The organism is Solemya pervernicosa gill symbiont (genome assembly GCF_002020875.1).
In the GTDB taxonomy this organism is placed as follows: Bacteria; Pseudomonadota; Gammaproteobacteria.
In genome coordinates this window covers 1-52857 of the sequence record NZ_MPRL01000013.1, presented here as the reverse complement: position 1 = coordinate 52857, position 52857 = coordinate 1, and the positions used below count along the sequence as shown (strand labels likewise).

Sequence of the window (52857 nt, the reverse complement as noted above, 5' to 3'; positions counted from 1 at the left end):
GGGGCGCCGTAGGCATAAACGGTCGCGTTAAGTATTTGCCGCTTGCTTGGGCTTGGACGCCCAAAACAAGCTTCCGCAAAAATAGCGACTCCCCGATTTATTACTGTCTTTTATCCGCTAATTAGCTATGGATATACGCACGAATATGATGCAAATAAATTACCTACTCTTAGGTAATACATATTGGGGATTAATCGGTTTTCCATTACGACGAATTTCAAAATAGAGCGCAGGCGCTGCTTTTCCTTTACGTCCCATCTCTGCAATACGCTGACCTACGCGTACGTTCTGCCCCTCTTTAACCAGCAACTTTCGATTAAAGGCGTAGGCGCTAAGATAACTTTTACTGTGTTTAATGATGATCAGGTTTCCATACCCCTTAAGCCCATTACCGCTATAGACAACCTTTCCGTCGGCTGCCGACAGTACGCTGTTACCGTATTTTCCAGCGATCGATATTCCCTTCTTTCCAACCGCTTTTGAAGAGTAACGAGAAACAACACGCCCCTTATGTGGCCAGTGCCATTTAACTTTTTTATTACTGTTATAACTTTTTCTTGTAGGTTTTTTGACTACAGAGGCTCTTTTTGTCGCCGGCTTTTTAACGGCGACCGGCTTCTTCACTATCGGTTTTTTTGCGGTGCTTTTTTTTGTGACTGGGCGTTTAGGTTTTGACGCGGATGACTTTGGCTTTGCAGCTGCCGGTTTTGTTGCGATAGATCTTTTCAGCGAAATGCGCTGATCAACAAATATTTTATAGGGTGGTTTGATGCCGTTTCGACTGGCCAGCGTTTGATGATCCAGGCCATAGATCCATGCGATTGAGTAGAGTGTTTCACCCTTGCTGACAACATGGGTGCCGGGCTGATAGCGAGGTTTGTCACCCTGTTCGCGAACCGGTGCGAGTTCACCTCGACCTGAACAGGCTTGAAGCAGCATGAGTGCCGCGATAAGAGTCGTCTTGATCAGCCATCTGCTCATTTATGCCTTAATGACAAAATAGAGCGTCACAACCGCGACAATAAGAATCCAGCCGATTCTATCTATGTACCGGCGTAGCCCCTGCTCCATACGCTCTCCACCCCAGGCGATGATACCGGCAACCAGGAAGAAGCGACCACCTCGACCGATCAGAGATGCAATCAGAAAAGGTGGAACCGCCATGCTGATAACACCAGCGGCAATGGTAAAAACTTTATAGGGGATCGGTGAGAAGCCCGCTAAGAATATCGCCCAGAAGCCCCACTCAGAAAACCACTGCTGCGCACGCTCAAAGCGAGCCCAGTAACCAGCTTTATGGATTAGCGGCTCTATCATTTCGAAGGCAAACATACCGATCAGATAACCGAGCATACCGCCAAGCACCGAGGCGATCGTTGTTATCAGTGCGTAGTGCCAAGCCTTATGTGGCTTGGCCAGCGTCATGGGTGCCAGCATCACATCAGGGGGGATTGGAAAAAACGATGATTCAGCAAAACTGAGAATGGCAAGATACCAGGGAGCGAGTCGATGTTCGGCCCAGACCATCATGCGCTCATAGAGCTTAGAGAAGATGCGCATTAACTTCTCCCACCCAGCAGTGGTACAAAACTAACGCGTTCAAGTTCTGTGGTCTCAAAACCCTCTCGGGTACGTTTTATCATGGTAAGAATTTGATCCCCAGAGGGCCCAACCGGAATAACCAGTCGACCACCAACACCCAGCTGCTCGACAAGACCCTGAGGAACTTCGAGCGGTGCTGCAGTCACTACAATCGCATCAAAGGGAGCCTGCTCAGACCACCCCATGGTGCCATCACTATATTTCAATCGGATATTGCGCAGGCCGAGAAGTTCAAAACGTCGTTTTGCCAGATCACTTAGCGCCTGAATCCTCTCAACCGAGAAGATACGGGGTGAGAGCTGAGCAAGGATCGCCGTCTGGTAGCCTGAACCGGTGCCGATCTCTAGAACGCGCTCAGGTACTCCGTCCATCATCACCGCCTCAGTCATACGGGCAACGATATAGGGTTGAGAGATCGTCTGGCCGTGACCAATCGGAAGTGCGGTATCTTCGTAGGCGCGGCTCGCCAGCGCCTCATCAACAAAGATATGGCGAGGAGTGTTGCCGATAACCTGCAACACCCGCTCATCGCAAACACCTTCGTCGCGCAAACGCTTTACCAACCGGTCACGGGTTCGCTGGGAGGTCATACCGATGCCGCGCAGGGTCTCACTGTTCACTTAGCAAAACCCTCCATCCACTCAGAGACTCTTTCCATAGCGGTGAACTGGGTCAGATCGACCTGTAGAGGTGTCACTGAGATTGCACCGTTTCGAACCGCGTGAAAATCGGTTCCGGGACCGGCATCCTGCTCTGCACCCGGCGGGCCCACCCAGTAGATCGGACGACCACGTGGATCGTTCGATTTGATCACCGGCTCTGCCTTATGGCGGTGTCCAAGGCGCGTGGTCTCAAATCCGGTAATCTCTTCCCAGGGCAGATCGGGTACATTGATATTGAGGATCGTGTCGGCAGGCAACGGTGATTTCAGCAGACGGTCGATGAGCTGTTTCACCACCCGAGCCGCAGTATCGAAGTGCTCAGGCGCGTGGCTGGCCATTGAGACGGCGATCGCCGGAAGCCCCAGAAAACGTCCTTCTATCGCTGCGGCAACGGTTCCCGAATAGAGCACGTCATCGCCCATGTTGGCACCGGCATTAATGCCGGCCACCACCATGTCGGGCTCTCGATCGAGCAGACCGGTGATTGCCAGATGGACACAGTCGGTGGGGGTGCCGTCGACTGAGATAAAGCCGTTATCTGCGACACGCGCTCGAATCGGGCTATCCAGAGTCAACGAATTGCTCGCACCACTACGATCTCGCTCGGGGGCAACCACCGAGATTTCAGCAAGCCCGCTAAGCGCCTTTGCCAACGCTGTAATACCGGGTGCCTGATAACCATCATCGTTACTAATCAGAATGAACATGAGATATATGCCGAACCGGCTTTAATAGTACTCGTAATTATTAGTTCTAACGGCTCTGCGCGCCACAACCGGGGCGCTAATCAAGCCTGCGCTTGTGTACTTGTTCTACCGCTTTAAAGTGCCACATGGTACCCCATTCTACGCAGTTATCCACAGTTGTAGGTGAGTTTATGACGATCTGCGTTATGCCACCCTTAACCGATCCAATGAGATACAAAATAGTCCATCGCTGACCGCCATGGATAGCGAAGCGAAGGCGGTTAGTCCGCGATAGTCGACCGGGGCGCCGTAGGCATAAACGGTCGCGTTAAGTATTTGCCGCTTGCTTGGGCTTGGATGCCCAAAACATGCTTCCGCAAAAATAGCGACTCCCCGACAGATGGTAATTCCTCGGCCCACTCATGATCGGCTATCATAGGGGCCCCTCAAGTCGGCTAATAACCGTTATCGATGCGTAAGAAAAACAACATTACAGAAGAGGATCGCGCTCTTTTTTCCACTGAGACACGTGGAATCGAGCCACTTCGCCACGACAAGGTGGTTCACGAGAAACGACGCACCAGACCCTATCCACATATGTCTCGTCAGGGTGAGTTTGAGGCGATACAGGATATGTTCTCTGACGGCTATGAACCGGCCGATATGGAGCGGGGTGAAGAGCTCTACTTCCGACGCCCTGGCGTTCAGCATAATCTGCTACGCAAGCTGCGTCGTGGCCAATACCGCCTCGATGCCGAACTCGACCTGCATGGCATGACTGCGGCCGAAGCGAAGCAGGCACTGAGCTACTTTCTCAGTGATGCACTCTACTCAGGTCTGCGCAATATCCGCATCATTCATGGTAAAGGGATAGGTTCTCGCAATGGCCAACCGGTCCTAAAACGGAAAATCAATCTCTGGCTACAGCAACGTTCAGAGGTACTCGCCTTCTGTTCGGCACGTCCTGCAGATGGCGGTACCGGCGCTCTCTATCTACTGTTAAAGGGCGGCTAATACCCGCCTACTCTGGCCGCTTCAAGCCCAATAACTCCCGTACAACTGAGGTTGCATAACAGCCTGCATGGAGCGTAAAGCTCAACTCCAGAACATCATCTTCAACAAAGTTCCACTCCAGTGCCTTTGGAATTAGCCGCGTTGCACGTCGCTCCTGCTTCAATCCGACATGCTCTAGACCATCTCGCCAACTCTCAAACGGCTCTAGTTCGGCCTCTTCAATCACCAGAGCTTCAGCCTCGCTAAGCAGAGACCCCCTACCCCACATCGGGGCGCTGGGGTGGATATCACCACTCATAAGTCGTTCAGCCAGTGCCGTATCTCCCGTTTCGGTCAGAAAGAAGTTCCGCGACCCATCCAGCATTGCCACCTCACCCTCAAGCAACTGGTTCCAGTTATCCATCTCAATCCGTTTTGAGAGAACAGTATTGAACAGCATCGAACGGGCGGCTGAGATGTAGAGACCACGTAAATTCTTACTCTTGACCCTGCGTCCCGCAAACATGGCCGCCGCTTTATCGAGATTCCCCAGCTGATAGCCGAAACGCTGTTCACCAAAATAGTTGGGCACACCCATCGATGTAATCAGCTTCAATCGCTCATTCAACGCATCCTTATCACCCTCTACCTCTCGCAGCGTCAGGGTAAAACGATTTCCACGCAAAGTGCCGCGCTTTATTTTTCGGCCATGGCGAGTCGCCTCTAATACACATAGTTGATCAGATTCGAGTTCTGACCATTCGGGATCGTCCTGACCGGGAAGATAGAGGCTGAACCATTGAGTGGTAACAGCCACACGGTCCTTGAGGCCTGCGTAGCCGACATCACGCTCTTTAATGCCAGCAAGCCTTGCTAACGATTTAGCTACATCGGCGGTGTTGAGCCCCTTCTTCTCGATCTTTAATACTGCGTGCTCACCGCTACCGTCGGCCTCGAAACCGGCAATCTCATCGACACGAAAATCTGCCGGCTCACTCTTTAGTCGTCCTGTTGCTACCGGCTTACCCAGTGCATAGTTAAGTCGGTCATGGTTGTAGCTCATTACATCACCACTAAGAAATTGTTGAAATCGTTATACTAGTTAATCCAGAATGGAACCCATCTGAGCCTATCTGGTTAGAGCAAGTGAGCTCTTTAGGCTGTCAACAAAGCGAGAAGCTATGTCACTACCTACCATCGACACATCAAATCCGGCTGTGGAGGCGTTCCTAAAAAATGCCCATCGTCACACTTTCAAAAACCGCGAGGTGATTGTACGCCCCGGTGACCCTGCTGATACGCTCTACTACATCATTGAAGGCTCGGTTACGGTGAGCCTGGAGAACGAGGATGGTAATGACCTTATTCTCGACTACCTCAACGCCGGCAGCTTTATCGGTGAACTGGGCCTGTTTGTAACTCAGGAGTCGCGTCAGGCGACCGTAACCGCCAAGGCACCCTGTGTTGTGGCTGGCATCACCTACGAGCAGCTCAACACCCTCGCCCAAGGTGCCCTTAAAGAGCACTACGCTAACATTCTCCATTCACTGGCGACCCAGCTTTCACACCGATTGTTGGCAACAGCACGTAAAGCGAGCCACCTCGCCTACATCGGCGTCAGCGGCCGTATTGCCCACACTTTGCTCGATCTTTGTAAGGAACCTGAGGCGATGACGCATCCCGATGGAATGCAGATCAGAATCACCCGTACCGATCTGGGACGTATTGCTGGATGTAGTCGCGAGATGGCTGGTCGTGTACTCAAGAGCATGGAGGAGCAGGAACTGATCACCGTCAAGGGCAAGACGATTGTCGTCTTCGACGCCCGCTAGCCTGAACTAAGCACCCTCTTCCAGCAGAATTGCGGCGTAAGCCGCAATGCCTTCACCACGCCCTGCATAGCCCATTCGCTCCGTCGTGGTCGCCTTGACGTTGACACGTGTTACCTCAACCTTCAGGTCTCCAGCCAGGTTTTCACACATCTTATCGATATGCGGTGCCAGTTTAGGCTGCTGTGCAACGACGGTAATATCAGCATTTGAGATCGAATAGCGGCCCTTATCAAGCAGCTCCACAACCCGTCGCAGCAGGATGCGGCTATCGATACCGGCATAGTCACTGCTGTTATCGGGGAAGTGTTTACCAATATCACCGAGTCCCGCAGCGCCTAGCAGGGCATCGCAGAGCGCATGAATCAATACATCACCATCTGAATGGGCCTCAAGTCCTTTCTTATATGGAATCGTTACGCCACCCAATACCAGCGCTCTGCCCTCTGCCAGCAGATGTGCATCAAAACCAAAACCGACCTTCATTCTGCCTACTCCTGCTGTTGTAGATATAGTTCAGCCTGGGCAAGGTCGTACGGATGAGTAATCTTAATGTTATCGGCGTGGCCAACAACCATCTTAGGCATCCATCCCATACGCTCCATCGCACTGGCATCATCTGTTACCAACGCTCCAGCCTCTAACGCACTCTGCAGTGCATCAACGATTCTACCCAGCCTGAACATCTGCGGTGTCAGGGCACGCCACAACCCTTCCCGGCAGACAGTTTCGGTCACCCGCTGACGCTCATCGCTGCGTTTTACCGTATCACTCACAGGAACACCGAGCAGACCACCGACAGCGTCTTCGGACAACGAACCAATCAACAGGTCGATATCACTGTGTCGTAGACAGGGGCGAGCCGCATCATGAATCAGCACCCAATCCTCACTATCAGCAACAGTTATCAGATAATTGAGCGCTTTAAGCACGGAGTGGCAGCGTTCAGCCCCCCCGATCACAGTCGTTAGAGATTTGCCGTGGAACGACTTAGGATATGGGTAGTGATCGTCTTCGGCCGAGAGCGCCACCACCACACCTGTGATCATTGGGTGTGATGTCAGCCGATTGAGGGTGTGTTCAATAACAGGACAGTTGCCAAGTTTGAGGTACTGTTTTGGAATCTCTGAACCCATGCGGCTACCGACACCCGCAGCGGGCAGTACACCCCAATAGTTCACGCTTTTGTTAGTGGTTGCTGTCACGATTATCGAGGTCAGTCGCCTACCACCTGGTAGTAGGTTTCATCCTTTTTGATCATGCCCAGATCACTACGGGCACGCTCCTCAATGGCTGAAAGCCCCTGTTTGAGATCCTTCACTTCTGCCTCAAGTGCATCATTTCGCTCTCGAAGTAATCTATTCTTCTCCGCTTGAGCGGCGACCGACTTCTGTAGTCGACTCACCTCAGCAAAACTGCCATCTCCCACCCAGAGGCGGTATTGCAGTAGTAGCAGAATAAGAAGCAGTATCAGGATCACAATTCGCATATTGCCGCTTGTCAGCCACCCATTCCATTAGCGGTTGCAGATTACCCACAGCCACGGGTTGGGCTGCGGGTAGAAGCCGGGTTAGAACGAAAGTTTAAAGGCGTTGCGTCCGGCGTAGACTGCCCTGTCACCCAGCTCCTCTTCGATACGGATTAGCTGGTTATACTTGGCAACACGGTCAGAGCGTGACAACGAACCGGTCTTGATCTGCCCTGCATTGGTCGCAACCGAGAGGTCAGCGATAGTGGTATCTTCAGTCTCACCTGAACGGTGCGAAACCACGGCGGTATAGTCCGCCTTCTGCGCCATCTCAATCGCGGCCAGTGTCTCGGTCAGTGTGCCTATCTGATTAACCTTGATCAGGATAGAGTTACCGATGCTCTTTTCGATACCCTGTGCAAGGATCGAGGTGTTGGTTACAAAGAGATCATCACCGACTAGCTGTACACGCTTGCCGAGCTTCTCAGTCAGCAGCGCCCAACCTTCCCAGTCGTTCTCATCCATACCATCTTCAATGGTGATGATCGGATAACGATCGACCCAGTCAGCCAGGTAGTCGACAAACTCGGCCGAGGTGAACTTGCGACCTTCCGAAGCAAGATCGTAGACACCATCCTTGTAAAACTCACTGCTGGCCGCATCAAGTCCAAGGAAGATATCCTCACCTGCCTTGTAACCCGCCTTCTCAATTGCTTCGAGGATCACTTCAATCGCCGCTTCATTGGATGGCAGATTAGGGGCAAAACCACCCTCATCACCAACTGCGGTGTTCATATCCCGTGCAGCCAACACGCTCTTCAGCGCATGGAAAACCTCGGTGCCGTAACGAACGGCTTCACTCAGACTAGAGGCGCCTACGGGAACAATCATAAACTCCTGCAGATCTACACTATTATCCGCATGCGCGCCGCCGTTGATGATATTCATCATAGGTACTGGCATGGTCACTGCGGCATCACCACCGAGATAGCGATAGAGCGGCTGACCCGCTTCATTGGCAGCAGCGCGAGCGGCGGCCAGTGACACTGCCAGAATCGCATTGGCGCCAACACGGCCCTTATTATCAGTTCCATCGAGCGCAATCATCGCGTTATCAATTTCAGCCTGCGCAGCAATCTCTTTACCAATCAGTGCCGCCTTGATCTCTCCATTAACAAAATCGACCGCCTTGGTAACGCCCTTGCCGCCGTAGCGGGAGTTATCACCATCACGCAGTTCGACCGCTTCACGCTCTCCGGTTGAAGCACCGGAGGGGACAGCAGCGCGACCCACCACGCCAGAGCTTAGTGTGACATCAGCTTCAACGGTTGGATTACCGCGAGAGTCGATGATCTCGCGTGCGACGATGTTTTCAATCTTGGACATTACTGCTCCGTTAATAATTTTTACTAATAAAAAAGTCTGTTAAAGGTCGAGTTCAGCTAGGCCAGCCTGCTTAACCGTCTCATCGATCAGCTTCAGTGTCTCAAGCAGAGATGACATTCCGTCGAGAGGCCACGAATTTGGGCCGTCGCTGAGTGCCTTGTCAGGATTAGGGTGAGTCTCCATGAAGAGGCCCGAAATACCGGCGGCAACGGCCGCTCTGGCAAGTACGGGCACATGCTCACGCTGACCACCCGACGAGCTCCCCTGACCACCTGGAAGCTGTACAGAGTGGGTGGCATCAAATACAACCGGTGCACCGGTCTCACGCATCACCGCCAGACCACGCATGTCTGAAATCAGGTTGTTATAACCAAAGGAGGCACCACGTTCACAAGCCATAATCTGTTGGTTTCCGGTTGAGCGCGCCTTGTTGATGACGTGTTTCATATCCCAGGGAGCGAGGAACTGTCCCTTTTTGATATTGACCGGTTTACCCTGCTCGGCAACCGCCTTGATAAAGTTGGTCTGACGACAGAGGAAGGCCGGAGTCTGAATCACATCAACCACATCGGCCACTTCACCCAGTGGAGTATCCTCATGTACATCGGTAATCACCGGCACACCGATCTGGCGCTTCGCCTCTGCCAAGATTCGCAGACCCTCTTCAATACCGGGACCTCGAAAACTCTCATGAGAAGAGCGGTTCGCTTTATCGAATGAAGATTTATAGATGAAGGGGATACCGAGTTTCTCGGTGATCTCTTTGAGCGCTCCAGCCGTATCGATAGCGAGTTGTTCACTCTCGATTGCACAGGGGCCAGCAATCAAAAACAGTGGGTGCTCAAGCCCCACCTCAAATCCACAAAGCTCCATTACGCCTCCGCAGCCTGGGTGGCGTTATTGCAGTGTTCAACTGCCGCCTTTACAAAACCGGTAAAGAGCGGATGACCATCGCGCGGTGTTGAGGTGAACTCAGGGTGGAACTGACACGCCATAAACCAGGGGTGGTTCTCTATCTCGACCGTTTCCACCAGCTTTCCATCCATCGATCTACCGGAGAATTTGAGACCCGCCTTCTCAAGCGCATCAATATACCCGTTATTAAATTCGTAGCGATGACGATGACGTTCGGTAATCACATCCTCACCGTAGACATCACGCGCCAGGGTTCCGGCCGCAAGGCGACACTCTTGACCGCCGAGTCGCATCGTACCCCCCATATCGGAGGTCTCGGTGCGACGCTCAACCTCACCCTCAGAGGTGCTCCACTCGGTGATCAGCGCAATCACAGGATCGGCACAGCTCGGCTTGAATTCGGTACTGTGCGCATCACTGAGATTGGCGACATTACGTGCAAACTCAATCACAGCGACCTGCATGCCGAGACAGATGCCTAGATAGGGAACGCCACTTTCACGCGCATAACGGACCGCATCAATCTTACCCTCAACACCTCGTTCACCGAATCCACCTGGAACAAGGATCGCGTCCATCTCTTCGAGACATCCAGCACCACTCTTCTCGATCTCTTCAGAATCGATATATACGATATTGACCTTGGTGCGCGTATGAATACCTGCATGAATCAGAGACTCTGAGAGCGACTTGTAGGCCTCTGTGAGATCAACGTACTTGCCGACCATGCCGATGGTTACAGTCGATTCGGGATTGGCCTGAGCCTCTACCACTGCCTCCCAGTCTGAGAGATCGGCAGCGGGCACATCAATCCCAAACTGATCAACGACGATGTCATCAAGATGCTGCTCATGCAGCAAACCGGGAATCTTGTAGATGCTGTCGGTATCAACGGCAGAGATAACAGCACGCTCATTGACGTTGGTGAAGAGTGCGATTTTACGTCGTTCATCATCGGGAACGTCGGTCTCTGCTCGACAGAGCAGGATGTCGGGCTGGATACCAATCGAGCGCAGCTCTTTTACGGAGTGCTGGGTAGGTTTGGTCTTCAGCTCACCGGCGGTAGGAATATAGGGCAGTAAGGTGAGATGAATAAAGAGGGTTCGCTCACGACCCAGTTCAACACCCATCTGGCGAATAGCCTCAAGAAATGGCAGTGACTCGATATCACCCACGGTGCCGCCGATCTCGACCATGGCGATATCGGCACCATCGGCACCCGCTTCGATCTTACGTTTGATCTCGTCGGTGATGTGCGGAATAACCTGCACGGTACCGCCGAGGTAGTCACCGCGACGCTCCTTACGAATAACACTCTCGTATACGCGTCCGGTGGTGAAGTTATTACGCTGCGTCATGGTGGTACGAACAAAGCGCTCGTAGTGACCAAGATCAAGGTCGGTCTCAGCACCATCATCAGTTACAAAGACCTCACCATGTTGGAAAGGACTCATCGTGCCGGGATCGACATTGATGTAGGGATCGAGTTTAAGCAGCGTTACCTTGAGACCGCGAGCCTCGAGAATAGCGCCCAGAGAGGCGGAAGCGATGCCCTTCCCAAGGGAAGAAACAACACCGCCAGTAATGAAAATAAATCGTGTCATTAAGTGATGAAATTCTTGATTGTGTATGGCCCAACAGGAACCTGGAATTTGCGACACAAGGTAACAGAACGGCGCCTATTCCTCAATTAAAAAGGGCTGTTCCAGACGATTTTTCCACCCGATTCACCGACTTGGGCCTGGAATGGTTCACAGATCCAGCGATCGCCGATCGCTGCCAACTCATTATCGAGGTAGATCAACGGAATCCGCCCTCGCTGCCAGGGCGGTACGCCCAGCTCCTGCAGCAGCTGCTTGAGTTTTCTGTGATGAGCATGGCCTGAAATTTTGCAGTATTCACCTCCACGACGAAATGAGACGCTCAGCTCGCAGCGCTCAAGATGAGCAACTGCGACTCCCTCACCCGTCACCTTCTGAATCTGCAATGTACCTAGTGACTGCGGCAGTTCAATGACACTCTCTTGGTGCCAAACCAGTGACAGCGCTCTATCAGGTGCCTCTGCAAGCGGCTGCATTAGATAGAGACGTCCCTGATAGCGTCTGACCTCCGCACCACGCCACTTGACCAAGGGCATCGCATCCTCTTTCGCCGGTAGCAACTGCTGCATGATCGCATCCAGACGCCGGCTATCGGGTAACGGTAGATGGTGGCTGGCAACCCAGAATCGGATCAGATTCCGTTGTCGAGAGTCCGAGAGCCGATTGAGCTCACTGACAAGCAGCGTGTCGCGACGCTGAACTCCCTGCAGATCTAATTCAGCGAGTTGATCGAGAAGGTCTGATGCCTCGGCACAGTTGCTCGCAGATCGTGACACCGTTCTGGCAACCGCCGGCCAGCGACGCTGCAGCAAGGGCATGATCTCATGACGAAGATAGTTCCGATCGAAACCGGTATCACCGTTGCTTGGATCATCGATCCAGCTCAATTGATGTTTAGCGGCATACGCCTCTAGCTCTGCTCGTGAAAACTCAAGCAGCGGTCGAAACAGCTCTCCTCGACCAAAGGGAGTAGTAGTTGGCATCGAAGCAAGGCCCTTCGGCCCAGCGCCACGCATTAGCTGCAGCATCAGCGTCTCTGCCTGGTCCTCCTGATGGTGCGCAGTGAGCAGTAGATCTCCCGGCTCAATCAGTGATTCCAACGTTGCGTATCGGGCATTGCGAGCGGCCGCCTCTGGACTCTCGCCTTTTGAAGCGTGTGCCTCGACCTTGATTTCGTGATATTCAACACCGAGCGAACTGGCCATATCACGACACATTACACCCCATCCGGAAGATTCAGGCTGAAGCTGGTGATCGATATGCACGGCGCGTAGCGAGGACGCAGCCATTTCAGAGCTGCATTGCGACAAGAGATGAAGCAGAACAGAAGAGTCGATTCCGCCACTGAGTGCAATCCAGTAGCGGTGCGTGCCTGCTGTTTGCTTGAGGAAGTGTTGGAGTGCTGCCGGAGTGAGTTCCATGCGGCTGCCGTGACTACTCCTTGAAGACACCGTAACGCATCAAGTGGTCGTATCGATCACTGAGCAGATCGTCGGTCGACTTGTTTTCAATACGATCAAGGCTGGAGAGCAGCGCCTGTTTGAGACTATCAGCCATCGCATCGGTATCACGATGCGCGCCACCGAGTGGCTCACCGATAATCTGGTCAATCAGCCCAAGTTCTTTGAGTCGTTCCGAGGTTATACCCAGTGCTTCAGCAGCATCTGAGGCCTTCTCGGCGCTCTTCCAAAGGATTGAGGCACAACCCTCTGGAGAGATAACCGAATAGGTGCTGTACTGCAACATCATCACCCAGTCGCCCACACCGATAGCCAACGCACCGCCCGAGCCACCTTCACCGATAACCGTACAGATAATTGGCGTTTTCAGAGTCGACATTTCAAACAGATTACGAGCAATCGCCTCACTCTGACCACGCTCTTCAGCACCAACACCGGGGTAGGCACCGGGGGTGTCGATAAAGGTGCAGATCGGCATCTCAAATCGCTCTGCCATCTTCATCAGGCGAAGCGCCTTACGGTAGCCCTCGGGACGCGGCATGCCAAAATTACGATGCAACTTCTCTTTGGTATCACGTCCCTTTTGATGGCCAATCACCATCACCGGGCGTCCATCAAGACGAGCCACACCTCCAACTATTGCCGGGTCATCAGCAAAGGCACGATCGCCGTGCAACTCCTGGAAATCGGTGAAAATCTTTTCGATATAGTCGTGGGTATAGAGACGCTGCGGATGACGTGCCAGCTGGGATACCTGCCAAGCATCAAGCGAGCTAAAAATTCGGGCCGTCAGTGCCTGACTTTCGGACTGAAGCTGGGATATCTCCTTATCGATATCGATTTCGTTGTCTTCTCCAACGAAACGGAGCTCCTCAATCTTCGCCTCAAGTTCAGCGATAGGTTGTTCAAAATCTAGAAAATTCAAGTCCATAACGTCGCTTCTTAATTCTGTTCTGTAATATGCGCTGCGCTCAAGTTACCTGCTGCACCAATCAGATGCAAGCCAGTTCAGCCGTACTCAACCGTCACCGATTCGGTTCCGGCAACCTCACGCAGCCGATGCAGTAGATTATCGCTCGGATGGACACTCCACGCATCTCCCAGAGTCAGTGGACCACGGGCATCACTGCGCAGGTAGTCGATACAGACCTTACAGCGCCCTTCGGTAAAAGGACGCAGTGCAGCAGCGATCGAATCGACCACCCCCTCCCCCATTCGTGCCGAATCGAGGTGAATCATCAGATGTTTCGCGTGGCGCTCACGCGCCTGTTCAATATCGAACAGCTCTCGTGCCTTCATGCGAAAACCACCGGAGTAGTCGTCATAGCTAAGACCGCCTTCAACCACCAGCACTCGGTCTTTATTGAGGATATTACGATACTTCTGGTAGTCGTCATCAAAGAGCTGCACTTCGATTCTGGCGGTTCGATCATCAAGTGTGATGAAAGACATCTTGCCTCGGCGCGTGTTCATCATTCGGATACCGACAACCAGCCCCGCCAGCATGACAATTTTCTCACGCTGTCGACCACCGCCGCCCTGACCACCAGCGGGTGGCGTCATCTCATCACCGACAAACTTCTCGATTCGTCCACTGGTAAAGTGCTCTATTTCGGCCTCGTAACGTTCTATCGGGTGCCCAGTCAGATAGAGTCCCAAGGTCTCTTTCTCGCCCTGTAGCCGCTGCTCATCATCCCACTCAGGTAGTGTCACAAGGGTAACGGGGGCTGCACTATCCTCGTTGGTTCCACCGAATAGATCCGCCATGCCTGCGCTCTCATTATTAGCGTGCTGATCGGCCGCTTTAAGTGCATCAGGCAACTGCGCCATCAGTGAGGCACGATTCACCCCTTCAAAACAATCAAAGGCACCGGCACGAATTAGGGACTCCATGACGCGTTTGTTCGCTTTACGCAGATCGATACGACGGCAGAGATCGAATAGATCCTGATAGAGACCATTATCAAGACGTTCGGCAACGATCCCCTCAATAGCCGCCTCACCTACCCCCTTGATAGCGCCAAGACCATAGACGATGACGTTCTCATCGGTAACGGAGAAGGCGTGCTCTGAAAAATTAACGTTGGGTGGTGTTACTTCCAGCTCCATGGAGCGGCACTCTTCAATCAGCGTTACTACCTTATCTGTGTTATCCATATCAGCAGATAGCACCGCCGCCATAAAGGCTGCAGGATAGTAGGTCTTGAGCCAGATGGTCTGGTAGGAGACCAATGCATAGGCAGCCGAGTGCGATTTATTGAAACCGTAACCGGCGAACTTCTCTACCAGGTCGAAGATCTTCATCGCCAGCACTGAATCGACACCGTTTTGCTCTGCACCCTCGGCAAACACGGTACGCTGCTTGGCCATCTCTTCGGGCTTTTTCTTACCCATCGCACGGCGCAGCATGTCGGCACCGCCGAGGCTATACCCGGCCAGTACCTGAGCGATCTGCATGACCTGCTCCTGGTAGAGAATAACGCCGTAGGTTGGATCGAGAATTTGCTTTAGTGATTCGTGCTGATATTTCGCATCGGGATAGGAGACAGGTTCACGACCGTGTTTACGATCGATAAAGTTATCAACCATGCCCGACTGCAGTGGACCGGGGCGAAATAGCGCCACCAGCGCGATAATATCTTCAAAACAGTCGGGTTGAAGACGTTTGATAAGATCCTTCATACCACGTGATTCGAGCTGGAAAACGGCTGTGGTCTGACACGCCTTAAGGAGTTTAAAACTCTTCTCATCCTCAAGTGGAATCGCGCTGATATCGACCGGCTCCTCGCCATTCGCTACGCGCTTGCGATTAATCGTCTTCAGCGCCCAATCGATAATGGTCAGGGTACGCAGACCGAGAAAGTCGAACTTGACCAGCCCCACTGCCTCCACATCATCCTTGTCGAACTGGCTAACCAGATTACCGCCGCCCTCTTCACAGTAGAGCGGAGAGAAATCGGTCAGCTTGGAAGGGGCGATGACAACACCACCAGCATGTTTGCCGGCGTTTCTTGCACAACCCTCTAGCGCTCGCGCCAGATCGACCAGGGCACGCACCTCATCCTCATCCTGATAGGCGCGCTTGAACTCCTCTTCCTCAAGCGCCTTCTCCAGCGTCATACCGATCTCAAACGGAATCATCTTGGCGATGCGATCGACAAAACCGTAGGGGTGCCCGAGCACACGACCTACATCACGCACGACCGCCTTGGCCGCCATCGAACCGTAGGTAATGATCTGCGAGACCTTCTCACGGCCATAGTGTTCGGCTACATAGTCGATAACCCGATCGCGTCCCTCCATGCAGAAGTCGACATCGAAATCAGGCATCGAGACACGTTCGGGATTAAGGAATCGCTCGAACAGCAGGTCATATTCAAGCGGATCAAGATCGGTAATCGTCAGTGCATAGGCAACCAGTGAACCGGCACCCGAACCACGTCCCGGTCCGACCGGTACATCGTTCTCCTTCGCCCATCGAATAAAATCAGCAACGATCAGGAAGTAACCGGGGAAACCCATGCTATTGATAACGTCGAGTTCGATCTCAAGGCGCTCATCATAGGGTTTGCGAAGCTCTGCGAAGTCTGCAGACGCTTTATCGAAAATGCGCTCAAGACGCTGCTCAAGTCCCTGCCGTGACTCTTCTCGGAAGAACTCCGCCTCAGTCATGCCGGGGGGGATCGGGAAGTCGGGTAGAACCGGCGTACCCAGATTCAATTCGAGATTACAGCGTCGGGCTATTTCAACACTGTTGGCTATCGCCTCAGGAATATCGGAAAAAAGCTCCGCCATCTCCTCTGGTGAACGCAGATACTGCTGTTCTGAATGACGTTTGGGTCGTCGTTTGTCATCCAGAGTACGTCCATCGTGAATACAGACGCGTGCCTCGTGTGCTCCAAAGTCATTCTGCTTAAGAAAGTGGACATCGTTGGTGGCCACCACTGGCAGACGATGCTGCATCGCCAGCTCTACGGCGGCGTGCAGATAGCGCTCCTCATCGGCCCTTCCGGTTCGCTGCAGTTCGAGATAGTAGCTATCGGGAAAGAGTCGTTGCCAAGCCATCAGCAGTTCATTGGCTTGCGTTTGATTACCGGCTATCAGTGCTTGCCCAACATCTCCCTCTCGCCCACCGGAGAGTGCGATTAGTCCTGCGGTTGTCCCTTCGAACCAAGCTCTTTTCAGGATCGGGATACCACGCACCTGCCCTTCCGTATAGCTGCGCGATATCAGCTCTGAGAGATTAAGATACCCCTCACTATCCTTGCACAGCAGCACTAGTCGACTCGGCGCCCCGCTCTCTTCATCACCCTCAATCCAGACATCAGCACCAACGATTGGTTTGATACCAGCACCCAGAGCCGCACGATAGAACTTGACCATTGCAAATAGATTGCTCTGATCGGTGACCGCAACTGCCGCCATCCCTGCGGCTGCCACGGATTTAACCAACGGCTTGATGCGCACGATACCGTCGACAAGCGAGTATTCAGTATGGGTACGTAGATGGACAAAGGGGGGAGTCATGAGATGAAGTTTCCGGGATTACCCCGACTCTTTCAAGGCTTGACAGCACTCAATATGGATCTGATTTAAGACTCAAGCAGACGCCGTACCGGCGCATAGGAGCGACGGTGAATCGGAGTAATTCCTAGCTCCTCAAGTGCCTGTAGATGTTTCTTGCTGGGATAACCTTTGTGACCCGCCAACCCGTAACCGGGATAGATGCGATCCATCTCAACCATCTCGTGATCGCGGCTAACCTTGGCCAGTATCGAGGCAGCACTGATCGATGCAACTTTGCTGTCACCTTTAACAATCGACTCAGCACTACAGGGCAACAGTGTTGGACACTTATTTCCGTCAATCAAGGCGTGCTCGGGGAGTGGATCAAGTTGTTCAATAGCGCGACGCATTGCAAGCAGACTCGCCTGTAGAATATTGATCTCATCGATCTCTGCCACCTCGGCCCGCCCCAATGCCCAGGCAAGTGCCTTTTCACGTATCTCTTCGGCCAGTATCTCTCGGCGCTTTTCACTCAACTTCTTCGAGTCAGCCAACCCCTCAATGGGTTGTTCTGGATCGAGAATAACAGCCGCAGCCACCACAGGACCTGCGAGTGGACCACGCCCAACCTCATCGACACCTGCAACCAGCTTTGTGTCAGCCGCAAAGATCAGTTCTATCTGATCACTCATGAGTGCATTAACTCCAAAAGCGCATCGGCTGCACTCTCACTCGCATTGAGCCGCAGTGACTGATGAATCCGATTAAACTGCTGCGCAAGCTCACATTTTTTCCCGATCTCACTATCGAGCAGACGCAATAAGGCACCACCAAGGGAGTCAGGCGTCGCTGCATCCTGGATAAACTCTTCAACCAGTGGACTGTCGGCAAGCAGGTTGGGCAATGAAACATATTTACTTTTCAACATGCCAATCCCATAGAGCAGAAAATTAGTTAACTTGGCTAGGCGATAGGCGACCACCATCGGCCGATTGATCAACATCGCTTCCAATGAAGCGGTTCCAGAGGCGAGTAGTACCGCATCCGAAGCAGCCATTACCTGTGAGGCCTGCCCATCAAATAGTTCGATTTCGAGACCGGGAGCACGCTGTTTCAGCACAGTTTCAAAGTATGTTCGTATCTTCGTATTTGCCAGTGGCACCACAAACTTCAAACCCATTCGCTGTTTGTCACACCAGTTCGCCGTAGCGATAAAGAGTTCACTGAGTCGCGACACTTCACTCATACGGCTGCCCGGAAGCAGGGAAATTATGCTGGCCTCCGCTGGTAAACCAAGCCTCTCTCGCGCTTCGTGACGATCAACTTCAAGAGGTATCTGATCGGCTAGTGGATGACCAACAAAACGAACCGGTAACGAATGAGATTCGTAAAAGGCGCTCTCGAAGGGAAACAGCGTCAACATCAGATCAACAGAACGTGCAATCTTCCTTACTCGCCCTTGTCGCCATGCCCAGACGGATGGACTGACATAGTGCGCGGTCTTAATACCTCGCTCACGGAGTTTGCGTTCAAGAGTTAGATTGAAATCGGGTGCATCGATACCGATGAATAGATCAGGCGGATCAGCAATGAAGTACTTCACCAGATCAGCACGAATAGAGAGCAGTTCACGGAGACGACCAAACACCTCTGAGATACCCATTACCGAGAGGCGTTCCATCGGGTAGAGTGAGTTGCAACCCAGCGCCACCATCTTTGGACCACCAATACCTACAAATTCAACATTCGGTATTCGCTGTTGCAGCGCACACATCAAGGCGGCGCCGAGTGTATCACCCGATGCCTCTCCGACTACGACTCCAATACGTAACATCGCTGTGTGAAACTGATCAGCTTCTGTGATTAGCGGACGATGCCACGGGTCTGGCGCTGTAGGAACTCGATGAGAATATTCAGCTCACTACAGGCTGCAGACATCTCTTCGAGTACGCGTATCGCCTCACCAAGTCCCAGGCCGGAGCGGTAAAGGACCTTATAGGCCTTGCGCAGCGTCGACATCGCTTCAGCACTATAACCACGACGCTTGAGTCCCTCTGAGTTAAGACCGTGCGGATGTGCAGGGTTTCCGTTGACCATTACAAAGGGCGGCACATCTTTGGCAATCGCACTGCCCATCCCGCAAAAGGCGTGAGCACCGATTGAGCAGAACTGATGAACCAGTGTGAATCCGCCAAGTATTGAATAGTCATCGACGGTGACGTGTCCCGCCAGTGAGGTGCCGTTGGCAAAGATTGTATTATTTCCAACGATGCAGTCGTGCGCTATGTGTACATAGGCCATGACCCAATTGTCGTCACCAAGCTTGGTGAGATTACCGCCCTGGGTTGTCCCTCGACTGAAGGTGCAATATTCACGAATGACGTTGCGATCACCTATCTCCAGAAGGGTTGGCTCATCGGCATACTTCTTGTCCTGCGGGTCACCACCAAGTGAGGCAAACTGATAGATCTTGTTCTCAGCACCAATTCTTGTGGGCCCCTCGATCACTACATGAGGACCGATCGTGGTCCCATCACCGATCTCAACATCGGCACCAACTATCGAATAGGGTCCTACCGAAACATTACTGCCCAGCTTTGCATTTGGATCAATGATCGCTGCTTGGTGAATCAAGATTCAATTTCTCTCTCTGTACACATAATCTCAGCCGTCGCCACGACAGCATCGTCGACCTTTGCAACGGCATCAAACACCCAGATACCACGTTTAACCCGAAGCAGATTGACCGTCAGGATCAGTTGATCACCCGGTCCAACCGGTTTTTTAAAACGAGCCTTGTCGATACCAACAAAATAGTAGAGCGTATTACGCTCCTCCGGCTGCTCCTCTGTACGAAACGCTAGTAGCCCTGTTGCTTGAGCCATTGCCTCAAGGATGAGTACACCCGGCATAATCGGCTTTTGTGGAAAATGGCCCGGGAAAAAGGGTTCATTAACCGTCACATTTTTGAGCGCAGTCAGTGTTTCGCCCGGAACAATATTGAGCACGCGATCGATCAGCAAAAATGGGTAGCGGTGAGGAAGTAACTTCATCACCTCATTAATTTCTATAGTTTCCAAGACACCAATCCTTTTCTGTTGTTATCACGTGTTTAGTGGCTGAAACGAGCCATAATACCACGCTCAGCGATCTTCCAACGCCTTGATTTTACGCGCCATTGCATCGAGCTGCTTCATTCTAACGGCATTCTTTCGCCACTCCCCGCTCTCCTGCAGAGGTGATCCTGATGAGTAGCTACCCGGATGACGAATACTCTTGGTAACCACTGACATGCAGCTAATATGCACATCGTCGACGATCTCAATGTGACCAACTACCACTGCTGCACCGGCGATAGTGCAGCGCTTTCCAATTTTGGCCGATCCTGCGATACCGGTGCATGCAGCAATTGCGGTGTGCGCACCGATATGGGCGTTGTGAGCGACCTGAATCAGGTTATCGAGCTTCACTCCTTCTTCGATCACGGTATCTTCTAGCGCACCACGATCAACCGTGGTATTGGCTCCAATTTCAACGTCGTCGCCAACTGTTACCGAACCAATCTGCGGCACCTTCTCCCAGACGCCATTGTTGTTGGCGAGACCAAAACCATCACCACCAATAACAACTCCTGGGTGGAGTAGCACTCGTTCACCAATGCATACGCCATCACAGAGGGTGACATTTGCCACCAGCCTACTGGCTGCACCTACCACGACGCCCTTACTGATGACAGAACCCGGACCTATCTGCACACCCGCACCAATACTTGCCCCTCGATCGATAAAACAGTTGGCACCAATCGAGGCTGTCGGATCAATGGTTGCATCATCACTGACAGTGGCCGATGGATGACAGCCAGCAGACGCCTGTGGCTCAGGGTATAGAAGCTTTGCGATCTGTGCGTAGATGGCACGTGGATTATCAACCACCAACGCATCAACAGGCGAGGCATCGACCTCCTGGTATGAAATCACCACGGCCTCAGCCGTAGTATTCAGAAGCTCCTGTCGATAGCGACTGTTTGTAAAAAAAGAGAGTTGATTCGGCCCCGCGTTATTTAATGTTGCTATCGCGGAGATTGACCGGGAGGGATCGCCGCGGAGCTCGGCATTTGTCAGCTCCGCAAGCTCACCCAGTGTATATGACACGGCTACCGACCCTGCTACTGATTATTTACCGAACTCTGCCTTGAGGCGTTTCATCACCGCTTCAGTCAGATCGACACGAGTACTCGCGAAAATAACACCCTCGCCCATCACGATATCGAACTTCTGACTCTTCGCCTCTGCGGTGATTGCGTCATACACAGTTCGCTGTAGTTTTCTCAGCTCTTCATTACGACGAATATTGAAGTCCTCACGGAACTCCTCCTGGCTTCTCTTCAGATCGCGTTTCTGGTCACGGATAGAGCGTTCAAGGTCACGGCGCGCTGATTCGCTCATGATTGCTCCATCTTTGGATAGCATATCTTCATCTTTACTCAGCGCCTTCTTTCCGGAGACAAGCAGCTCATCGCGAGACTTGAACTCCTTAGCGAGCAGATCCCTTGCCGCCTTGGCGTGTGGGGTGGATTCAAGCAGTTTCGCCGTATTAACAAAACCAACCTTGTACTCCTGAGCCCAGGCGGTACCTGTGGTCGCTGCAAGCATCAGGAGTGAAACAAATAGTGCGGAGATCTTTTTCAAAGCAGAATCCTCGTTTTAATTCTAGAAGGTTGAGCCCAGTGTGAACTGGAATGACTCAGTCTCATCACTGCTCTTGTCGTTAAAGGGAAATGCGTAGCTGAAGCTCATGGGCCCAAGCGGTGAAAGCCAGGTAGCGGCAACACCCGCCGAGTAGCGTAGCTCTTCGGCATCAAAGTCCTGCACGGTACCGTAGACACTACCGATATCACCGAAGAGACTCATGCGGAAAGTATTGCTATCGAGTGCGAAGGGAAATGGGAAGATCAGCTCACCATTACCCACCAGTTTCAGATTGCCACCCAAGGGATTATTACTTGAGTCACGTGGACCGATGGTGTTGTCTCTGAAACCACGAATAGAACGTATACCACCCGCATAGTAGTTTCGGAAGAAGGGAAACTCTTCCGTTTCTCCATAACTCTCGCCATAGGCAACATTAGCCTTGATCGCCATGGTCAGGTGCTTGGCAATTGGGAAGTAACGGTTATGGCGATATGAGAGTGTGTAGTACTCAAGATCGAGTCCCGGAACAGTGATATCTGCATTCAAACTCTGCAGCCCTCCCTCCGTCGGGAAGACCACCTTATTACGGGTATCGTGTGCCCAACCCAGACGTAGCGAGACGTTATCGAAGACATCACCTTCATTGGCTAGGAAATCTGTAATCTCTGTTGAGGTGTAGGGCCCAGTATGTACGGCCAGGTTCTCATAGGAGAGGCCCAATGAGACGGTATCGTATTCATTGATTGGGATATCCATCGTGATACCGAGGCCCTTACTATCGGTCGTATAACTCGAAATGTTTGCCTCTTCCGCGTCGGTCTCTTTATAACTCGCATTCAGACCGAGACTCAGCCCGTCCATGGTGAAGTAGGGATCGAGGTAAGAGAGACTGTATACGGTGTTGACGTCACTGTTGTTGAAGGCGAGAGAAACCCGTTTGCCCTCACCCAGGAAATTATCCTGGGTAATACTGGCATTGAAAATTGCACCCTGAGTCTGTGAGTAGCCGACCGCCGCCATCAGATTACCCGAAGGTTTCTCATCAACTGAGAAGTTTACATCGACCTGATCCGCACTCCCCGGTACTGCGGGTGTTTCAACATTGACACGATCGAAGTAGTTGAGACGTTGTAGTCGAATACGTGAGCGGTTGACCTTCGAGGTTGAAATCCAGCCACCCTCTATCTGGCGCATCTCGCGACGTAACACCTCATCCTTGGTCTTGGTATTACCAATAAAGTTAATGCGTCGGACATAGACACGATTGCCGGGATCAACAAAGAAGGTCAATGCGACCTGTTTCTTCTCCTTGTCGATATCGGGAATGGTATTCACATTGGCAAAGGCGTAACCATCATCTCCAAGGCGGTCACTGATTGCGCTCGAGGCAGTGGTGGTCTTCTTCCGTGAAAAGGTCTCACCATTGTCGATCTTAACCAGAGGTAGAAGCTCCTCAGCTGGAACCACGAGATCACCCGCCATTTTCACACTACTGATTGTATAGACATCACCCTCGGTGAGATTGATGGTGACATAGATATCTTTCTTGTCGGGTGTAATGGAGACCTGAGTCGAGTTAATCACGAAATTGATATATCCGCGATTGAGGTAGAACGAGCGCAGCATCTCCAGATCGGCACTCAGCTTCTCACGAGAATACTGGTCTGATTTGGTATAAAAAGAGAACATCGTCGAGGTGCTGAGCTGGAATTCATCGAGCAGGTCACCATCATCAAACGCCTCATTGCCGATGATGTTGATCTCCTTGATACGTGCCGCACGCCCCTCGGAGACATCGATATTGATATCAACACGGTTGCGCTCCAACGGGGTCATGGTGGACTGAATCTTCACACCATACTTCCCGCGCGCAAAGTACATGCGCTGCAGCTCCTGCTCCACCTTGGCCAGCAGTGAGCGGTCAAACACACGACCTTCGGCCAGACCGACCTGCTTCAGGCCCTCGAGCAGCTGTTCGGTCTCGATATCCTTATTGCCACTGATATTGACGTCTGAGATCGCCGGGCGCTCCACCACGAAGACCACTAAAACGTCGCCCTCACGCTCAAGACGAACATCTTTGAAAAAACCGGTTTTAAACAGTGACCTGATTGAATCACTGGAGCTGGAGTCGTTAAGCTGGTCGCCGACCTTGACCGGCAGGTAGTTAAATACCGTGCCTGCCGAGATGCGCTGCAGTCCCTCTACCCTAATATCTTTGATCTCAAAGCTCTCTACCGCGAATACCTGGGTGGTTGGGAGCAGTAGAAGAAGCAGAAAACGCCTAAATATCGTCATTACCAAACCATTGTTGATTATTAGTTAAAAAGCTTCCAACCCTTGCCGATAAGCCCCTGTTATTCAACAGATAAGCCTGACAAGATCGTTATAGAGCGCCAACATCATCAGCAGTAGCAGTGCAGCGATGCCATATCGTTGACCGGCAAGCTGAGCCTCCTCTGACAGGGGCGATCCCTTGACGGATTCTACAAGGTAATAGAGTAGATGCCCACCATCGAGAACGGGAATTGGCAGTAAATTCAGCACACCGAGGCTGACACTAACCAGCGCCATAAAACCAAGCAGTGCCGACAAACCAATTCTGCTCGATTCGCCGGCGTATTTTGCAATTGTTACCGGTCCGCTCAGGTTGTTCAGCGACACCTCGCCCAACAGCATTTTACCAATCATCTTCACCGTCAGCAGTGAGACATCCCAGGTGCGAGTAAGTGCCCGGCTGGCGGAATCAAGCGGTGAATAGGCCGTTTCAATACGAAGATTACTTCCGTATCCCACTGGCACCTTGGCCGAGGCGCCCATGTACCCGTAGCCTTCAGCACAGCGCGCGCCCTTTCTACCCAATTTGAGTGCAAGTTCAACCGACTCACCACCTCGTTCAACCACAACCCTGATCAGCGATTCAGGGCGCTCACGGACATATTTCGTCCACTCGCTCCATCCCTCAAAGCTCAGATCGTTCGCTGATAAGATTCGATCACCGGCAAGAAAGCCAGCCCGCTCAGCAGGGCCATTCTGTTCGAGCGATGCAATCAACGGAGGTATCTCTGGTCGCCAAACGCTCAGACCGAGATTCTTCAATAGATCGCTTTTTTTAAGGGCATCAGGGGCGCGGGAGAGATCCAGTCTCCGCTCTAGGAGACCAACCTCGGGGCGAATCACCTCAACATTTACCGCCTCGCCCTTGACCGTCGCCTCTAGCAGCGTGAAGAGAGCCTCTTCCCAGGAGTTAATACTGGAACCGTCAATGGTGCGAATCTCATCACCACTGATAAAACCAGCAGCAGATGAGATCGTCTGCGGGGCCACATCACCAATAACAGGTCGCACCCCACTGACACCATGCATAAACATCAGCCAGTAAGCGAAAATCGCAAAAATAAAATTGAAGACCGGCCCTGCTGCGACAATGGCCGAACGAACCGGAAGTGATTTTCGGTTAAAGGCCTGTGGCAGGTCTTGAGGATCGACCTCACCCTCTCGCTCATCGAGCATCTTGACGTAGCCACCCAACGGAATCGCAGCGACCACATACTCGGTCTGATCTCGGCCCTGCCACTTGATAAGGGGTTTGCCGAAGCCGATAGAGAAACGCAACACCTTCACACCGAGACGACGGGCCACCCAGAAGTGGCCAAACTCGTGTGCGGTAATCAGCACACCAACAACAAGAACAAATGAGGCGATCGATACGAGCAATTGACTCATATCCTAGCGCTGCACTTCGGCAGACACCCTCTCAGTGGCGCACGCTCTGGCCTCACTATCCGCAGCGAGTACCTGATCAAGCGAATCGGCGGCTGTGACGCTGATCTCAGTGAGTACCGATTCGATCAACTGCGGTATCTGGGTGAAACGAATCTGCTTTCCAAGGAAGGCATCAACCGCAACCTCATTAGCAGCATTCAATATCGACGGTGCCGTGCCTCCCGTACTGATCGCTTCGTAGGCGAGTCGTAGACAGGGGAAACGGTCGAGATCGGGCTGTTCGAAGTTGAGTTGTGCAATCGCGAACAGATCGAGATTCTCCACACCGGAGCTGATTCGATCTGGCCATGCCAGAGCATGTGCTATAGGTGTGCGCATATCCGGGTTGCCTAGCTGTGCCAACACGGAACCATCGTTATACTGCACCATCGAGTGGATCACGCTCTCAGGATGTACGACTACCTGTATCAGCTCTGGTGAGGTATGAAAGAGCCAGCAGGCCTCTATCACCTCCAATCCTTTATTCATCATCGTCGCCGAATCGACCGAAATCTTTCGACCCATCTCCCAGTTCGGGTGTGCACAGGCCTGGTCAGGCGTCACATCGTGGAGCTGATCAATCGGCATGGTTCGAAATGGTCCACCCGATGCCGTCAGCAATATCTTATTCACGCCAACCTTTTCCAGACCCGACACAAAGTTCTGCGGCATGCTCTGGAAAATTGCATTGTGCTCACTATCGATCGGCAGTAACTCGGCACCATTAGCCTTCACCTCTTCCATAAAGAGATGACCTGACATGACTAACGCCTCTTTATTGGCGAGCAGCACCCGTTTACCAGCGCGTGCCGCTGCAAGGGTTGGCATCAATCCGGCTGCCCCAACTATCGCTGCCATCACATAGTCAACCTCTGCAGCGGATGAGACTCGCTCAAGACCTTCGACACCCGAGAGTACTTCAGTATCGACATCAAGACTTGCAAGCTTACCCACAAGTCGCTCTGCAGATGAAGAATCGGCCATTACCGCGTAGCGGGGATTAAATTGAACAACCTGCTCAGTGAGTCGCTCCACATCACGATTAGCCGTAAGGGCATAGACAAGGTACTGCTCCGGATGGCGCGCTAATACATCAAGCGTACTTACACCAATCGAACCGGTGGCTCCAAGAACCGTGATTGAAATCACCACTTCCCTCCCAGAAGAGACAGACCGAGCAGAAAGATGGGGGCTGCCGCGAGTAGACTATCGATTCGATCCAGCACACCGCCATGCCCCGGCAACAGCTGTCCACTATCTTTAAGACCGATGCGTCGTTTAAGCAGACTTTCGTAAAGGTCTCCAGCAATCGAGAAGAGAGCCGTTATCAAACTCACAACAACGAGCAACAGACCCTGCTCAATATTTAGACCAAAGAGATAGGCTCCAAGAAGCGCCCAAATTGAAACGGCCAACAGTGCACCGAACGCGCCCTCGAGGGTCTTACCGGGACTTACATAACGCGCAAGACGGTTCTTTCCAAAACGTCTTCCAGAGAAGTAGGCACCACTATCAGCCACCCAGATCAAGGTAAGCATATAGAGTAGCGAAAGCGCACCACTGGGCAGCGTCTCATCAACGACAGGAGAGAATTGCCCGCGGTGAATTAGTAGTAATGCAAGCCAGGTAGAACTGAGTAGCCAGAGACCTGCGACAGCATGAAAGAGGCGCGTCACAACGGTTACACCGCTCTCACCCCGATAACGAACAATCGCTGCAATTATCACAACCCAGACAACTGCGGTTGCGATAAGTAGATTCGTTACCAGAACAGGTATTTCAGAAAGCGTCCATCCGGCATAGAGCAGTAGAATCAACAGGATCAGATAGGCCAGTTTGGCAAGAGGACGCTCAAGACCAATCAGACGCCCCCACTCCCACGCTCCTGCAAGCGCAATCGCTGCAAATAGTATGGAGAGCTGTGACGAGCTGAGGCCGAAGATAGCGGCGAAGGCAATCAGTATGAGGACAGCTGCTGTAATCAGACGCTGTTTAAGCACCCTTGATCTGCTCCACCTGATTACCGGTCATTCCAAATCGACGTTGGCGATTGGCAAACGACTCGAGTGCCGACGCAAACGCTTCAGTTTTAAAATCTGGCCACAAGGTGTCGGTAAAATAGAGTTCTGAATAGGCGAGCTGCCACAGCATAAAATTACTGATACGCATCTCTCCACCAGTACGGATAAAGAGATCGGGCTCAGGAAGCTCTCGGAGCGAGAGGTAACGTTCGATATGCTCGGAGGTAATCGCATCGGGTGCAAGATTGCCTTCAGCAACCTCCCGAGCGACTCCACGCATCGCTTCAGTGATATCCCATCTTCCGCCGTAGTTAACGGCAATGGTAAAGGTCAAACCACTATTTTCGATTGTCAGCTCCTGTGCAGCTGCAATCTCTTTCTGTAATTTCTTCGGGAAGGCAGAGATATCGCCGATAAAGTTCATGCGAACCTTATTTTTATGCAGTCGTTTTATTTCACGGCGCAGACTGATCAAAAACAGATCCATCAGCAGGCCGACTTCCTCTTTAGGTCGTCGCCAATTCTCACTACTGAAGGCAAAAACTGTAAGCGCTTTAATGCCTTTATCACTACAGCACCGAACCACCTGCCGTAGCGAATCAACCCCGGCCTTGTGTCCTGAGAAGCGCATTTTTTTACGCTGTTCTGCCCAGCGACCGTTGCCATCCATGATGATGGCAACATGACGCGGCACGGCACTACCCAGTCGTTCTAAGTCGGGTTGTTCGACAGAGTCGTTCATCTTCTATTTATGACTCTCTTTCCATACTTATTGTGATTTATGAAGATCCTTTAGATCTCCATCAGATCCTTCTCTTTGATCTCGAGCAGCTTATCAACCTCACCAGTATGTTTGTCGGTGATCTTCTGCACATCATCCTGTGCACGCCGCTCATCATCCTCAGAGATCTCCTTCTCCTTCTGCAGATCCTTGATATCACTCAACACATCGCGGCGGATATTTCGGATCGCCACCTTGGCAGCTTCGCCTTCGCCACGGACGATTTTGATCATGTCCTTACGACGCTCCTCAGTCAACGGAGGTAGCGGCACACGAATCACTTCACCCGCGCTCATCGGATTAAGGCCGAGATCGGAGGTGGCAATCGCCTTCTCGATATCCTTGGTATTACCCTTGTCCCATGGGGTAATTGAAAGGGTGCGTGAATCACTCACTGTAATAGTTGCAGCCTGACTCAACGGCATCAGCTGACCATAGAGCTCTACTTTCACGTGATCGAGCAGACTGGTATGTGCACGGCCAGTTCGGATCTTGGTCAGTTCATTTTTCAGTGATTCAATGCTCTTCCCCATGCGGGTCGTGGCATCCTGCTTCAGTTCATCAATCATGAAAACCTCTCCTATTGAACAATGGTGCCGATGCGCTCGCCAGAGACGATCTTCATCAAAGCACCTTCATTATTAATATCGAATACGCCCAATGGCATCTGTTGATCGCGACAGAGCACCACAGCCGTGGTATCCATGACGCCTAGCTTGCGCTCAACCACTTCGTCATAACTGAGCGTTTCGTAGCGTTCAGCATCTGGATTCTTCATCGGATCGTCTGAGTAGACACCGTCGACCTTGGTTGCCTTAAGCATAATATCGGCGCCAATCTCGATGGCACGCAGACTAGCCGCTGAATCGGTAGTGAAATAGGGATTACCCGTGCCCGCCGCAAATAGCACGACCTCACCGGCCTGCATCGCTGCAAGTGCCTTACGCCGATCAAATGCCTCACAAACGGGAGCCATCGGAATTGCAGACATCACCTTGGCTGGGACGCCGATGCGCTCAAGCGTATCCTGCATTGCCAGTGCATTCATTACTGTCGCCAACATACCCATATAGTCAGCATTCGAGCGCTGCATACCCGATGCCGAGAGACTGATTCCGCGGAAGATATTGCCCCCACCTATCACCAGACCGACCTCTACACCGCGTTTAACAATATCGCGAATCTCACCAGCAACACGTTCGATAACTGCGTTATCAATACCGTAGTCACCGGAACCCATCAGGGCCTCTCCGCTCAGTTTCAGCAGTAGTCGTTTATAGGTCAGCTCGTTTTCAGACATCGGTGCTCCAGCAGAATCGTAATATCGTTGTATTGCTCACCCAGGTTCATGAGCCTCCTATAAAATGGGGTCGCTATGCGACCCCACCTAAAAACTTTAAGGATGGTATGAAACGACCAGAATGCACCGTTCCATACAACCCTTTAGATCATTAACCCTTAACCTGGGCCATGACCTCATCAGCAAAGTTCTCGACCTTCTTCTCGATACCCTCACCTACCTCAAGACGCTCGAAACGGATTACGCTAGCACTCGCACCGCCCAGCAGCTTCTCAACGGTCTGATCGGGATCCTTAACAAAGGGCTGTCCCAGCAGGGTGATCTCTTTAAGGAACTTATTGATACGACCAACAACCATCTTCTCGATGATCTCGGCTGGCTTACCGCTCTCAGCAGCCTGAGCGCTGAAGATTGCCTTCTCTTTCTCGATCACGTCAGCATCGACATCGGCCTCAGAGACACACTGTGGACGACTTGCTGCAACGTGCATCGCAACATCACGAGCCAGCGCCTCATCACCACCTTCCATCTCAACAACCACACCAATGCGGCCACCGTGAAGATAGCTAGCCAGATGACCGTTGCTGGTTTCGAAGGTCGCAAAGCGACGCACACTCATGTTCTCACCGATCTTGGCGATCATCGCCTTGAGCGAGTCAGCAATAGACACGCCATCAGCCATCGTCACTGCCTGCAGTGCATCCATATCGGCAGGCATATTGGCAAGAACGGCCTCAGCAACGGCACTTGCAAAGTTATTGAAATCATCACCCTTGGTAACGAAGTCGGTTTCACAGTTGACCTCAACCATCACCAGTTTTTTGCTGTCATCACTCTTCTTAACAACAATCATGCCTTCTGCGGCGGTACGACCCGCCTTCTTGTCGGCCTTGGCCAGACCACTCTTACGCATGTTCTCGATAGCGGCATCGATATCGCCATCGGTTTCAACCAGTGCCTTCTTGCACTCCATCATGCCGGAACCGGTACGCTCGCGCAGTTCCTTGACCAGTGCTGCAGTGATTGCCATAACTATTTACCTCTATATAAAACGTAATAACTCTGTAGAAAAGCAACCGGTCAGAACGACCGGTTGCACATATTCAGATCGAATAATCAGCCCTTGGCTGCTTCTTCTGCACCCGCTTCCGCCTCGACCTCAGCCTCAGCCTCCTCCTGAACCTCAACAAACTCGTCGCTAGACTTAGTCATTTGCTGAACGTCTGCGGCACGACTATCCATGATGCTGTCAGCCATACCAGCGGTGTAGAGCTGAATAGAACGGATCGCATCATCATTACCAGGAATAACGTAGTCGATATTATCGGGGCTATTGTTGGTATCAACGACACCAATGACAGGAACACCGAGTTTGACCGCTTCCATTACCGCGTTCTTCTCATAGCCAACATCAACGATAAACAGTGCGTCAGGCAGGTAGTCCATGTTCTTGATACCACCCAGACTGCGTTCAAGCTTCTCCTGCTCACGTTTCAGGACCAGTGCTTCCTTCTTACTGAAGCGACTGATACTTCCGTCCTGCTCCATCGCCTCAAGATCCTTCAGGCGCTTAACACGCTGCTTGATGGTCTTGAAGTTGGTCAGCATGCCACCGAGCCAGCGATGGTTTACGAAAGGCATGCCACAACGCTCGGCGTGCTCTTTAACCGCGTTCTGTGCCGCACGCTTGGTGCCGACAAATAGAACCTTACCCTTACGAGCAGCGATGCTACCGATATAATTGGCCGCATCATTGAACAACGGCAGGGTCTGCTCGAGGTTGATGATATGGATCTTGTTACGGTGACCGAAAATGTAGGGAGCCATCTTGGGATCCCAGTAGCGGGTCTGGTGACCGAAGTGAACACCGGCCTCCAACATTTCACGCATTGTTACTTTTGACATTACTTAATTTCTCCAGTTTGGGTTGGGACTCACATAAATCTGGCCGTGCAACCCGTAGTTGATTCGGGCACCCTGCAACAACCTGTTGTCGATTTATGTTCGAATTTGCCTAAAAGGCGCGCGATTTATACCATACCCAGCGCACAACAACAACGTGGAGATGCGATTCAGGGCCAGTTCAGCCCGTCACGCAAAAACCACACAAACACAATAATTAGCATCTCTTTCAAGAGGATAGAGAATGAGCGTCAAAATAAAGACCCAGGAAGAGATCGAAAAGATGCGTATCGCTGGCCGACTTGCGGCTGAGGTACTGGAGATGATTGAACCCCATATTCAGCCCGGCATCACCACTGACGAGATCGACAGAATCTGTCATGAACACATCGTTAACGTGCAACAGGCGATCCCCGCACCACTCAACTACCACGGATTTCCCAAATCGATCTGCACCTCAGTCAATCATCAGGTCTGTCACGGCATTCCAAGTAACAAACGACTGAAAAAAGGCGACATCGTCAATGTAGACATCACCGTCATCAAAGAGGGTTACCACGGCGATACCAGCAAGATGTTCTTCATCGGCAAACCGAGCATCATCGCCGAGCGTCTGAGTCGTGTCTCTCATGAGTGCCTGATGCTCGGTATCGAGATGGTCAAACCGGGCGCACGCCTTGGCGATATCGGTCACGCGATTCAGAAGCATGCCGAGGCGAGTAAATACACTATTGTACGTGAGTACTGTGGTCACGGTATCGGTGAAGAGTTTCACGAAGATCCACAGGTTCTTCACTATGGAGAGCCCAACACCGGCCTGTTTCTAGAACCTGGAATGATCTTCACCATTGAGCCGATGGTCAATTCTGGTAAGCGTGACATTAAAGTACTACCCGACAAGTGGACCGTCGTCACCAAGGATCGCAGCCTCTCTGCACAGTGGGAGCACACCATTCTCGTTACTGCCGATGGTCATGAGGTGTTGACCCGCCGCAGTGACGAACAGTTCTAAGCTGGTTACTTAACCTTCATGGACAATCTCTCAAGGGACCGTCGTAGCTGCGACGATGCAGAGTTATTTGATGCGGAGTCGTTTGACCGCGAGATAGTGACAACGACCTCCCCTCTTCCACTCTTTAGAAACGCGCTACAGCAAGGCAACACGGTACTGCACGAGCGCTTCCTTGCGGGCTGTGCAGTAACGACGTTGGTCAACCAACGCGCCAAGCTGATCGACGCGCTACTGAGTCGCGCCTGGCTGCACGTCATCGGCGAGAACATGAGTGAACTCGCCCTGATAGCCGTTGGCGGATATGGCCGCGGCGAACTCCACCCCGGTTCAGATATCGACATCATGTTGCTATTTGGCAAGGTTGAACCCGAGGCCTACCAGCCGCAGATCGAAGCACTGCTAATGTTGCTCTGGGACATCGGCCTGGAGGTGGGACAGAGTGTTCGCACGCTGGAAGATTGTGAACGTGAGGCAGAGGCCGATATCACTGTCGCGACAAATCTGATGGAAGCGCGACAGATCTGCGGTCCAGAAGCACTGTTCAGTGAGATGCGCACCCGTGTTGGACCCGATCGACTCTGGCCTGGACGCAGCTTCTTCGAAGCGAAGTGGCGTGAGCAGCAGCAGCGTCACCACAAGTTCAACGACACCGCCTACAACCTGGAACCCAACATCAAAGAGGGACCCGGTGGACTGCGTGATATTCAGATGATCGGCTGGGTCGCCAAACGCCACTACAGTGTCGACACACTGGGCGAGCTGGTCGATCACGGTTTCCTGACCCAAGATGAGTATCGTGATCTGGCTGAGGGACAGGCCTTCCTCTGGAAGATAAGATTCGGTCTTCACGATCTAACAGGACGACGTGAGGATCGGCTCCTGTTTGATCATCAGCGCACTCTGGCCCAGATGTTCGGTTACCGTGACGAGGATGGAAAGCTGGCGGTCGAGCACTTCATGAAGGTCTACTACCGCACGGTGATGGAGCTGGAACGGCTAAACGAGATGCTACTGCAGCTGTTCCAGGAGCAGATACTGCTCGCCGATGACTCTGCTGAACCGCTACCGATCAACAAACGTTTTCAGAGTCGCAAGGGCTTCATTGAGGTCACCCATGAGCGTACCTTCGAGACCTATCCCTTTGCCCTGCTGGAGATCTTTCTGATTCTGGCCCAGCATCCCGACACCGGTTTCTGGTATGAAGATGGAAAACTCACCCATGAGCAACACGATGATGATCAGGATGCACTGAAACTTCGCGGTGTCAGTGCGGCAACCATCCGTCTGATACGTCACAACCGGTACCGCATCGATGAAAACTTCCGCCACGACCTGCGATGTCGATCACTTTTTATGGAGCTTCTACGACAGCCACAGGGGGTGACCCATGAACTGCATCGGATGAATCGCTACGGCATTCTAGCCGAATATATCCCCGCCTTTGGTCAGATCGTCGGCCAGATGCAGCACGATCTGTTCCACGTCTACACCGTCGATGAACACATCCTGTTTGTAATTCGAAACCTGCGTCGTTTTACCGTACCCAAATTTGAACCGGAGTTCCCACTCTGCAGCAAGATCATCAACCACCTGCCCAAGAGTGAACTGCTCTATATCGCAGGACTCTTTCACGATATTGCCAAAGGACGTGGTGGCGATCACTCAAAACTGGGCGCGGTTGATGTGGAGCAGTTCTGCCAACAGCACGACATCAGTGAATACGATACCCGTCTGGTCAGCTGGCTAGTGCGCAGTCACCTGATTATGTCGACGACGGCACAACGACAGGATATCAGCGATCCCGAGGTCATCAATGACTTCGCCGCCCTGGTTGGTAATACCAACAGACTCGATTACCTCTACCTGCTCACCGTTGCCGATATCCGCGCCACCAGTCCATCGGTCTGGAACTCCTGGAAAGACTCACTGCTGGCCGAGCTCTACCACAGTACGCGACACGCGCTACGCCGTGGACTTGGGAATCCGATCGAACAACGGGAGGTAATTGATGAGACCAAGGATGAGGCACGTACCATACTGAGTAATAACGGCTTGACAGAGTCTGCAATCAACACCATCTGGGATCGTGTCGGCGATGACTACTTTCTGCGCTACACCGCACATGAGATCGCCTGGCATACAGAAGCCATCTCCCAGCATCAACGGGTCGACACACCTCTCATCCTGATTCAGCAAGAGGTTGAACGTGGTGGCACCGAAATATTCATCTATATGCCGATCATGGCGCATCAGTTCACCAGCACCACTGCAACGCTCGATCAACTTGGTCTCAACATTCTCGACGCACGCATCATCTCAACCAGCGACGACTACACGCTCGATACCTATATGGTACTGGAGCAGGATGGACAACCGATCAGCAGCAGTCAGCGAATCCACGAGATAGAAGATGCACTCAACCTATACCTGATCCATCCTGAGCAGCAGCCTGGTAGGGTCTATCGTCAAGTAACACGACAGCAGAAGCAGTTCGATATCCCGATTCAGATACGTTTCTATCCCGATCAATATCAACCACGCACGATCATGGAAGTCGTGGCCTCTGATCGTCCCGGTATGCTCTCGCAAATCGCACGCGCCCTTGCCAACTGTAATGTCCAGTTACAGAACGCACGAATCACAACACTGGGTGAGAGGGTTGAAGATATCTTCTATATTACTGATGCTGAGAACGGCGCCATTGAGGATGAGTCACAGACAGCACGGCTCAGAGAGACCGTGATTGATCTGATAGAGAACCACTAAGCTGGCATCAAATCCCTGGTAACGATGCTAAAACAGCGCCTGAAGATCTTTAAGTTCATAGAGACCGACAAAGAACGACATCAGCACCAGAAAGAGTAGCATCGATGTACCCCAGGCGAGTCGTGATTCAAAATCCATGTAGCGTTGTTGCCAGTATCCCTTTCGACTCTTGAGACTGGTCTTCTGCCGAGTCCAGGTCTGTTTATAGAGATGGTGCAGCATGAAGATTTTAACCAACGAACCATAGATCTGATTGAAATAGACCAGAAATGGCCAGCTGATTGAGAACTGCTTGTGGAATACCGCCAGCGCCTTGGCCATGATATAGCGGGTAAATAGTATCCAGAGGGTGAAAGCGAGTAGCAGCTCGGGACCGAACTTCAAGCTACCCAGAATTGCCGCCGTAAAACCGAAGAGCGAAGTCCACATACTCAACATCTGGTCACGTAGCGCCCACCAGGTGTAGGTGCCAGTCGTCTTCCTCGGAATCATCCGTGCGCGTGCATTGGTACGCAACATGTTGCCAAACCACCGTCGCATCAACACATTGGCACCGGTGAAGAACTCCTTATTAGGTGGCTCCTCAACCGTCAGGATTAATGCATCGGGTACATAGCCCATGTCCCAGCCATCTTTGAGCACGTGATACCAGGTCGACTTATCATCACCCGTCAAAAAGCGGAACCGGCCTAGACGCCAATGGTCAATCGCATCGAACTCAACGCGACTAATAAATTCAGGATCACCCACAATATTTCCACGGAACATCGACATGCGACCGGTCAGTGTTAGCACATGGCGCGATAGTGCCATTGAGGCCATATAGACATTGCGCTGCGCAAAACGCAGGTTGTACCAGCGACGGTAGATCCCCGTCACCCTCCCCTCACCGATCAGGGTGCACTCCTCATCGGTGGTCACAGCGCCAAGTCTTGGGTTGATCTTGAACATGCGAAAACAGGCCGAGGCACAGCCGGGACTGAGTATGGTATCGCCATCGATCACCGAGACCACTGAGTCCTCAAGATGGACAGGCGTGGAAGAGACTGCCCGGAATCCGGCAGCGAGTGCATCACGCTTACCTGTTCCGGGAATGCGAACCAATTTGAGATCGACATTCTCGGGTGGATTGAGGCTCTGGAAGATCTGTTTAACCAGTCGCTCCTCACTCATCTCCACAATTGAAGCAATGACCGTTGAGGGCACACCACAACGAATCGCCTCTTTGACCGTTTCACGATAGACATCCACCGAAGTATCGGTATCGATACGGAAGGTCGTCACCAGAAAGAAGGCGTGGATTGGATCGCCCTCTGTGCCGAGCGCATCGGCCTTTTTTCGCATGCGCGGAAAGACAACCTTCAAATAGATGAGGGCACGGAAGAAGTGTTGAATCGCCCAGCTATAGCGCCAAACCGCAACCACACCGATGATAAAGATGAATTGCCGCGCATCGGGATCGAAATAGATACTGGGCAGCGCCATCGCCATAACCACCATCACCAGGATATAGATGAGCTGACCCACTACTTACTACTCCACTTGCTCATATCACAGCTTGGATTAATCTTGTCACGTACCTGACTGCCACGACGCACCACTTTTGTCTTTGCAGAGTGGTGAATCTTATTTCCGCAGAGTGCAAGCTGCGGTGAACGCATTATCTTTATCGCACCGGCGCGGTTATTCTCAATATGGTTCTTCTCCACCCGGTTATAGACACCCTGATCTGCTGTATCTCCGCCCATGCGTACCGCTACACCTGCACCATTGATAATGGTGTTGTAACGAACGGTATTGTAGTTACCACGGAGTGAAACGCCCCCTGAATCGGGGTCGTTTGCCTGATCACAAAGATTGTATTCAATTCGGTTTCTCACCGAGCCCTCTTTGATATCAACACACTCACTCCCCCCGACCACAATGATATTGTGGTGTATCCAGTTGGAGTTGGAGTGATCTGCATAGTTTTTTAACTGCTCCGGTGCGGTACCAATATAGATTGCCTCACCATTTTTTTTACCACGACCAAATCGAAAATCACGCAACCCACAGTTTTCGATCGTTGAATAGGCCAACTCAGTGCCAACCGCATTACCCTTGATGCGTAGACACTCGCCATAAGCGTTCTTTAACCTTAGTCCCCGCATCACAACCTGTTTGATGCCATGCTTGTGACCGTCGATATAGATAAGCTTGTCACGACAGGCCTCGATACCCTCACCTTCACTATGATGACCATCAATAGTCAGGCCGTTGAGTTCAATATAGCTGTGGTTAATCTCAAAAACGCGATTGCGGCTTCCTCCGTGTAATACCGCATCAGGATAGGCCTGGATGCTAATCGGTCGACGCGGTTCACCCGAGCGAACACTCTGCAACGACTCATAATAGTGACCACTACCAATCACCACCGTATCACCCGGATGTGATAGTTGTAGCGCTCGTTGAATTGATGACAGCGCTTCAGCGGCTGACTTCCCACTACCGCCGGGCTTGGCCTGTGGCGAGACAAAGTAGTGCTGTGCCGAAGCAACGCCACTAAGCAGCAGTAGCGGAATCATTAACCAACGTTGCAAACGCACGTTCATCAACCTACCAGCAGATTCCGTTGTAGCGTTCGTTACTGCACTGCCCCGAGATGCGTACCAGATCAACCACCGGTTTCTCAGCCACCTTGTCACAGATTTGAGTGAACTCTTCATCACCATTTCCAACAACGATCACATCAGCCTCAGAGAGCACCGTATCGATGTCGTTATAGATCCGATCCGAGACATGGGAGATACGGTTATCGAGATTCTTATCCTTTGCGTCACGGTTGATACTGTTATAGACATTTCGGTCGTAGATAAAGAGTTCATAGCCCTTGCCGAGTAGTCGCTCCGCCAAAATCAGTTGAGGACTCTCACGCACGTCGTCGGTATCGGGTTTAAAGCTAAGACCAAGTAGTCCTACCCGTTTTTTTCCCGTGTCTCGAATCATGCCAATGGCACGATCTATCTGATAGAGGTTGCTCTTCATGATGTTAGAGATCATCGGTGAACGCAGGTCTAGCTTGTCCGACTGGTAGGCGAGCGCACGCACATCCTTAGGCAGACAGGAACCGCCAAAGGCGAAACCGGGTTTCAGGTAATAGGTGGAGAGGTTGAGCTTCTGATCCTGACAGAAGATATCCATGACTGCATGACCATCAACGCCCGACTCCTTGGCGATGTTACCGATCTCATTGGCGAAGGTCACCTTCAGTGCGTGCCAGACATTATCGGCATACTTAACCATCTCTGCGGTAGAAATGGAGGTACGAATCAATGGAGCATCGAGCTCTTTATAGATCGATTCAAGCATTGCACCTGCCCTCTCACAGCTCTCACCGATAACCGTCTTGGGCGGATTGAAATAGTCAAAAATCGCCGTACCCTCACGCAGAAACTCAGGATTCGAAGCGTACATGAAACCTGTATCGAGCCCCTTGCCAGAGGTTTCAGTAATGATAGGAACCACTGTATCCCGTGCTGTTCCCGGCAGGACGGTACTCCTCATTACCACCAGATGATCTCCCTGCTTCTCTCGTAGTGAGATTCCTAGCTGGTTGGCGACATTTCGCACGAACTTAAGATCGAGTTCACCACTTGGCTGACTCGGCGTACCTACGCAGATAAAGCTCGCCTCGGACTCCATCACCGCAGCGTGGTGATCGCTGGTCGCCTTGAGTTTCCCTGCGTCGACCACCTCTTTCATCAACGCATCTAGCCCCGGTTCAAACAGCGGTGCACGACCCGAGTTGATAAGATCAATCTTATTCTGGTCTACATCAACTCCGATTATTTCGTGTCCCATCTTCGCCAGACAGGCACTACAGACTGCACCGACATAGCCCAAGCCAAAAATACTGATCTTCATCTACTCATTCCTTCAATCACAATTTTCTTGCAAAAATAATCGGACAGCTACTCGGACAACACGCCGGTCACCTTAAATATTTCACTCTTTAACTCGAGCGAGCGTAGATTGGCCCGTCGGATATCGGCCGCACGATTGATTCGATCCATCAATGACAATGCCAGCTTCAATGCACCCGAGCTATTGCTGCGCGCTGCGGTCAGCACAAAGGCCAATCCCTCGGCTTGGTTACGCTTTGCTGAGATTCCGTTGAACAGCCGTTCGCCGTAGCGGCTCATGGCCCTGCCGTGCCCTGCAAGGGCGGCCTCATGATAGAGGCGCATCACATAACGACGATCCTGCCCCTTTTGAGAATCGAGCAGTTCGGCCAGGGCATATTTGGCATCGAGATAGCCGAGCTGTGCGGCACGCTCATACCACTTGATCGCCAGTGCCAGCCAATCTGTCGAGAGCTGGGTTTTATGAATGGAGTAGAGCTCACCCAGTTCATAGGCGGCCTTGATCGTACCGGTTACTGCAAAACGTTCAAAGATCTGTCGTGCATACCGAAGATCTCGGGGCACTCCCTTACCGACGGCATGAAGTCGTGCCATCTGCAGATTGCCGAGATCGTAGCCTTGATCAATCGACTTGCGATAGAGACGCACCGCCTTGTCGATATCCAGCGTTTCAAAGCGCCCATACTCAACCAGTTTTCCGAGTCTGAAGGTCGCCGCCCCCAGGCCACGTTCAGAGAGTATTCGGTAGCTTGCAATGGCACGGTCGACATTCTGCTCAACACCAATCCCCTCCAGTTGCAAATCGGCATAGCGCAGCTGAGCCGGTGGATAACCGGCCACTGCCGATCGCTCATAGAGCGCCACGATCTCGGGTGTCACAGCGTTATCACCGAGACGGAACTCGAGCATACGCGCCAGCTTGTAGGTAGCCGCGTGATCACCCGCCTTAGAGAGATCGACAAAGATCACCCTGGCGGCCTCAAAGTCCCTGACTGCCTCATCCCCCTGAGCATAGAGATCGGCCAGCTTGAGACGTGCGTTACCGTCATGACCCTCGACAGCTGCGAGATAGTGATCACGCGCCTTGATATGGTTGCGCGGCAGATAATTGCCGTCTCGGTAGTAGTCACCGAGACGAACCATCGCAGGGGTATATTGCTCCTCGACCAGCGCCTCAAGAAGCGCTACCGCACGCGACTTATCAAGATCGACACCCAGACCTTCCCAGTAGAGTCCGGCCAGTCGCAGCCTTGCACCCTGATGTCCGGCCTCTCCAGCGCGCTGATACCAACTCACGGCCTCTAGCGGAAAGTGATCAAAGTCGGCCATCAGTTCGATCATTTGGGCCGCACCGTAGGCGGCACTGACATCACCCCGTAGTGCATATTTATGGTAGATCAGTCGGGCTGCACGAATATCACGTGTCACCCCAAGGCCATACCCCATCATTCTCGCCATGCGCAGCTCAGCACGTTCAAAACCCTGGTCATAGGAGAGCTGATAGAGCTCGTGGGCGTAGGCATAATCGAGTGGCTTCTCCTCGCCATCGCGGTAGAGATCCCCGAGCTTCGCGGTAGCCGGACCATAACCGCCGATCGACATCTCTTGATAGGTGTTGATCGCCTTATCGATATCACGCTCAACACCGATACCATGAAAGTAGAGATCGGCCATACGCAGTCGGGCCGCCTCATAGCCACCACTGGCCGCCTGCCGATAGAGCTCGACTGAACGGGCCGAAGGGCCGGATTCACCAGAGAGTTGCTCCTCCAATGCGGCCAGCCGATAAGCGGCACTCATATTGCCAAGATCGATCTGCTGCTGTAACAGCTCACGAGCTCGGTCGTAATCGACAGCCACGCCACGTCCCTCGATATAGAGGGTAGCCAAGCGGTTCGCGGCACTCCGATGCCCGAGTGCAAGGGCACGCTGATAGTAGTCGTATGCCTTGGCATAGTTCTGTTGCAGCGCGATACCCTCGTCATAGAGCAGCGCCAGCTTGTACTGGGCACGTGGATTATCGGCATTGGCATGGCGGGACAGGATTTCTACACCGCGCGACGTATCACGTGGCAGGTATTGCCCTTCGATGTAGAGCTCGGCCAGTACAATCTCGGCAGGTACGCTACCCGCCGTCGCAGCCTGTTTCAGTGCATCGATCGCCGTGGCACGTTCGACATCGCTCTTTGCATAACGCAGCAGAAACTGCCCCATGCCGTAGAGCGCACCGGTATGACCCAGTTCAATCGCACGCTGGTAGTGCGTAAGCGCCTCTTGTTGACGATCGGTACCAAGATGGCCTGCCGCATAGAGCTTGGCCAGTTGGTACTCCGCTTCAGGGAAATCCTTCCTGGCCAGCACCTCCCAGTTATCGAAGGCGGTCTCGTAGTCGCATTCCAGATTGGCCCTCTGTGCCACCTGCAGGTCGGCACAGCTTGTGAGCAACAGGATCGAAATCAATAAAGTTAATAGATGACGCATCACTACCACCGCACCTTCAACTCAAGACGCGCACTATAGGCAGTATCATCGGCGGCAACCCCATCAAAGGCATCTCCACCCTGGAACACTCCCAATACACCTTCGAGGCGTATATCCCGATGCAGATCACCACCCAGAGTAAGGTCGAGCCCGTAACCAATATCGGTAGAGAGACCGTTGGGACGTAACCGCGTCCTTCCTGCCTGTAACCAGCTGTCTGCCTCCATCTGCTGGTAGTGGTAGTACGCACCCTCCAGCCAGACCGATTCGTTCAACGGCAGACCCGCAAACACAGAGACGATCTGCAGATTGCCAAGTGCAGGGTCGAGCGTATCACCGTAGTAGCGCAGCCGCGTATCACCTACCCGACGGTCTTTGTTTGAAGCGATATGTGGCTGTAGATAACCGCTATAGTCACCACTAAGCGTCGGATCGCCCTGCCCCAACGCATACCTCACTCCAATGGCATGACCTTGTTCAGAGAGACGGGTAATCAGACCCAGATCGAGACCAAATCCTCCTGAGATCGACTGATCAACCCAACTCACCAGATGGGTAACAGGATCTTCAATACGTAGATTGCGATCACCCTGAACGGTCGCCAGGTCGAGCCAGTAATTGAACCGACGTCCAGTGTTGTAACGCTTCTCACCTTCAAATGAGATGACCAGCCAATTCAACTCTGAGTTCTCGCTCAGCGCATTCGATTCATAGAGCTCATCGAAGGTAAAACGCTCGGGAGCCTCATAGGATTCGTGAATAAGTTGCAGACGCATAAAGTGGCGATGGTGCCACTGATATTCGATTGCGCCGAACAGATAGTAGCTATCACTATCATCATTCCGGCTATTGTCATCTTCATCGAAGATATCGTCGAGGCGTGGATTCCAAACCCATCTGGCAGCACCCAGACCGATATCGAGCAGGGTTGAGTCGTAGTAACCCTTGATCAGATCGATATCGTCATCAAATAACCAGGAGCGCTGATCACGCAGCCGGGTACGTCCAATATCTGCCGCCAGAAAGGGTGACTCAAAAAGGTTCTCACCACGAAGATAGAGGCGTTTAATCTCTGCAGAGAGACCACAATCGATCTCATTGGAACCAAACAGTTCGCGACAGGAGAAGATGGCGCGCAGATCGGCATCGAGCAGCCAATCCTCCCACATCAAACGGTTATACCGAATCCCCAGCCTGACCAGTCCCTCGCTCGCTTCGTAGCGTTCATCGCCAAGCGGAGCCATATCGGAAAAACCACTGAGTTTAAAATCACTATAGAAGTGGTGACTGGAGAGTTCGCGTGGTTCAGCAGCCACAGCGGTCGCAGCGAGGATTAGAACAACCGCGTATCGACGCAGGATTTTAATCATCTCTCCACCCCGGCCCATCTTGATAGCTGGGTATAGCTCACCCTGGCGCCTGGATCACGATGACGGTTAACCTTACCCAGCACCTGCTCCAGTCGCTCCTTGTGTCTCTGCATATCTTCTGCACGTGTGGCGATCAGATAACGGTCGGACGTCCTCTCTCGCATCGCCTTTCGGTCAAGATAGGCACGACGCTCTCCCGTCGCCTCTCGTCCCTCAAGCAGCTCACGCTGGCGACGCGCTTCGCGCTTGACCTTTAAACGATTAATAGCCTTCTGTTCGCTCAGGTACTCCTTCAGTTTGTCTGGTCCATAGGCCTGAAACCGATCAATCTCTGGTTTAAAAAGCCGCAGTACAGCGCGATAACTGCGTAGTTTTTCTGGCTCATTGCTCTGTGCCGCAGGTCTCTGCTCAGATGAACACTCATCACCCACACACAAATCAGCCGCTACCAACTCTGCCCTGGCACGATTCACTGCAGAGACCAGTTGATTCTTGCTCACGCCAGTAATCAGCGGTAACCACTTGAGTTCAATGGCAGCCTTGGCATCGCCGTGAAGCGCTGCCAGAGCAAGTTTTGTTAGAGGCCCAACAACACGCTCTCCTCGATAGCCATGCTCTCGAAGCTTCAGATGTGCAAGCAGGCGCAACGATGAGCTATGACCCGATTCAGCCGATTGTGATAGTGCATCTGTAATTCGTTTTATTGACTGTTTATTGGCGACACTCAACTCTCTGAGCTGAAGTACCGAGAGTTCATAGCTCGCTGCAACTACACCCTCTTGAGCAAGCTGCTCGAGTATTTCGCGTTTATAGCGATTAATGTCCCCCTGACGACTGGGTTTAACGGCACCCCCTGCCCGTTTTTGTCGATGTAACTTTGACTGTCCACCGAATTGTTGACCACTACAGAGGCGCTTTGGATCACCACAGAAGGAGACACCACCTTGAAGATTACCGAGCAGTAGCTGATCAGCCACACCCTGAACATCATCTGAGAAGAGAGATGAACCAGAGGAACTAAAATCGTTACCGAACAGCTGTAGATAGGCACTCGATTTAATAGCAACAGCCCCCGATAGATTTTCAGAAAGGGTGTTTCTATTAAGTCTCAGACCACTCGCCATGTGGTAGGGATCACGTTCAAAGTCACGCGTCTCCAGCTTATCGATATTGACGACTGCTGTTTCAACACCAAAATGGCCATTGCGGAAGAACCTGTTGTTATCAGCCGTTACCGAGAGACTATTGCGTACAAACAGTCCGTTATTGGCATTGGAAAAGAGTGTATTGCCACTGATGCGATTGTTATCGCTCTCAAAGATTGCCACTCCATCACCATGATTGGCAAAAACCACATTGTCACGAATCAGGGTTCTCTCAATATTTCGATCCAGCATGATGCCGGAACCGTGGTTACCGAAGGAGATATTCTCACTGATCAATGCATCCTTGATCTCACGTGAAAGGATTATGCCGTGTGCGTGTTTGGCATCGAAGGTGATGTTGCGCGCAACAATCAGCCGCTTGGTAAAATCGTGCGGATCTACGTTATAGATAAGGTTGTCGTGAAAAATATTTCCTATCAAGACTACACGATCGGCATCGTTGGTATAGAAACCGAAAAAACAGTTCACTATCCGGTTTCCGACAAAGATACCGTGTGGTTTTGGGAGATATTTGATCGCGCCTGAGAGCGAAGAGACGGTCCAGAGTGACTTGATCTGCGGCGCTGTTAGCGACAGACCAAAACTGGCCCGACCGTTATAACCAAGTCCATTAATGGTTGAGTTTGCAAAGTAACTGCCTGATCCTTCCATGCCCTGAATATAGGGGCGTGCGTCACGCTTGGCGTAATGCAGTAGCTCTGCCTTTGGCAAAACGGGTCGTGGTCCGTAGTCGCCACGACTTTCATCCCAGCTGGTAATGGTCGCATCGACCACATAGAGATCGCCGTTATAGGCAAGCACAGCGGTGTCGGGTACAGATAGACGCAGTGTCACTCCCTGTACCACCAGCTTGGCAGTGGGTGCCACGTAGATCGGGCGGTAACTGATGTAGGTCTTAGCATCGACCTGTCGAATCAGGCGATCATCGTTGACCAGCCGCACCACATCGGCAAGATCATAGACACCATTGGCAAGCATGATCGCCTTTACAGCCCCCCGTTTTCCCTGATGCTGTCGTGTTGTCTGTAACTCAAAATAATTTTCGACAGGAAAAGTATAGAGCTGATCGAGACGAATAAGCGACACATCACTGCCGTGTCGACGCTGAGGTAGCCTCTCGCGAACCGACTCAACGGTATAACGATCCAGCTCACTCGCACCTGTCTGGTTGAGGGGAAGCTCAACAGCAAATAAAGCTTGGCTACAGAACAACAACGACCAGAGCAGTTGCCCCAAGTGCTGCATCGACAGACGCATCATCCGTTCCAGTCCGATCAGTAGAGTGAATCGAGATCGAGAGTGGAGATTTTCACCGTTGCCACTGAATCAAGCATTTCAGCAGGGATTGGGCGACTCGGTTCAATGACGACGGTTGCATACTCACTCGCCTGGCCGCGGTTTCGACTGAGCGGTGCAGACTGCAGATATTCAGAGCGGGTATGGGCCCTGACCTCAATCACCTTACCGGTGAGCAGTTCGCCGTTAACCAATCGCACCTCGGCGTCATCACCAACCTTGAGTCGATCGACAAACTCAAAGGCAACCTGCGCTTCAATACGCATGGAGGCACTCTTATCTGTCAAGGTAAAGAGCGGTTCACCCTTGGCAACAAAAACGTCATCTCTTACGTGTACATCATGAAGCAGACAGTCACAGGGGCCTTCAATCGTAGCTGCGCCACCATTGACCAGTTTTACGATACCCAGCATCTGCCCTGAGTTGATCTCCTCGCTTCCGGCCTTAAGTGATTGATGGAAAAAACCATCATCTGGTGCCCTGAGGACGACAATCGATCCCTGCACCTTGGCCGCCAGTGACTCAATGACAAACAGACGGTTGTAAGCAGTGAAGCCGATAAACCAGAGCAGTGCGGCAAAGATGGAGAAGAGAACGAGACGGCCGACAAAACGTTTCACACCCTGTACAAAACGGGTAAAGCCACCAACATTCTCCTCAAGTTTCTTATCAAGATCCTTTTTGATGAAGCTGTCACGGCCAACAACGTGCAGTAGATCACCCGCATTGACCAACTCTCCCGAGAGGAACGCGTTAATAACATAGTGAATAAGCGAAAGGTTCTGTTTGGAGAGGTTAACGAAACGACAGCCAAAATCACACGATTCAGCATCATATCGAATCACCTCCATCTCAAGTTCAACAATCAGCTGAAAACCATCAAAGGCAAAGAGCAGCTGACCATCATGGTGTTTCCTTGCGCCTATCTCCTGCGGAATTTTGATCGCAGAAAGACCGGAGACAGACCACTCCTCTATCTCATAGGGATTGCCGCCCATGATCAGTTTGGCAGGAATTCTGAAACGGGCATGCTGACGAGAGTATTCAGCCTCGTGCACAATTTGTGTGGTCATTACACCTTTCTCTCTTTCACAATATTCATGGGGTTAAATCCAGGCTCAGATGAGGTGGTTTAAGGTGTGTGAATAGTATATGGGTCACACATATAGAACAACAATCTAGCTAACTATTCTGCCCCATATGGGACTCTATATGCGTTAGACTGCAGCTAGGCTGAAAGCCCTATCGTTAATATCGAGCAAGCAGGCTCAAATAGCGACTCGAACGACTTCTTAGTGAGAGAGAAAAACAGTGAAAATCACCCTAACAACCACACTCAGCACATCTCAAAGTTAGACTATGACTCACATCATTCCAGTCGTCCTTTCTGGCGGATCCGGTAGTCGGCTCTGGCCTCTATCCAGAGCACTCCACCCAAAGCAGTTTCTTCCCCTCACCGATGAGGAGTTGACGATGTTGCAGCAGACCATCGCACGGGTTCGCGGGATCGAGACCGAATCGCTTATGGTGGTCTGTAATGAACACCACCGCTTTCTGGTTGCTGAGCAGCTACTCAAGTCTGGCATTGAGAACAGCTCAATTATCCTGGAACCTGAGGGACGCAATACTGCACCAGCGATCTGCATCGCAGCACTAGAGGTCATAGAGAAACATGGCGATGGGCTGATGCTTGTACTGCCTGCTGACCACAAGATCAATGATGTTGATGCTTTTGAAGCGGCGGTAAGACACAGCGCAGCACTTGCAGACTCGGGAAACCTGGTCACATTTGGCATTAAACCGACAAATCCCAATACCGGTTACGGATATATCCTGGCTGGTGAGCAGATCGATGAGAGTGCCTTACATGTCGATCGATTCGTCGAGAAGCCCAACCAGAAAGATGCGCAGCGATATCTCGATGAAGGCACCTACTACTGGAATAGCGGCATGTTCATGTTGCGAGCAAGCGACTATCTCAATGAGCTCGCTCAGCATCAACCAGCCATTCTTGACGCTTGCAGGCAGTCGTACCAGCAGAGAACTATTGATAGCGACTTTGTTCGCATAGAGGCCTCCCATTTCGTAACCTCCCCCGCCATTTCAATCGACTACGCCGTGATGGAGAAGACCGCACATGCAGCAATGGTTCCCTTCTCTGCAGGATGGAGTGATGTCGGATCCTGGAGTTCACTCTGGGAGGTTGGCGAAAAAGACATGAAAGGCAACGTCATACGCGGTGATGTTCACACCTCAGACGTCAACAATTCACTTATTTATGCCGAAAATCGCATGGTGGCTGCACTCGGTGTAAGCAATCATGTTGTGGTTGAGACAGCAGATGCGGTTCTGATTGCCGACATGAATTCGACTCAGGATATCAAACAGGTTGTTGAGACTCTCAACAGCAACCAACGCGAAGAGGCGCTACTCCATCTTAAGGTTGCCAGACCCTGGGGCTCATACGCTTGCATCGACGAGGAGCCGCGGTTCAAGGTCAAGCGAATCATCGTCAAACCACACGCCTCACTCTCCCTGCAGCTCCACCATCAGCGTGCTGAACATTGGGTTGTAGTCAAAGGGAGTGCTCTGGTAACACGCGGCGATGAGAACTTTGTGCTCAATGAGAATGAGTCGACCTATATACCGGTTGAAACCAGACACCGCCTAGAGAACCCTAACGACACACCACTTGAGATTATCGAGGTTCAATCAGGCAACTATCTAGGCGAGGATGATATCGTCCGATTCGATGATCACTACGGTCGACATAATGGTAACTAGCAACAGCCGATCTATGTAATCGTCACCGTAATAGTTAGCCTATCAACTCAACACCATTACCATCAGGATCTCTGCAGAATATTGCTAAACGACCTGACTGGCTGCTCGTATAGCTGATGCCAGCCTGTTCGAGACGTCGTTTGACAGCGTCCAAATCGGTGACAGCCATTGCCAAGTGGCGATCTCTTCCCACGTGGTCAGGCCGCGCAACACCTGAATCTGGGCTGGGCAGCTCTAACAGATGAATCTGTTGCTCTCCCAGCTGTAACCATGCACCAGGAAAGCTAAGCTCGGGACGATAACAGGACTCAATTTCCAGCAAGCCCGTGTAGAAGGCAAGTGCCCGCTCTGTATCTTCAACAATAAGACTGACGTGATGTAACGAAACCATGCCACTCACACCCACCTCCTAATAGATCAACTCAATGCCCAAGCTGTCGGGAAATATAACGAAATGTTCTCGAACCAATCTTAACCAGCACATCGAATGGATTATTTGCATGTAGCACACCACTCAGGTGTCTGGGAAAACCCACAATCAGTGCGATAGCACCTCGATGCTCATGCAGTCTTGCATAGGGCCCCCAGAATTTGGCTAATGGGAATAGCAACGGCCAATCGAGACGCATGCACCGTTCAAAACGCTCCAACCTACTGATGTGTTGAAGTGAGAGCTGCTCGATCACATTATCAGGCACCACCACCTCATGATGTTTGATCAGATAACGTAAACCTGCCAGGAGTATTTTTCCCATCCGTATTCGACTCGCAATCAGGACCACTCGCTGCCAGTCTATGTTCTTTTCACTCCTCATCAACAACACCGCATCGGCTATCCATCGGATAGAGCCATCGCGATTAGGTCGCAGGCCGTGAACAATCGTGTGAACGAGATGTCCCGCCCCATCAAGTGTCTGTGCAGCAAATGTGGCGTGTTTTACCGACTGACTTGCTTGCCAAAAGAGTTCATTACAGCGATCACTCAGGCACTCAGGAACGACAGAGAAGTGTAGATCGATCTCAACACCATCTTGACTCCTCAACGCTACCGCATGATTTAAACAGCTATTTTCAGCATCTCTTTGATCAATCGCCTGCCAACCCAGCTGGGTCAGCACCTCAATAGCTTCATACGTGTATTTTCGAGGCACCATAAGATCTAGATCCAGCATTGGACGAAGCCCGGGATCACGGTAGTAAAGTAACGTCAGAGGCACACCCTTTAGCAGTAGCGTGGGAATATTGCGTTGCTTCAACGCCTCTAGAACTGTTGCCAGACGGGCAAATATCAGCTGATTGTGATACCAGGTACGCCTGAATGTACCTTTCATTCGCCCAAGATCAACATCCGCTATACCGAGATTCTCCAGTCGATGGTAGAGCAGAGGAATCAACCTGTTACTACTATGATCCAGATGATCAAGATCGATAATGTCGTACCACGACTTCCATGCGGAAATAGCTGCGTCATCACGATTCAGTGATGCTTCCAGCATCAAAGATTGCACAGGTGTCGGCCAGACAGAGAGAGTTGATAGCGCCACCTCTAAACAACGCCTCTAGACGCACCATCTTTCAGCAATACGGCCTCACCCACACACTCACTTAGCCCATAAAAGTGACTACTGCGAAGAATAGAGGGTGAATATTCAAGGGTACGAAGGGTGTCTATTAAATGTTCAATGGATTTCATAGCAAGACATTTTGTAGGCTCATTCTGAATTAACAACCGTTGATTGCCGAGCAGCGTACTATCAATTTCAAGTGTCTGATAGTGACCACATGAGATCTTCTCACTTCTATTGCGGACTCATACCGTTATTTTCAGCCTCGCACTCTCCTGAAATAGTTAGCATATAGTTACCAACCACTCCGCTCTTATTGTTCAATCACGACTCTTTCAGATCTGATTTGCGCCTACGATCAAGCATTGTCTTGAGCAGATGGGTTAAGTCATCTCTCTGCGCGCGTTGCAGCACACTGGTATTACTCCCATGCACTCGTCGTTCTGCAACCACATGATCAAGAAGGTGAATTTTCAGCCCGGCATCTTTGGCACGCCCATACCAGTCTATAAACTCACCAAGAGAAACATCTTCAGAGAATTTACCGATACGCTCAATCACCCTCGCTCGGATTAAGAGAGTACTGGCGTAATAACCCGGCATCGCATCGGTCCGCACTTCAAGCTGTGAGGCCTCACTTCCTGCATGTGGACACAGGAACTCCACCACATGACCAAACACCATATCAATACCGAGATTCTGATTTAAACAATCGACCTGCAGTGCCAACTTATCTTCATGCCAACGATCATCGGCATCGAGAAGTGTCACCAGCTCACCACAGACGTGATCAAGCCCTAGATTGCGTGCAGCGCCAATACCTCTATTCTCCTGACGAAATAGCTTTATGTCATTGCCAAAGCGACTGGCAACTGCCGCCGTCTCATCCTCAGAGCCATCATCAACCACGATAATTTCAGTCGCTGGATAGCTCTGCGCCAAGACACTCTCAATCGCCTCAGCAATGAACGTAGCGGCATTGTAGGCGGGGATAACCACACTGACACTACTCACGAATCTTCCTCCTACCTTTCATTATCTTGACCATCTGCAGCCATATCCTCCTACTGGGATCGACGTCGGTTGAGTGACTGTTTTATAACCTGCATGAATCCCGGTTGAGTGGCCTGGGTATCATTCGTGACAGTGTCGGCGTGACGTCGATAATAGAGAGAGACTTCCTCAAGGCTCAAGCTGCAACAATCTTTTTATCACTGATACGTTGTGTGTCCGGTCCTGACTCAGTTCGAGCCGGTAGCAGGGAGTAGAGGTGACTATGTTCGATAAGATTGAAAGCTTTGTCTGCTCAGAACCATTTAGTTGCTGCAAAACACTTGGCAACAGCGCCTTCAGTGCCTCTCCAGAACCGATCAGATTCAGTACGGGTTCAGGGCTATCACAGATTTTAGGCACAATCACCGCTCGTATCGGCGCCTTGTTGAGCATCTTTTCAACAGGATTGAGTATTACCACCTTATCCTCATCCTCTTTAGGCGCGATGTGTTGATAACTCACTAGTTGCGGAAACTGTAGTGATAGCTGTTCAGGTTCGACTTTTCCTGAGCAGTAGAGCGTCCCAACCTCTGCTCCCGTCTCCCCTGCTCCAACCATCACATAGTCATCTCCGATATACCCCAGCCCCGCCGACAGTGCACCCAATGCCAGTGATGACTTACCGGCACCTCCCGGCCCAACGACAAGCGCTGCCCCTGTAGAATTTCCAAACGCAGCACCATGACAGAGCACCCGCTGCTGCGGTGTAAACCACCAATCGAGAATTCGTAACATCGGCGCAGCAGTAACCCAGTAGGGCACTTCATCAGCAGAAGGGAACCAGATAGCCGCAAGTCGCTTTGACGGATCGAGCAGATGAACACAGCTGGAGTAACGATCGAAGAGCGCGACGGCTCCATTAGCAGAAATGCGGACCGGTTCACTTCGTTCCCAACAGGCCGCCACCTGCCACTCGGTAGGAGTCAACTCCAAAGGGGTCGGACTCCCCTCCCAGGCGATGATCGTCAATTCAGAGTCATGGTGAGGAGTTGACTTCAGGTGTTCAATCGCTGGTGTCAACTTTTTCGCAAGCCGCTCCGTGCAACTCAAACGAACTCTTTTACCACCACTTTGAAAGTCAAACCGTTCAGTTGCCGACTCGACTAACTGATGTTGCGCGTGCGAGAGAAGCGTCGAGATGACTTCGTAGGTCCCGCTAATCTCACTCTGATGTGACACAGAATCTAACAACGGAATCAATTCAATTTATTATCGCTACGAGGCCATCCCATCTCATCGACATCATGTATTGGATCGAGCATCAGCAGTTCTGACATATCCTCAAACTTCTCTCTTACCGGTGGGACAAAGGCTCCATCAGAGCTAGCCGCCGAAAAACTCTCAGAACCTCCCTGATTCTCGCTCTCTGCTGAATGGAGAAGGCCATCTTCAACGAGAGACTCTACGAACGCTGGAATTGTGCTCTCTATCTGTTCTCTCTGCTCAGGGTATTGATCAATGTATTCAGAGATGATGTGGGTAACCGATTTACCGTTCAAGAGTGCCTGCCAGATCAGGGCCGCTGTCTCACGCAAACTGAAATAGGCACCATTAAGAAAGTCCACTACGATCACTTCACCATCAATTAGCTGATGTGCTACCTGTGTGGCGTCAACGGTATAACACTGTCCCATCATGCCTCTCTCTGCTCCAAATTCACCAATGCAATAGATACAAATACACGAAACGCTGTGCACTCAATAAGCGCTTAGCATACCTGCACTTTACGCCGACTATAACCACACATTAACAGCGATTATTTACATGGGATTTTTTTCACAAATAAAGAACAGTAATCGGGGAGTCGCTATTTTTGCGGAAGCTTGTTTTGGGCATCCAAGCCCAAGCAAGCGGCAAATACTTAACGCGACCGTTTATGCCTGCGGCGCCCCGA

Annotated in this window: 46 protein-coding genes; 5 read left to right on the top strand and 41 right to left on the bottom strand. The window is 51.8% G+C overall.

Annotation, left to right across the window (positions count from 1 at the left end; genetic code table 11):
* Positions 1-159 precede the first annotated feature (159 nt).
* From BOW52_RS04880 to surE, 4 genes are read right to left on the bottom strand one after another with little or no spacing between them, the layout of a single operon-like run.
* Positions 160-981 (bottom strand): peptidoglycan DD-metalloendopeptidase family protein, encoded by an 822-nt coding sequence (locus tag BOW52_RS04880; RefSeq protein ID WP_135622043.1) that lies wholly within the window; start codon positions 979-981, stop codon positions 160-162.
* Positions 982-1560: a YqaA family protein gene (locus BOW52_RS04875; RefSeq protein WP_078482967.1), complete on the bottom strand. Its 579-nt coding sequence runs from the start codon at positions 1558-1560 to the stop codon at positions 982-984. It lies immediately after the preceding gene.
* Positions 1560-2222, bottom strand: coding sequence for a protein-L-isoaspartate(D-aspartate) O-methyltransferase (locus BOW52_RS04870; RefSeq protein ID WP_236725642.1), 663 nt, complete (start codon positions 2220-2222; stop codon positions 1560-1562). The genes BOW52_RS04875 and BOW52_RS04870 overlap by 1 nt, the downstream gene beginning before the upstream one ends.
* Positions 2219-2971: a 5'/3'-nucleotidase SurE gene (gene surE, locus BOW52_RS04865; RefSeq protein ID WP_078482966.1), complete on the bottom strand. Its 753-nt coding sequence runs from the start codon at positions 2969-2971 to the stop codon at positions 2219-2221. The genes BOW52_RS04870 and surE overlap by 4 nt, the downstream gene beginning before the upstream one ends.
* A gap of 450 nt (positions 2972-3421) precedes the next feature.
* Here surE and BOW52_RS04860 point away from each other — a divergent pair, with 450 nt between their 5' ends.
* Positions 3422-3964: a Smr/MutS family protein gene (locus tag BOW52_RS04860; RefSeq protein ID WP_078482965.1), complete on the top strand. Its 543-nt coding sequence runs from the start codon at positions 3422-3424 to the stop codon at positions 3962-3964.
* Positions 3965-3971: 7 nt separating this feature from the next.
* Here BOW52_RS04860 and truD read toward each other — a convergent pair whose 3' ends face one another.
* Positions 3972-5006 carry a tRNA pseudouridine(13) synthase TruD gene (gene truD, locus BOW52_RS04855; protein WP_078482964.1) on the bottom strand — a complete coding sequence of 345 codons (1035 nt, stop codon included), beginning with the start codon at positions 5004-5006 and terminating at the stop codon, positions 3972-3974.
* Between the two features lie 118 nt (positions 5007-5124).
* On the opposite strand from truD, the gene crp reads away from it, so the two are divergent.
* A complete protein-coding gene (gene crp, locus BOW52_RS04850; RefSeq protein WP_078482963.1) occupies positions 5125-5775 on the top strand; it encodes a cAMP-activated global transcriptional regulator CRP in 651 nt (216 codons plus the stop codon).
* Between the two features lie 6 nt (positions 5776-5781).
* Here the strand turns inward: crp and ispF are convergent, their stop codons facing one another.
* The 24 genes from ispF to rpsB form a co-directional block, all read right to left on the bottom strand.
* A complete protein-coding gene (gene ispF / locus BOW52_RS04845; RefSeq protein ID WP_078482962.1) occupies positions 5782-6258 on the bottom strand; it encodes a 2-C-methyl-D-erythritol 2,4-cyclodiphosphate synthase in 477 nt (158 codons plus the stop codon).
* 5 nt (positions 6259-6263) lie between these two features.
* A complete protein-coding gene (ispD, locus tag BOW52_RS04840; protein WP_078482961.1) occupies positions 6264-6977 on the bottom strand; it encodes a 2-C-methyl-D-erythritol 4-phosphate cytidylyltransferase in 714 nt (237 codons plus the stop codon).
* Positions 6978-6988: 11 nt separating this feature from the next.
* On the bottom strand, positions 6989-7261 hold the full coding sequence (ftsB, locus tag BOW52_RS04835; protein ID WP_078482960.1) for a cell division protein FtsB: 273 nt from the start codon (positions 7259-7261) through the stop codon (positions 6989-6991).
* Between the two features lie 81 nt (positions 7262-7342).
* Positions 7343-8626 (bottom strand): phosphopyruvate hydratase, encoded by a 1284-nt coding sequence (eno, locus tag BOW52_RS04830; protein WP_078482959.1) that lies wholly within the window; start codon positions 8624-8626, stop codon positions 7343-7345.
* Between the two features lie 39 nt (positions 8627-8665).
* The gene (gene kdsA, locus BOW52_RS04825; RefSeq protein WP_078482958.1) at positions 8666-9499 is read right to left on the bottom strand and encodes a 3-deoxy-8-phosphooctulonate synthase; all 834 of its coding nucleotides are present in this window, start codon (positions 9497-9499) and stop codon (positions 8666-8668) included.
* Positions 9499-11145 (bottom strand): CTP synthase, encoded by a 1647-nt coding sequence (locus BOW52_RS04820; RefSeq protein WP_172840166.1) that lies wholly within the window; start codon positions 11143-11145, stop codon positions 9499-9501. The genes kdsA and BOW52_RS04820 overlap by 1 nt, the downstream gene beginning before the upstream one ends.
* Positions 11146-11231: 86 nt before the next feature.
* Positions 11232-12563, bottom strand: coding sequence for a tRNA lysidine(34) synthetase TilS (gene tilS, locus BOW52_RS04815; protein WP_078482957.1), 1332 nt, complete (start codon positions 12561-12563; stop codon positions 11232-11234).
* A gap of 13 nt (positions 12564-12576) precedes the next feature.
* On the bottom strand, positions 12577-13533 hold the full coding sequence (gene accA, locus BOW52_RS04810) for an acetyl-CoA carboxylase carboxyl transferase subunit alpha (RefSeq protein ID WP_078482956.1): 957 nt from the start codon (positions 13531-13533) through the stop codon (positions 12577-12579).
* 77 nt (positions 13534-13610) lie between these two features.
* Positions 13611-17129, bottom strand: coding sequence for a DNA polymerase III subunit alpha (gene dnaE / locus BOW52_RS04805; protein ID WP_078482955.1), 3519 nt, complete (start codon positions 17127-17129; stop codon positions 13611-13613).
* A gap of 65 nt (positions 17130-17194) precedes the next feature.
* A complete protein-coding gene (gene rnhB / locus BOW52_RS04800) occupies positions 17195-17800 on the bottom strand; it encodes a ribonuclease HII (protein ID WP_078482954.1) in 606 nt (201 codons plus the stop codon).
* The gene (gene lpxB / locus BOW52_RS04795) at positions 17797-18942 is read right to left on the bottom strand and encodes a lipid-A-disaccharide synthase (protein WP_078482953.1); all 1146 of its coding nucleotides are present in this window, start codon (positions 18940-18942) and stop codon (positions 17797-17799) included. Before lpxB ends, rnhB begins: the two co-directional genes overlap by 4 nt.
* Positions 18943-18971: 29 nt before the next feature.
* Positions 18972-19742, bottom strand: a complete 771-nt coding sequence (lpxA, locus tag BOW52_RS04790; RefSeq protein WP_078482952.1) for an acyl-ACP--UDP-N-acetylglucosamine O-acyltransferase — start codon at positions 19740-19742, stop codon at positions 18972-18974.
* Positions 19739-20188 carry a 3-hydroxyacyl-ACP dehydratase FabZ gene (fabZ, locus tag BOW52_RS04785; RefSeq protein ID WP_078482951.1) on the bottom strand — a complete coding sequence of 150 codons (450 nt, stop codon included), beginning with the start codon at positions 20186-20188 and terminating at the stop codon, positions 19739-19741. The genes lpxA and fabZ overlap by 4 nt, the downstream gene beginning before the upstream one ends.
* A 63-nt stretch (positions 20189-20251) precedes the next feature.
* On the bottom strand, positions 20252-21259 hold the full coding sequence (gene lpxD, locus BOW52_RS04780) for a UDP-3-O-(3-hydroxymyristoyl)glucosamine N-acyltransferase (RefSeq protein ID WP_078482950.1): 1008 nt from the start codon (positions 21257-21259) through the stop codon (positions 20252-20254).
* 21 nt (positions 21260-21280) lie between these two features.
* Positions 21281-21796 (bottom strand): OmpH family outer membrane protein, encoded by a 516-nt coding sequence (locus BOW52_RS04775; protein ID WP_078482949.1) that lies wholly within the window; start codon positions 21794-21796, stop codon positions 21281-21283.
* Positions 21797-21817: 21 nt separating this feature from the next.
* Entirely contained in the window at positions 21818-24097 is a 2280-nt protein-coding gene (gene bamA, locus BOW52_RS04770) for an outer membrane protein assembly factor BamA (protein WP_078482948.1), read from the bottom strand.
* A gap of 63 nt (positions 24098-24160) precedes the next feature.
* Positions 24161-25525, bottom strand: a complete 1365-nt coding sequence (gene rseP / locus BOW52_RS04765) for an RIP metalloprotease RseP (protein ID WP_078482947.1) — start codon at positions 25523-25525, stop codon at positions 24161-24163.
* Between the two features lie 3 nt (positions 25526-25528).
* Positions 25529-26713: a 1-deoxy-D-xylulose-5-phosphate reductoisomerase gene (ispC, locus tag BOW52_RS04760; protein ID WP_078482970.1), complete on the bottom strand. Its 1185-nt coding sequence runs from the start codon at positions 26711-26713 to the stop codon at positions 25529-25531.
* On the bottom strand, positions 26710-27564 hold the full coding sequence (locus BOW52_RS04755; RefSeq protein ID WP_172840164.1) for a phosphatidate cytidylyltransferase: 855 nt from the start codon (positions 27562-27564) through the stop codon (positions 26710-26712). Before BOW52_RS04755 ends, ispC begins: the two co-directional genes overlap by 4 nt.
* Positions 27557-28327, bottom strand: a complete 771-nt coding sequence (locus BOW52_RS04750) for an isoprenyl transferase (protein ID WP_078482945.1) — start codon at positions 28325-28327, stop codon at positions 27557-27559. Before BOW52_RS04750 ends, BOW52_RS04755 begins: the two co-directional genes overlap by 8 nt.
* Before the next feature lie 50 nt (positions 28328-28377).
* Positions 28378-28935, bottom strand: coding sequence for a ribosome recycling factor (gene frr, locus BOW52_RS04745; protein ID WP_078482944.1), 558 nt, complete (start codon positions 28933-28935; stop codon positions 28378-28380).
* 11 nt (positions 28936-28946) lie between these two features.
* On the bottom strand, positions 28947-29666 hold the full coding sequence (pyrH, locus tag BOW52_RS04740; protein ID WP_078482943.1) for a UMP kinase: 720 nt from the start codon (positions 29664-29666) through the stop codon (positions 28947-28949).
* Between the two features lie 151 nt (positions 29667-29817).
* Positions 29818-30696 (bottom strand): translation elongation factor Ts, encoded by an 879-nt coding sequence (tsf, locus tag BOW52_RS04735; RefSeq protein ID WP_078482942.1) that lies wholly within the window; start codon positions 30694-30696, stop codon positions 29818-29820.
* Positions 30697-30782: 86 nt separating this feature from the next.
* Positions 30783-31571, bottom strand: coding sequence for a 30S ribosomal protein S2 (rpsB, locus tag BOW52_RS04730; protein WP_078482941.1), 789 nt, complete (start codon positions 31569-31571; stop codon positions 30783-30785).
* Between the two features lie 241 nt (positions 31572-31812).
* Here rpsB and map point away from each other — a divergent pair, with 241 nt between their 5' ends.
* Together map and glnD are read left to right on the top strand one after the other, a co-directional pair.
* The gene (gene map, locus BOW52_RS04725) at positions 31813-32580 is read left to right on the top strand and encodes a type I methionyl aminopeptidase (RefSeq protein WP_078482940.1); all 768 of its coding nucleotides are present in this window, start codon (positions 31813-31815) and stop codon (positions 32578-32580) included.
* Between the two features lie 18 nt (positions 32581-32598).
* Positions 32599-35346 (top strand): [protein-PII] uridylyltransferase, encoded by a 2748-nt coding sequence (gene glnD, locus BOW52_RS04720; RefSeq protein WP_078482939.1) that lies wholly within the window; start codon positions 32599-32601, stop codon positions 35344-35346.
* A 27-nt stretch (positions 35347-35373) separates the two neighbouring features.
* Here the strand turns inward: glnD and BOW52_RS04715 are convergent, their stop codons facing one another.
* The 7 genes from BOW52_RS04715 to BOW52_RS04685 all read right to left on the bottom strand — a co-directional run bounded on the left by BOW52_RS04715 (position 35374) and on the right by BOW52_RS04685 (position 46634).
* Positions 35374-36873: a glycosyltransferase gene (locus BOW52_RS04715; protein WP_135622041.1), complete on the bottom strand. Its 1500-nt coding sequence runs from the start codon at positions 36871-36873 to the stop codon at positions 35374-35376.
* Positions 36873-37937 carry a right-handed parallel beta-helix repeat-containing protein gene (locus tag BOW52_RS04710; RefSeq protein WP_172840163.1) on the bottom strand — a complete coding sequence of 355 codons (1065 nt, stop codon included), beginning with the start codon at positions 37935-37937 and terminating at the stop codon, positions 36873-36875. Before BOW52_RS04710 ends, BOW52_RS04715 begins: the two co-directional genes overlap by 1 nt.
* A 4-nt stretch (positions 37938-37941) precedes the next feature.
* Positions 37942-39249, bottom strand: a complete 1308-nt coding sequence (locus BOW52_RS04705; RefSeq protein WP_078482937.1) for a nucleotide sugar dehydrogenase — start codon at positions 39247-39249, stop codon at positions 37942-37944.
* Positions 39250-39296: 47 nt separating this feature from the next.
* Positions 39297-41729 carry a tetratricopeptide repeat protein gene (locus BOW52_RS04700; RefSeq protein WP_078482936.1) on the bottom strand — a complete coding sequence of 811 codons (2433 nt, stop codon included), beginning with the start codon at positions 41727-41729 and terminating at the stop codon, positions 39297-39299.
* Positions 41730-41731: 2 nt separating this feature from the next.
* On the bottom strand, positions 41732-43099 hold the full coding sequence (locus BOW52_RS04695) for an alginate export family protein (protein ID WP_172840161.1): 1368 nt from the start codon (positions 43097-43099) through the stop codon (positions 41732-41734).
* Positions 43096-45477, bottom strand: coding sequence for a right-handed parallel beta-helix repeat-containing protein (locus BOW52_RS04690; RefSeq protein WP_172840159.1), 2382 nt, complete (start codon positions 45475-45477; stop codon positions 43096-43098). Before BOW52_RS04690 ends, BOW52_RS04695 begins: the two co-directional genes overlap by 4 nt.
* Before the next feature lie 62 nt (positions 45478-45539).
* Positions 45540-46634: an alginate biosynthesis protein Alg44 gene (locus BOW52_RS04685; RefSeq protein ID WP_078482933.1), complete on the bottom strand. Its 1095-nt coding sequence runs from the start codon at positions 46632-46634 to the stop codon at positions 45540-45542.
* 286 nt (positions 46635-46920) lie between these two features.
* On the opposite strand from BOW52_RS04685, the gene BOW52_RS04680 reads away from it, so the two are divergent.
* Positions 46921-48345: a mannose-1-phosphate guanylyltransferase/mannose-6-phosphate isomerase gene (locus BOW52_RS04680; RefSeq protein WP_078482932.1), complete on the top strand. Its 1425-nt coding sequence runs from the start codon at positions 46921-46923 to the stop codon at positions 48343-48345.
* Between the two features lie 34 nt (positions 48346-48379).
* Here the strand turns inward: BOW52_RS04680 and BOW52_RS04675 are convergent, their stop codons facing one another.
* The 5 genes from BOW52_RS04675 to BOW52_RS04655 form a co-directional block, all read right to left on the bottom strand.
* The gene (locus BOW52_RS04675; protein WP_172840168.1) at positions 48380-48736 is read right to left on the bottom strand and encodes a VOC family protein; all 357 of its coding nucleotides are present in this window, start codon (positions 48734-48736) and stop codon (positions 48380-48382) included.
* Between the two features lie 31 nt (positions 48737-48767).
* The gene (locus tag BOW52_RS04670) at positions 48768-49889 is read right to left on the bottom strand and encodes a nucleotidyltransferase domain-containing protein (RefSeq protein WP_135622039.1); all 1122 of its coding nucleotides are present in this window, start codon (positions 49887-49889) and stop codon (positions 48768-48770) included.
* Positions 49890-50234: 345 nt separating this feature from the next.
* Positions 50235-50924, bottom strand: a complete 690-nt coding sequence (locus BOW52_RS04665; protein ID WP_078482930.1) for a glycosyltransferase family 2 protein — start codon at positions 50922-50924, stop codon at positions 50235-50237.
* 168 nt (positions 50925-51092) lie between these two features.
* Positions 51093-51983 carry a phosphoenolpyruvate carboxykinase (ATP) gene (locus tag BOW52_RS04660; RefSeq protein WP_135622037.1) on the bottom strand — a complete coding sequence of 297 codons (891 nt, stop codon included), beginning with the start codon at positions 51981-51983 and terminating at the stop codon, positions 51093-51095.
* 176 nt (positions 51984-52159) lie between these two features.
* Positions 52160-52600: a PqqD family protein gene (locus BOW52_RS04655; RefSeq protein ID WP_078482928.1), complete on the bottom strand. Its 441-nt coding sequence runs from the start codon at positions 52598-52600 to the stop codon at positions 52160-52162.
* Positions 52601-52857 lie beyond the last annotated feature (257 nt).

What these genes read in the sequence shown, in the direction of transcription:
- BOW52_RS04880 (WP_135622043.1), bottom strand. Translation starts at nt 981, where the DNA reads ATGAGCAGATGGCTGATCAAGACGACTCTTATCGCGGCACTCATGCTG.
- BOW52_RS04875 (WP_078482967.1), bottom strand. Translation starts at nt 1,560, where the DNA reads ATGCGCATCTTCTCTAAGCTCTATGAGCGCATGATGGTCTGGGCCGAA.
- surE (WP_078482966.1), bottom strand. Translation starts at nt 2,971, where the DNA reads ATGTTCATTCTGATTAGTAACGATGATGGTTATCAGGCACCCGGTATT.
- BOW52_RS04860 (WP_078482965.1), top strand. Translation starts at nt 3,422, where the DNA reads ATGCGTAAGAAAAACAACATTACAGAAGAGGATCGCGCTCTTTTTTCC.
- truD (WP_078482964.1), bottom strand. Translation starts at nt 5,006, where the DNA reads ATGAGCTACAACCATGACCGACTTAACTATGCACTGGGTAAGCCGGTA.
- crp (WP_078482963.1), top strand. Translation starts at nt 5,125, where the DNA reads ATGTCACTACCTACCATCGACACATCAAATCCGGCTGTGGAGGCGTTC.
- ispF (WP_078482962.1), bottom strand. Translation starts at nt 6,258, where the DNA reads ATGAAGGTCGGTTTTGGTTTTGATGCACATCTGCTGGCAGAGGGCAGA.
- ftsB (WP_078482960.1), bottom strand. Translation starts at nt 7,261, where the DNA reads ATGCGAATTGTGATCCTGATACTGCTTCTTATTCTGCTACTACTGCAA.
- eno (WP_078482959.1), bottom strand. Translation starts at nt 8,626, where the DNA reads ATGTCCAAGATTGAAAACATCGTCGCACGCGAGATCATCGACTCTCGC.
- kdsA (WP_078482958.1), bottom strand. Translation starts at nt 9,499, where the DNA reads ATGGAGCTTTGTGGATTTGAGGTGGGGCTTGAGCACCCACTGTTTTTG.
- BOW52_RS04820 (WP_172840166.1), bottom strand. Translation starts at nt 11,145, where the DNA reads ATGACACGATTTATTTTCATTACTGGCGGTGTTGTTTCTTCCCTTGGG.
- tilS (WP_078482957.1), bottom strand. Translation starts at nt 12,563, where the DNA reads ATGGAACTCACTCCGGCAGCACTCCAACACTTCCTCAAGCAAACAGCA.
- accA (WP_078482956.1), bottom strand. Translation starts at nt 13,533, where the DNA reads ATGGACTTGAATTTTCTAGATTTTGAACAACCTATCGCTGAACTTGAG.
- dnaE (WP_078482955.1), bottom strand. Translation starts at nt 17,129, where the DNA reads ATGACTCCCCCCTTTGTCCATCTACGTACCCATACTGAATACTCGCTT.
- rnhB (WP_078482954.1), bottom strand. Translation starts at nt 17,800, where the DNA reads ATGAGTGATCAGATAGAACTGATCTTTGCGGCTGACACAAAGCTGGTT.
- lpxB (WP_078482953.1), bottom strand. Translation starts at nt 18,942, where the DNA reads ATGTTACGTATTGGAGTCGTAGTCGGAGAGGCATCGGGTGATACACTC.
- bamA (WP_078482948.1), bottom strand. Translation starts at nt 24,097, where the DNA reads ATGACGATATTTAGGCGTTTTCTGCTTCTTCTACTGCTCCCAACCACC.
- rseP (WP_078482947.1), bottom strand. Translation starts at nt 25,525, where the DNA reads ATGAGTCAATTGCTCGTATCGATCGCCTCATTTGTTCTTGTTGTTGGT.
- BOW52_RS04750 (WP_078482945.1), bottom strand. Translation starts at nt 28,327, where the DNA reads ATGAACGACTCTGTCGAACAACCCGACTTAGAACGACTGGGTAGTGCC.
- frr (WP_078482944.1), bottom strand. Translation starts at nt 28,935, where the DNA reads ATGATTGATGAACTGAAGCAGGATGCCACGACCCGCATGGGGAAGAGC.
- pyrH (WP_078482943.1), bottom strand. Translation starts at nt 29,666, where the DNA reads ATGTCTGAAAACGAGCTGACCTATAAACGACTACTGCTGAAACTGAGC.
- tsf (WP_078482942.1), bottom strand. Translation starts at nt 30,696, where the DNA reads ATGGCAATCACTGCAGCACTGGTCAAGGAACTGCGCGAGCGTACCGGT.
- rpsB (WP_078482941.1), bottom strand. Translation starts at nt 31,571, where the DNA reads ATGTCAAAAGTAACAATGCGTGAAATGTTGGAGGCCGGTGTTCACTTC.
- map (WP_078482940.1), top strand. Translation starts at nt 31,813, where the DNA reads ATGAGCGTCAAAATAAAGACCCAGGAAGAGATCGAAAAGATGCGTATC.
- glnD (WP_078482939.1), top strand. Translation starts at nt 32,599, where the DNA reads ATGGACAATCTCTCAAGGGACCGTCGTAGCTGCGACGATGCAGAGTTA.
- BOW52_RS04710 (WP_172840163.1), bottom strand. Translation starts at nt 37,937, where the DNA reads ATGAACGTGCGTTTGCAACGTTGGTTAATGATTCCGCTACTGCTGCTT.
- BOW52_RS04705 (WP_078482937.1), bottom strand. Translation starts at nt 39,249, where the DNA reads ATGAAGATCAGTATTTTTGGCTTGGGCTATGTCGGTGCAGTCTGTAGT.
- BOW52_RS04700 (WP_078482936.1), bottom strand. Translation starts at nt 41,729, where the DNA reads ATGCGTCATCTATTAACTTTATTGATTTCGATCCTGTTGCTCACAAGC.
- BOW52_RS04695 (WP_172840161.1), bottom strand. Translation starts at nt 43,099, where the DNA reads ATGATTAAAATCCTGCGTCGATACGCGGTTGTTCTAATCCTCGCTGCG.
- BOW52_RS04685 (WP_078482933.1), bottom strand. Translation starts at nt 46,634, where the DNA reads ATGACCACACAAATTGTGCACGAGGCTGAATACTCTCGTCAGCATGCC.
- BOW52_RS04680 (WP_078482932.1), top strand. Translation starts at nt 46,921, where the DNA reads ATGACTCACATCATTCCAGTCGTCCTTTCTGGCGGATCCGGTAGTCGG.
- BOW52_RS04675 (WP_172840168.1), bottom strand. Translation starts at nt 48,736, where the DNA reads ATGGTTTCGTTACATCACGTCAGTCTTATTGTTGAAGATACAGAGCGG.
- BOW52_RS04655 (WP_078482928.1), bottom strand. Translation starts at nt 52,600, where the DNA reads ATGATGGGACAGTGTTATACCGTTGACGCCACACAGGTAGCACATCAG.